Origin of the sequence: Corynebacterium sp. HMSC29G08, assembly GCF_001806875.1 — a bacterium.
In the GTDB taxonomy this organism is placed as follows: Bacteria; Actinomycetota; Actinomycetes; order Mycobacteriales; family Mycobacteriaceae; genus Corynebacterium.
Genome location: NZ_KV786209.1, coordinates 55,481 through 111,453, shown reverse-complemented (window position 1 = coordinate 111,453; position 55,973 = coordinate 55,481). Strand labels below are relative to the sequence as shown.

56 protein-coding genes and 1 tRNA gene (2 of these 57 running past the window's edge) are annotated in these 55,973 nt (G+C 60.8%); 31 read left to right on the top strand and 26 right to left on the bottom strand.

Annotated features, from left to right (window positions below):
- The 3 genes in view from HMPREF3101_RS00895 to typA are tightly spaced (each overlapping or abutting the next) and all read right to left on the bottom strand, a layout consistent with a single transcriptional unit that may run on beyond the window.
- A protein-coding gene (locus tag HMPREF3101_RS00895; RefSeq protein WP_070462045.1) for a hypothetical protein crosses the window boundary here: on the bottom strand, window positions 1–272 show its 5' portion. It extends 43 nt beyond the left edge of the window; only the first 272 of its 315 coding nucleotides appear in the window; the start codon lies at window positions 270–272; the stop codon falls past the left edge of the window.
- Window positions 260–1,123, bottom strand: a complete 864-nt coding sequence (gene mshB, locus HMPREF3101_RS00890; protein WP_070462044.1) for an N-acetyl-1-D-myo-inositol-2-amino-2-deoxy-alpha-D-glucopyranoside deacetylase — start codon at window positions 1,121–1,123, stop codon at window positions 260–262. Before mshB ends, HMPREF3101_RS00895 begins: the two co-directional genes overlap by 13 nt.
- Window positions 1,124–3,040: a translational GTPase TypA gene (gene typA, locus HMPREF3101_RS00885; RefSeq protein ID WP_070462043.1), complete on the bottom strand. Its 1,917-nt coding sequence runs from the start codon at window positions 3,038–3,040 to the stop codon at window positions 1,124–1,126. It abuts the gene before it with no gap.
- 243 nt (window positions 3,041–3,283) lie between these two features.
- On the opposite strand from typA, the gene HMPREF3101_RS00880 reads away from it, so the two are divergent.
- From HMPREF3101_RS00880 to HMPREF3101_RS00855, 6 genes are all read left to right on the top strand, one after another.
- A complete protein-coding gene (locus HMPREF3101_RS00880) occupies window positions 3,284–4,000 on the top strand; it encodes an Rv1157c family protein (protein ID WP_246816585.1) in 717 nt (238 codons plus the stop codon).
- A 3-nt stretch (window positions 4,001–4,003) separates the two neighbouring features.
- Window positions 4,004–4,540: a ribonuclease FAU-1 family protein gene (locus HMPREF3101_RS00875; protein WP_070462042.1), complete on the top strand. Its 537-nt coding sequence runs from the start codon at window positions 4,004–4,006 to the stop codon at window positions 4,538–4,540.
- A 130-nt stretch (window positions 4,541–4,670) separates the two neighbouring features.
- Complete coding sequence (locus HMPREF3101_RS00870) at window positions 4,671–6,371, top strand: ABC transporter family substrate-binding protein (protein WP_070462041.1); 1,701 nt, start codon at window positions 4,671–4,673, stop codon at window positions 6,369–6,371.
- Window positions 6,372–6,466: 95 nt separating this feature from the next.
- Window positions 6,467–7,450, top strand: a complete 984-nt coding sequence (locus tag HMPREF3101_RS00865; RefSeq protein ID WP_070462040.1) for an ABC transporter permease — start codon at window positions 6,467–6,469, stop codon at window positions 7,448–7,450.
- A gap of 12 nt (window positions 7,451–7,462) precedes the next feature.
- Window positions 7,463–8,488: an ABC transporter permease gene (locus HMPREF3101_RS00860; RefSeq protein WP_210386143.1), complete on the top strand. Its 1,026-nt coding sequence runs from the start codon at window positions 7,463–7,465 to the stop codon at window positions 8,486–8,488.
- Window positions 8,485–10,392, top strand: coding sequence for an ABC transporter ATP-binding protein (locus HMPREF3101_RS00855; RefSeq protein ID WP_070462039.1), 1,908 nt, complete (start codon window positions 8,485–8,487; stop codon window positions 10,390–10,392). The genes HMPREF3101_RS00860 and HMPREF3101_RS00855 overlap by 4 nt, the downstream gene beginning before the upstream one ends.
- A 39-nt stretch (window positions 10,393–10,431) precedes the next feature.
- On the opposite strand, the gene HMPREF3101_RS00850 is transcribed toward HMPREF3101_RS00855, so the two are convergent.
- The 4 genes from HMPREF3101_RS00850 to HMPREF3101_RS00835 form a co-directional block, all read right to left on the bottom strand.
- Window positions 10,432–12,114: an ABC transporter ATP-binding protein gene (locus HMPREF3101_RS00850; RefSeq protein WP_070462038.1), complete on the bottom strand. Its 1,683-nt coding sequence runs from the start codon at window positions 12,112–12,114 to the stop codon at window positions 10,432–10,434.
- Entirely contained in the window at window positions 12,111–13,091 is a 981-nt protein-coding gene (locus HMPREF3101_RS00845) for an ABC transporter permease (RefSeq protein ID WP_070462037.1), read from the bottom strand. The genes HMPREF3101_RS00850 and HMPREF3101_RS00845 overlap by 4 nt, the downstream gene beginning before the upstream one ends.
- Entirely contained in the window at window positions 13,084–14,010 is a 927-nt protein-coding gene (locus HMPREF3101_RS00840) for an ABC transporter permease (RefSeq protein WP_070462036.1), read from the bottom strand. The genes HMPREF3101_RS00845 and HMPREF3101_RS00840 overlap by 8 nt, the downstream gene beginning before the upstream one ends.
- 172 nt (window positions 14,011–14,182) lie before the next feature.
- Entirely contained in the window at window positions 14,183–15,766 is a 1,584-nt protein-coding gene (locus HMPREF3101_RS00835; RefSeq protein WP_070462035.1) for a peptide ABC transporter substrate-binding protein, read from the bottom strand.
- A 208-nt stretch (window positions 15,767–15,974) separates the two neighbouring features.
- On the opposite strand from HMPREF3101_RS00835, the gene HMPREF3101_RS00830 reads away from it, so the two are divergent.
- Genes HMPREF3101_RS00830 through HMPREF3101_RS00820 form a run of 3 tightly spaced genes read left to right on the top strand, consistent with a single transcriptional unit; the run spans window position 15,975 to window position 18,467 of the window.
- Window positions 15,975–16,913: a DUF808 domain-containing protein gene (locus HMPREF3101_RS00830; protein ID WP_070462034.1), complete on the top strand. Its 939-nt coding sequence runs from the start codon at window positions 15,975–15,977 to the stop codon at window positions 16,911–16,913.
- 9 nt (window positions 16,914–16,922) lie between these two features.
- Window positions 16,923–18,020, top strand: coding sequence for a hypothetical protein (locus tag HMPREF3101_RS00825; RefSeq protein WP_070462033.1), 1,098 nt, complete (start codon window positions 16,923–16,925; stop codon window positions 18,018–18,020).
- Window positions 18,021–18,044: 24 nt separating this feature from the next.
- Window positions 18,045–18,467 (top strand): cupin domain-containing protein, encoded by a 423-nt coding sequence (locus HMPREF3101_RS00820; protein WP_070462032.1) that lies wholly within the window; start codon window positions 18,045–18,047, stop codon window positions 18,465–18,467.
- Window positions 18,468–18,495: 28 nt separating this feature from the next.
- On the opposite strand, the gene selB is transcribed toward HMPREF3101_RS00820, so the two are convergent.
- The 3 genes from selB to HMPREF3101_RS00805 form a co-directional block, all read right to left on the bottom strand.
- Window positions 18,496–20,235 carry a selenocysteine-specific translation elongation factor gene (gene selB, locus HMPREF3101_RS00815; RefSeq protein ID WP_070462031.1) on the bottom strand — a complete coding sequence of 580 codons (1,740 nt, stop codon included), beginning with the start codon at window positions 20,233–20,235 and terminating at the stop codon, window positions 18,496–18,498.
- A complete protein-coding gene (gene selA / locus HMPREF3101_RS00810) occupies window positions 20,232–21,530 on the bottom strand; it encodes an L-seryl-tRNA(Sec) selenium transferase (protein WP_070462030.1) in 1,299 nt (432 codons plus the stop codon). Before selA ends, selB begins: the two co-directional genes overlap by 4 nt.
- Before the next feature lie 21 nt (window positions 21,531–21,551).
- Window positions 21,552–21,646 (bottom strand) — tRNA-Sec (locus tag HMPREF3101_RS00805).
- A gap of 26 nt (window positions 21,647–21,672) precedes the next feature.
- On the opposite strand from HMPREF3101_RS00805, the gene selD reads away from it, so the two are divergent.
- On the top strand, window positions 21,673–22,662 hold the full coding sequence (gene selD, locus HMPREF3101_RS00800) for a selenide, water dikinase SelD (protein WP_070462029.1): 990 nt from the start codon (window positions 21,673–21,675) through the stop codon (window positions 22,660–22,662).
- Here the strand turns inward: selD and nrfD are convergent.
- The 3 genes from nrfD to fdnG are packed head-to-tail and all read right to left on the bottom strand — an operon-like array spanning window position 22,659 to window position 28,058.
- Complete coding sequence (gene nrfD, locus HMPREF3101_RS00795) at window positions 22,659–23,762, bottom strand: NrfD/PsrC family molybdoenzyme membrane anchor subunit (RefSeq protein WP_070462028.1); 1,104 nt, start codon at window positions 23,760–23,762, stop codon at window positions 22,659–22,661. The two genes, selD and nrfD, sit on opposite strands and share 4 nt — an antisense overlap.
- On the bottom strand, window positions 23,762–24,784 hold the full coding sequence (locus HMPREF3101_RS00790) for a 4Fe-4S dicluster domain-containing protein (protein ID WP_070462027.1): 1,023 nt from the start codon (window positions 24,782–24,784) through the stop codon (window positions 23,762–23,764). The genes nrfD and HMPREF3101_RS00790 overlap by 1 nt, the downstream gene beginning before the upstream one ends.
- A gap of 10 nt (window positions 24,785–24,794) precedes the next feature.
- Window positions 24,795–28,058: a formate dehydrogenase-N subunit alpha gene (fdnG, locus tag HMPREF3101_RS00785; protein ID WP_246816584.1), complete on the bottom strand. Its 3,264-nt coding sequence runs from the start codon at window positions 28,056–28,058 to the stop codon at window positions 24,795–24,797.
- Between the two features lie 123 nt (window positions 28,059–28,181).
- Between fdnG and HMPREF3101_RS00775 the strand changes: the two genes are divergently transcribed.
- Both HMPREF3101_RS00775 and HMPREF3101_RS00770 read left to right on the top strand, forming a co-directional pair.
- The gene (locus HMPREF3101_RS00775; protein ID WP_070462024.1) at window positions 28,182–29,741 is read left to right on the top strand and encodes a DUF4185 domain-containing protein; all 1,560 of its coding nucleotides are present in this window, start codon (window positions 28,182–28,184) and stop codon (window positions 29,739–29,741) included.
- A 77-nt stretch (window positions 29,742–29,818) separates the two neighbouring features.
- A complete protein-coding gene (locus tag HMPREF3101_RS00770) occupies window positions 29,819–31,282 on the top strand; it encodes a DHA2 family efflux MFS transporter permease subunit (protein WP_246816583.1) in 1,464 nt (487 codons plus the stop codon).
- Here HMPREF3101_RS00770 and HMPREF3101_RS00765 read toward each other — a convergent pair.
- A complete protein-coding gene (locus tag HMPREF3101_RS00765; RefSeq protein WP_070462020.1) occupies window positions 31,251–31,703 on the bottom strand; it encodes a GNAT family N-acetyltransferase in 453 nt (150 codons plus the stop codon). The two genes, HMPREF3101_RS00770 and HMPREF3101_RS00765, sit on opposite strands and share 32 nt — an antisense overlap.
- 5 nt (window positions 31,704–31,708) lie before the next feature.
- Between HMPREF3101_RS00765 and HMPREF3101_RS00760 the strand changes: the two genes are divergently transcribed.
- Window positions 31,709–32,494 carry a spermidine synthase gene (locus tag HMPREF3101_RS00760; RefSeq protein WP_070462018.1) on the top strand — a complete coding sequence of 262 codons (786 nt, stop codon included), beginning with the start codon at window positions 31,709–31,711 and terminating at the stop codon, window positions 32,492–32,494.
- Window positions 32,495–32,516: 22 nt separating this feature from the next.
- On the opposite strand, the gene HMPREF3101_RS00755 is transcribed toward HMPREF3101_RS00760, so the two are convergent.
- Window positions 32,517–33,008, bottom strand: coding sequence for a 2'-5' RNA ligase (locus HMPREF3101_RS00755; RefSeq protein WP_070462016.1), 492 nt, complete (start codon window positions 33,006–33,008; stop codon window positions 32,517–32,519).
- A 121-nt stretch (window positions 33,009–33,129) separates the two neighbouring features.
- On the opposite strand from HMPREF3101_RS00755, the gene HMPREF3101_RS00750 reads away from it, so the two are divergent.
- Genes HMPREF3101_RS00750 through HMPREF3101_RS00740 form a run of 3 tightly spaced genes read left to right on the top strand, consistent with a single transcriptional unit; the run spans window position 33,130 to window position 36,197 of the window.
- Window positions 33,130–34,341 carry an ABC transporter substrate-binding protein gene (locus HMPREF3101_RS00750; RefSeq protein ID WP_070462014.1) on the top strand — a complete coding sequence of 404 codons (1,212 nt, stop codon included), beginning with the start codon at window positions 33,130–33,132 and terminating at the stop codon, window positions 34,339–34,341.
- 3 nt (window positions 34,342–34,344) lie between these two features.
- Window positions 34,345–35,427, top strand: coding sequence for a FecCD family ABC transporter permease (locus HMPREF3101_RS00745; protein ID WP_083279042.1), 1,083 nt, complete (start codon window positions 34,345–34,347; stop codon window positions 35,425–35,427).
- A gap of 17 nt (window positions 35,428–35,444) precedes the next feature.
- Window positions 35,445–36,197: an ABC transporter ATP-binding protein gene (locus tag HMPREF3101_RS00740; protein ID WP_232305789.1), complete on the top strand. Its 753-nt coding sequence runs from the start codon at window positions 35,445–35,447 to the stop codon at window positions 36,195–36,197.
- Here the strand turns inward: HMPREF3101_RS00740 and HMPREF3101_RS12000 are convergent.
- Complete coding sequence (locus HMPREF3101_RS12000) at window positions 36,161–36,478, bottom strand: hypothetical protein (protein ID WP_168160135.1); 318 nt, start codon at window positions 36,476–36,478, stop codon at window positions 36,161–36,163. The genes HMPREF3101_RS00740 and HMPREF3101_RS12000 overlap by 37 nt on opposite strands.
- Here HMPREF3101_RS12000 and HMPREF3101_RS11615 point away from each other — a divergent pair.
- Window positions 36,408–36,668 (top strand): GNAT family N-acetyltransferase, encoded by a 261-nt coding sequence (locus HMPREF3101_RS11615; RefSeq protein ID WP_246816582.1) that lies wholly within the window; start codon window positions 36,408–36,410, stop codon window positions 36,666–36,668. The two genes, HMPREF3101_RS12000 and HMPREF3101_RS11615, sit on opposite strands and share 71 nt — an antisense overlap.
- Window positions 36,669–36,710: 42 nt before the next feature.
- Here HMPREF3101_RS11615 and HMPREF3101_RS00730 read toward each other — a convergent pair whose 3' ends face one another.
- Together HMPREF3101_RS00730 and HMPREF3101_RS00725 are read right to left on the bottom strand one after the other, a co-directional pair.
- Entirely contained in the window at window positions 36,711–37,121 is a 411-nt protein-coding gene (locus HMPREF3101_RS00730) for a type II toxin-antitoxin system VapC family toxin (protein ID WP_070462010.1), read from the bottom strand.
- Entirely contained in the window at window positions 37,121–37,375 is a 255-nt protein-coding gene (locus HMPREF3101_RS00725) for a type II toxin-antitoxin system Phd/YefM family antitoxin (protein WP_070462008.1), read from the bottom strand. The genes HMPREF3101_RS00730 and HMPREF3101_RS00725 overlap by 1 nt, the downstream gene beginning before the upstream one ends.
- Window positions 37,376–37,511: 136 nt before the next feature.
- On the opposite strand from HMPREF3101_RS00725, the gene HMPREF3101_RS00720 reads away from it, so the two are divergent.
- The 3 genes from HMPREF3101_RS00720 (at window position 37,512) to HMPREF3101_RS00710 (ending at window position 40,755) form a co-directional block, all read left to right on the top strand.
- Window positions 37,512–38,636: a hypothetical protein gene (locus HMPREF3101_RS00720; protein WP_070462005.1), complete on the top strand. Its 1,125-nt coding sequence runs from the start codon at window positions 37,512–37,514 to the stop codon at window positions 38,634–38,636.
- A 101-nt stretch (window positions 38,637–38,737) separates the two neighbouring features.
- On the top strand, window positions 38,738–39,124 hold the full coding sequence (locus HMPREF3101_RS00715) for a hypothetical protein (protein WP_070462003.1): 387 nt from the start codon (window positions 38,738–38,740) through the stop codon (window positions 39,122–39,124).
- Between the two features lie 122 nt (window positions 39,125–39,246).
- Entirely contained in the window at window positions 39,247–40,755 is a 1,509-nt protein-coding gene (locus HMPREF3101_RS00710) for an HNH endonuclease signature motif containing protein (protein WP_070462001.1), read from the top strand.
- A gap of 138 nt (window positions 40,756–40,893) precedes the next feature.
- On the opposite strand, the gene HMPREF3101_RS00705 is transcribed toward HMPREF3101_RS00710, so the two are convergent.
- Window positions 40,894–41,703 (bottom strand): trypsin-like serine protease, encoded by an 810-nt coding sequence (locus HMPREF3101_RS00705; protein ID WP_246816581.1) that lies wholly within the window; start codon window positions 41,701–41,703, stop codon window positions 40,894–40,896.
- A complete protein-coding gene (locus tag HMPREF3101_RS00700) occupies window positions 41,654–42,628 on the bottom strand; it encodes a DUF418 domain-containing protein (RefSeq protein ID WP_141737301.1) in 975 nt (324 codons plus the stop codon). Before HMPREF3101_RS00700 ends, HMPREF3101_RS00705 begins: the two co-directional genes overlap by 50 nt.
- A gap of 70 nt (window positions 42,629–42,698) precedes the next feature.
- Here HMPREF3101_RS00700 and HMPREF3101_RS00695 point away from each other — a divergent pair, with 70 nt between their 5' ends.
- Window positions 42,699–43,367, top strand: a complete 669-nt coding sequence (locus HMPREF3101_RS00695) for a response regulator transcription factor (RefSeq protein ID WP_070462088.1) — start codon at window positions 42,699–42,701, stop codon at window positions 43,365–43,367.
- Window positions 43,364–44,332, top strand: coding sequence for a HAMP domain-containing protein (locus HMPREF3101_RS00690; protein ID WP_070461991.1), 969 nt, complete (start codon window positions 43,364–43,366; stop codon window positions 44,330–44,332). The genes HMPREF3101_RS00695 and HMPREF3101_RS00690 overlap by 4 nt, the downstream gene beginning before the upstream one ends.
- Here the strand turns inward: HMPREF3101_RS00690 and HMPREF3101_RS00685 are convergent.
- Window positions 44,316–44,948, bottom strand: coding sequence for a Fic family protein (locus tag HMPREF3101_RS00685; RefSeq protein WP_070461989.1), 633 nt, complete (start codon window positions 44,946–44,948; stop codon window positions 44,316–44,318). The two genes, HMPREF3101_RS00690 and HMPREF3101_RS00685, sit on opposite strands and share 17 nt — an antisense overlap.
- Before the next feature lie 22 nt (window positions 44,949–44,970).
- Entirely contained in the window at window positions 44,971–46,125 is a 1,155-nt protein-coding gene (gene chrA / locus HMPREF3101_RS00680) for a chromate efflux transporter (protein ID WP_210386141.1), read from the bottom strand.
- Between the two features lie 72 nt (window positions 46,126–46,197).
- Between chrA and HMPREF3101_RS00675 the strand changes: the two genes are divergently transcribed.
- The 5 genes from HMPREF3101_RS00675 to HMPREF3101_RS00655 all read left to right on the top strand — a co-directional run bounded on the left by HMPREF3101_RS00675 (window position 46,198) and on the right by HMPREF3101_RS00655 (window position 51,462).
- The gene (locus HMPREF3101_RS00675; protein ID WP_168160137.1) at window positions 46,198–47,256 is read left to right on the top strand and encodes an FUSC family protein; all 1,059 of its coding nucleotides are present in this window, start codon (window positions 46,198–46,200) and stop codon (window positions 47,254–47,256) included.
- Window positions 47,257–47,436: 180 nt separating this feature from the next.
- Window positions 47,437–47,979: a DUF488 domain-containing protein gene (locus tag HMPREF3101_RS00670; RefSeq protein ID WP_070461985.1), complete on the top strand. Its 543-nt coding sequence runs from the start codon at window positions 47,437–47,439 to the stop codon at window positions 47,977–47,979.
- 84 nt (window positions 47,980–48,063) lie between these two features.
- On the top strand, window positions 48,064–49,131 hold the full coding sequence (locus tag HMPREF3101_RS00665; RefSeq protein WP_070461983.1) for an LLM class flavin-dependent oxidoreductase: 1,068 nt from the start codon (window positions 48,064–48,066) through the stop codon (window positions 49,129–49,131).
- A gap of 82 nt (window positions 49,132–49,213) precedes the next feature.
- Complete coding sequence (locus HMPREF3101_RS00660; protein ID WP_070461981.1) at window positions 49,214–49,573, top strand: Cd(II)/Pb(II)-sensing metalloregulatory transcriptional regulator CmtR; 360 nt, start codon at window positions 49,214–49,216, stop codon at window positions 49,571–49,573.
- A complete protein-coding gene (locus HMPREF3101_RS00655; RefSeq protein ID WP_070461979.1) occupies window positions 49,570–51,462 on the top strand; it encodes a heavy metal translocating P-type ATPase in 1,893 nt (630 codons plus the stop codon). Before HMPREF3101_RS00660 ends, HMPREF3101_RS00655 begins: the two co-directional genes overlap by 4 nt.
- Before the next feature lie 22 nt (window positions 51,463–51,484).
- Here HMPREF3101_RS00655 and HMPREF3101_RS00650 read toward each other — a convergent pair whose 3' ends face one another.
- Window positions 51,485–52,480: an NAD(P)-binding domain-containing protein gene (locus tag HMPREF3101_RS00650; RefSeq protein ID WP_070461977.1), complete on the bottom strand. Its 996-nt coding sequence runs from the start codon at window positions 52,478–52,480 to the stop codon at window positions 51,485–51,487.
- A gap of 198 nt (window positions 52,481–52,678) precedes the next feature.
- On the opposite strand from HMPREF3101_RS00650, the gene HMPREF3101_RS00645 reads away from it, so the two are divergent.
- From HMPREF3101_RS00645 to arfB, 4 genes are read left to right on the top strand one after another with little or no spacing between them, the layout of a single operon-like run.
- Window positions 52,679–52,924: a ribbon-helix-helix domain-containing protein gene (locus HMPREF3101_RS00645; protein ID WP_070461974.1), complete on the top strand. Its 246-nt coding sequence runs from the start codon at window positions 52,679–52,681 to the stop codon at window positions 52,922–52,924.
- A 45-nt stretch (window positions 52,925–52,969) separates the two neighbouring features.
- The gene (locus HMPREF3101_RS00640; RefSeq protein ID WP_070461972.1) at window positions 52,970–53,320 is read left to right on the top strand and encodes a VOC family protein; all 351 of its coding nucleotides are present in this window, start codon (window positions 52,970–52,972) and stop codon (window positions 53,318–53,320) included.
- Window positions 53,321–53,365: 45 nt separating this feature from the next.
- Window positions 53,366–53,626, top strand: a complete 261-nt coding sequence (locus HMPREF3101_RS00635; protein WP_246816580.1) for a hypothetical protein — start codon at window positions 53,366–53,368, stop codon at window positions 53,624–53,626.
- 19 nt (window positions 53,627–53,645) lie between these two features.
- On the top strand, window positions 53,646–54,089 hold the full coding sequence (gene arfB / locus HMPREF3101_RS00630; protein WP_070461970.1) for an alternative ribosome rescue aminoacyl-tRNA hydrolase ArfB: 444 nt from the start codon (window positions 53,646–53,648) through the stop codon (window positions 54,087–54,089).
- Window positions 54,090–54,096: 7 nt separating this feature from the next.
- Here arfB and HMPREF3101_RS00625 read toward each other — a convergent pair whose 3' ends face one another.
- The 3 genes from HMPREF3101_RS00625 to ychF all read right to left on the bottom strand — a co-directional run.
- Window positions 54,097–54,357, bottom strand: coding sequence for a HigA family addiction module antitoxin (locus HMPREF3101_RS00625; RefSeq protein ID WP_070462086.1), 261 nt, complete (start codon window positions 54,355–54,357; stop codon window positions 54,097–54,099).
- A 34-nt stretch (window positions 54,358–54,391) separates the two neighbouring features.
- Window positions 54,392–54,673 (bottom strand): type II toxin-antitoxin system RelE/ParE family toxin, encoded by a 282-nt coding sequence (locus HMPREF3101_RS00620; RefSeq protein WP_005290974.1) that lies wholly within the window; start codon window positions 54,671–54,673, stop codon window positions 54,392–54,394.
- 763 nt (window positions 54,674–55,436) lie between these two features.
- Window positions 55,437–55,973, bottom strand: partial view of a redox-regulated ATPase YchF gene (gene ychF, locus HMPREF3101_RS00610; protein ID WP_070461968.1) — the 3' end only. 567 nt of this gene lie beyond the right edge of the window; the window shows 537 of its 1,104 coding nt (coding positions 568–1,104); the start codon falls outside the window, past its right edge — the gene reads right to left on this strand; the stop codon is at window positions 55,437–55,439.

Below are 55,973 nucleotides of genomic sequence, written 5' to 3'. Positions count from 1 at the left end.
GCGACGAACGCCCAACCACCGCCAAAGAAGATCCATACGACGCACCACACCCCCAAAGGAACCAGCCACACAATGCGTCGCGACGTCCACAGCGCGGCAGTACGCGTGAACACCAACGTTGCCAACGGCATAAGTATCCACGCAAGCGGTTGCCACAGATACGTTGCCCCCACAAACGCGGAAACCGCGGCGAAAACACTCAGGAAGCCATAAGCCTGGATAATTTCGCCGCGGGAAAACTCGCGGGAGTCGCCACGCTTTACAGTCCGCAAAAAATCCCGTCCGCGTCATCCGGCAGCGGCGCACCCGCCCCGAGCTGGTAGTGCTCCACGCGCTGCAGCGGCTGCACGATCAGGTTGCTCAGGGCGTAGTAGACCATTGGGCCGTCACAGAGCACTGCGTGTGGGTTGGTTTCAGAAACCAGGCCGTTGGCAATCCACAGCTGAGTGGCGTGGGCTTGCATGGAGGCGGTTTTGGCGGAATACGTGGCGTCGTCAAGCAAAATGCTCAAATCGGCTGTCTCTACCCCATCGAGCTCTCCTGGCTGCGGCAGGCGCCAACCGGCGGGGGCAACCGCGGGCAGGGCGGCGTTAGTCTCACGCGCGAGGCGGACGGTGTGCAGCACGCGCGGCACCTGGGCACGAGTGGCAGCGGCGTGTGTGATGCGGTGGGCCTGGATGTGGTCCGGGTGGCCATAGCCGCCGACCTCATTGTAGGTCACCACAACATGCGGGCGGATGCGCTCAAACAGCGCCACCAGCAGGTCGGTAGCGGTGTGCGTGTTATTCACAAACGCGCGCGGGTTCTGGTGTGCTGGCGAGCCGGCCATGCCGGAATCACGGAAGCGACCGGCGCCGCCGAGGAACTCACCGCGGGCGCCGAGCGCACGCAGGGAGGCCGCAAGCTCGCCGATGCGGAAGCCACCAAGCTGGTCGGCCTCGCCGGCAACCAGGTGCTGGTACGTCTCTCCGATCACCTCGCCTTCTTCGCCGAGGGTGCAGGTGACCACGGTGACGTCCGCGCCACGACGTGCAAGATCCGCAATGGTGCCGCCGGTAGTAATCGCCTCATCGTCCGGGTGCGCGTGGACGAATACGGCGCGATAGCCGATGAGATCCCGCATTTACTTATTCAGCTGCTTGGCGCGGGAACGTGCACGGCCACGCTCAGTGGCGTTGAGGATGATCTTGCGAACACGCATCGCTTCGGGCGCGACCTCGACGCATTCGTCCTCATCACAGAACTCGATGGCCTCGTCCAGCGACAGGGTGCGGGCCTTCTGCAGCGTCACGGTCGTATCGGCGCTGGCTGCACGCATGTTGGTCAGCTTCTTTTCCTTGGTGATGTTGATGTCCATATCCTCATCACGCGAGTTCGCGCCAACGACCATGCCCTCGTAGGTCTCAGCGCCCGGCTCCACGAAGAAGTCGCCGCGGTCCGCCAGCTGCTGCAGGGCGTATGCGGTGACCTGGCCGGAGCGGTCTGCTACCAGGGAGCCGGTCGGGCGGCCCTTGATTTCGCCTACCCATGGACGGTGCTCGATGGAGTACGAGTTGGCAATGCCGGCGCCGCGGGTTTCGGTGAGGAAGGTGGTGCGGAAGCCGATCAGGCCTCGCGACGGCACGTCAAACTCCATACGCACCCAATCACCCGCACCGGTGTTGGACATGGCGGTCATCTGCCCCTTGCGGTTTGCCAGTAGCTGGGTGACGGCACCCTGGTGCTCACTCGGCACGTCGATAACCATGTGGTCGTACGGCTCGTAGGTCTTGCCGTCGATCTCCTTGGTCACTACCTGCGGCTTGCCCACGGTGAGCTCAAAGCCTTCACGACGCATCGTTTCAATCAACACCGTCAACGCCATCTCACCACGGCCCTGGACCTCCCAGGCGTCCGGGCGCTCCGTCGGCAGCACCTTAATGGAGACGTTACCGATCAGCTCCTGGTCCAGGCGCGCCTTGATCATGCGAGCAGTGAGCTTGTCACCGCCGTTACGGCCAGCCATCGGCGAAGTGTTCACGCCAATGGTCATGGAAATCGCAGGGTCATCCACCTTGATGCGCGGCAGCGGTGCAACGTGCTCCGGGTCGCACAAGGTGTCACCGATCATGATTTCGTCCACACCGGAGATTGCGGCAATGTCTCCGGCAACCACATCCTCGGTGGCGGGGACGCGATCCAGGCCTTCAGTGACCAGGAGCTCAGCCACCTTCACGTTCTTCACATGCTGGTTGCCTTCCGCGTCATAGTGCACCCACGCGACCTGTTGGCCCTTCTTCACGGAGCCCTTGAATACGCGGATCAGTGCGATACGGCCCAGGAAGGAGGAGGAGTCCAGGTTGGTCACCTGCGCTTGGAAGGGGGCGTCGATGTCGGCGGACGGTTCTGGCAGCACGTCATAGATAACGTCAAACAGCGGCTGCAGATCCTCATTGTCCGGCAGGTTGCCGTTGCCCGGGTTTTCCTGGGAAGCACGGCCCGCGCGGCCGGAGGTGTAGAGCACTGGCAGTTCCAGCAGGTTTTCCGCAGCCTCAGCTGCTTCCGGATCTTCCAGGCCAGCGCCCAGCTCAAGCAGCAAGTCCTGGGCTTCTTCAACAACCTCATCAATACGTGCGTCCGGACGGTCAGTCTTGTTCACACAGATGATGACCGGCTTCTTGGATTCCAGCGCCTTGCCCAGCACGAAGCGGGTCTGCGGCAGCGGGCCCTCAGATGCATCAACCAAGAGCACAACGCCGTCCACCATGGACAAGCCGCGCTCAACCTCGCCACCAAAGTCGGCGTGTCCCGGGGTGTCAATCACGTTGATCACCAGGTCGCGGCCGTCCTTACCGGCACCTGCGCGGCGGATGGCGGTGTTCTTGGCCAAAATTGTGATGCCGCGCTCGGATTCGAGCTCACCGGAGTCCATCACGCGGTCGCCGTGTTCACCGTGGTCACCGAACACGCCGGACTGCTCCAGCATGGCGTTGACCAGGGTGGTCTTGCCGTGGTCAACGTGGGCAACAATGGCTACATTTCGAAATTCAGGGTGCGACACTTAACCGCTGCTCCTTATATATAGGCGGTATGAACGTCTAAACACTACCCCTCTGACTTCCGAATCGCACGTTCGCTCTAGCTGGTCATTGAGCTTTCCCTGTGCCGTTCAGTAGGGTGTGGACCTGCCCCGGCAGTCTTGACTTTTCAGCCCTTTCGCCTGTTCGGCCTGCTTCTTTGTGGCCCACAACACCACACACGGCAGGGAGCAAAAACTCGATTTCACCTTGACGTTGTTACATAAGTGACTATTGTTGCTCAAGTGACGTTTTCCCTGCCCAAATCAATCCGCGCCTCCGCAAGCACCGTGCTTACCGCGCTGAGCGCATCCCTGTTGGTCGGCGCGAGCGTTTTCGCCTCCGCAGCCAGCGCTCAAGCATCCTCTGCTTCGTTTGGACTGCTTGATGAGCTAGGCCGACCTACTCCACAGGTAGTCCAGCGCGTCCATGACTTTGCAGACAAACCGTTCGTACCTGACCAGGTAGCTAACGCCCTGCGCACGGCGATCACGTTCTACGCCGGTGGTGGAGAACTCGGAGGCCCCCCGCTGCCCGAGGACGCTCCCCCGTTCACCCAGTTCTACTGGCCAACGGTATCCTCCCACTGCATTGGCCCTGGCCTGCACTCCACAGCATCAGCGCTCGTCGTCCCAGGTCCGGCCACCACCCCGGCACCTGGAGCTAACGCTGGGGAGGTCACGTTTGTCTTCACCGCGCTTGGCACACCGGCCGCCGCACCCGACCAGGGGTTGATGAAGGTGTACTGGATCAATCTCAACAATTTCCGCACGGGCGTAACGCCTTTAGATAACAATCTGATAAACCCATCAGGACCGGCAACCCTGTCCGCAACCGCAAAGACGGGCACTGGGCGCGTACTCGCAGTTGTAGACGGAGGCGTGCGCACCCAAGACAGGGTGTGCAACTTCGCCCCCACCGCCGCAAGTTTTTCTGTGAGGTAAGAGATGAGCGTTGACCTACACCCTGTCAAGCAGGAAACCTTTGACACGGTCTCCAAAACCAACGTGGACCCCAAGGGATTCCTCCGTGAGGTAGACACGTTTCGGGTGACTGACTTTGGCCTGTACATGGCACGTGGGGCAAACCACCCCCGCTTTGGCTACCTCGAAAGCTGGCTGCTTCCAAAGCTCGGCCTGAGAGCCAACATCTTTCACTTCCGCGAGGGTGTAGAAGAAGAGCAGGAGTATTACTTCGACGTTGCGGACATTGACGTTGACGGCGACGTATGGACAACGCGTGACCTCTACGTTGACTTAGTCTCAAACACCGGCACTCCTATCGACGTCTTGGATATCGACGAACTCGCCGCAGCTACCTCCGCAGGGCTAATCACTGCTGAGGAAGCCGAGAAAGCCATTGACTGCACCTTGAATGCCGTCGAGGGCATCACCCGTCACAGCGATGATCCGATGGAATGGCTGCGCACCCTCGGCATCGAGCTGACGTGGGCGGATGAGGTGGAACTCACCCCCGTCGGCTAGCAAAAAGCCCTTTGGCGCAAATTAATGCGCCGAAAATGGTGTGACACATCACTTTTTTCATTAACGTTTATGAAACCCACTGCTTTCGTGGCAATAAGTTTTGTTTTCCGTTGAAAGGATGACCGGTCACATGAAGAACCGCATTCGCCTCGCCGCAATCGCCGGCCTGTCCACCATCTCCCTGACCCTCACCGCATGTGCAGGTGACAGCACGGAGTCCACCAGCGCCGGCACCTCCACAGAGTCGAGCCAGGCTGCAGAGTCCACTGGTGAGTCCACGGGTGGCCTGGAAATCAACGCCGCTGGAGACTACAACCCGCTCGAGCGCGACCAAATCCAGGACGGCGGTGAGCTGACCATGGCTATCACCGAGATGGCTGAGCAGCAGAACGTGTTCCACGCCAACATGAACCGCTACACACGTGACGTGTGGGTCAAGTACAACCCGCAGCTGACTCTTTTCGACGGTGACGGTACCTACCACCCGAACCCGGCCTACCTCAGCGACGTGAAGGACGAGGTTGTGGACGGCAAGACCGTGGTCACCTACACCATCGTGGATGAGGCCAAGTACAACGACGACACTCCGATCGACTGGACCGCATTTGAGAACACCTGGAAGTTCAACAACGGCTCCAACCCGGATGTTCAGGTCAACTCCACCGACGGCTACGAGCTGATCGAATCTGTCACCCGTGGCGAGACCGACAAACAGGCAGTTGTCACCTTCAAGCAGGCATACCCGTGGTGGGAGGGCCTCTTCGGCAACCTCGTTCCGCCGCAGGTTGACTCCGCTGACACCTTCATGAACGCCTACCTCAAGCAGCTCCACCCGGAGTGGGGCGCAGGCCCGTTCAAGGTTGAAAACGTCAACTTTGAAACCGGTGAAGTTTCCTTCGTGCGCAACGAGAAGTGGTGGGGCGAGCCTGCCAAGCTGGAGCGCATCTCCTACCGCGCAATGGAGGACCAGGCTTCCATCAACGCTTTCCGCGCAGGTGAGATCGACCTGACCGGCGTTGGTTCCCGTGACCGTCTGGAGACCGCACGTCAGATGGGTGACCAGGCTGACATCCGCGTCTCCCTGCGTCCGTCGAACTTCCTGCTGACCATCAACTCTGAGGCACCGGGCCTGGATGATCCGAAGGTGCGCGAGGCAATCATGACGGCAATTGACCGTTCCCAGCTTGCCGCGATCCGCTTCAACGGCCTGGACTACACCGAGGACCTGCCGGGCTCCTTCACCCTGTTCCAGACCCAGGATGGCTACGAGGACAACTTCGGCTCCGTGGTTCAGTACGACCAGGAGAAGGCAAAGAAGCTGCTCGAGGAGGCTGGCTACTCTGAGGCGAACCCGCTGACCGTTCGCTACGTCACCCTGGGTGACTCCCCGATGGTTCAGGCCACCACCTCCGCAATGCAGTCCATGCTGCGCGCAGTTGGCATCGACGTCCAGATCGAGGAGCGCCCGAGCTCTGACTTCTCCAAGGTGACCTCCGAGAAGGACTTCGATCTGTTCATGATGGGCTTCTCCTCCACCGACCCGTTCGGTGTTGCCTACTTCGGCCAGGTCTACGCATCTGATTCTGAGCTGAACAAGTCCGGCACGGGCTCCGCTGAGCTGGACGCGAAGATCGAAGAGCTGCAGAAGATCGAGGACGCTGACGAGCAGATCAAGCGCGCTAACGAGCTTGAGAAGGAAGCTTTCGGCGAGTTCGGCATCATGCCGTACGCCAACGGCCCTGAGATGGTTGCTACCAAGCCGGGCCTGGCTAACTTGGGTGCTATGTCCTTCGCAGTGCTGCCGATCGAGAACGTCGGCTGGGCGAAGTAAGAGACCCGGTAACCGTTGATCACGTCGCGTAAATCCGCCGAGGCCCTTGTGGCTTCGAGCGGATTTATGCGTTTTGACACAGACTGAGAGACGCCATGTTCCGCTACCTCATAAGGAAAATTCTGAGCTGGAGCCTCATCGTTTTTCTGGCCACCAACCTCACGTATTTCCTCGCCAGCTTCTTTTTGGACCCGCGCGCCAACTACTTCGGCCGTCGCCCTCCGCTTTCACCAGAGCAGATCGATGCTTTGCTTGAGCCCAACAACTTGAGCCCGAATACGCCGATAATTGAGCGTTGGTGGACATGGCTCACCGGCATCCTGACACGTTGGGACTGGGGTAACTCCCCGCTCGGTGACTCGGTGAACGAACAGATTGCGTTTCGCATCTGGGTCTCCGCCCAGCTGACGTTCGTGGCAACCTTCCTGTCCATCGTCATTGGTGTGGCAGTGGGCGTGTACACGGCGTCGCGCCAGTACAAGCGCGCCGACCGCGTTTGGCAGGGCATTTCCATCATCACGATGAACACGCACGTGGTTGTGGCGTCTATTGCAGTGGTGTGGCTTGGCATCAAGATCAACGAGTGGACCGGGCGCCGTATCTTCTACGTCACCGGCGCATCTAACTCCAATGTGCAAGGCACGTGGAACAAGCTAGTTGACTTTGGTCAGCACCTTATCTTGCCCACGCTTGCGCTGCTGATCATTTCCTACGCGGGCTACCACTTCATGCAGCGCACCTTGCTGCTGGATAACTTGAACGCGGACTACGTCCGCACTGCTCGCGCCAAGGGCCTGACCAAGGCGCAGGCGGTGCGCAAGCACGCGCTTCGCACCTCACTGATTCCGGTGGCAACCTCGGTGGCATTCTCCGTTCCCGGTATTTTCACCGGTGCGGTGATGACGGAGCGCATTTTCGCCTGGAACGGCATGGGCCAATACTTCATCCAGACCATCAGCCGCAACGACGTGCATGGCGCAGTTGCTGTTGCGGCCTTCGGCGCCGCGATGACCGCAATATCTGCGATCTTGGCGGACCTGCTTGTGGTGGCACTTGATCCCCGAGTCCGGGTTAGCTAGGGAGGCACACCAATGTCGACGAAATACACCGGATCTAACTCTGGCCAGCCACGTCGCGCCAGCCAGAACCTGGGTATGCACGCAAACATCCCAGTTAATGACATGACGGCTACGTCTGAAACCGGACGCCAGGCAGACGGCACGGCAAGTGCTGAGCCACTAAACCAGTCCGCAGCACTACGCGGCACCAGCAAGAGCCGTATCTACCTGCGCCGCTTCCTGCGAAACCGCATGGCGGTAGTAGGCACGGTTATCTTCATCGTGCTGGTCCTGCTCGCTGTCTTTGGCAAGTTCATCACGCCTTGGGCCTACGATGAACCGGACTTTTTGAACCTAGCCACCGGCCCAAGCAAGGAACACTGGTTTGGTACCACTGACTCCGGCAATGACCTATTCGCTCAGGTTGTGCACGGCCTTGGCCGTTCCCTGACCATTGCAGTGCCAGCAGCGCTGGCTATCACGATCCTCTCTGCGCTCATTGGTGCAGGTGCTGCGCTCTACGGCGGTGCGCTTGAAAAAATTGTGCTGGCAATCATCCACTTCATGCTGGCAGTGCCGACCTTCTTGATGATTGCACTGTTGGTCTCCGGCTCTGGCGGCGACTGGAAGGTGCTCACCGTGGTGCTCATCGCTTTCGGCTGGATGTACCCCGCTCGTGTGATTTGGTCACTGGCTTTGTCTATCCGAGAAAACGACTACGTTCGCGCCGCCCGTTTCATGGGTGTCTCCCGTCCGAAGTCGATTGTGCGCCACATCATCCCCAACGTGGCGTCGCTGTTGGTGATCCAGTTCATGATGGGCGTGGTCTCCACAATCATGAGTGAGACCGCCCTGTCCTTCCTTGGCTTAGGCGTGAAGCTGCCAGATGTGTCTCTGGGTACCCTGCTGCAGACCGGTACCGGAACCCTGATCACCACCCCGTGGCAGTTCTACTTCCCGGCGCTTGTGCTGACGCTGTTGACCGTCTCCATGGCTTTCATTGCTGACGGCCTGCGTGACGCTTTTGACCCGAACTCGAACTCTGGAGGCCGAGCATGACATCTTCCGTGAATTCCGCTAACCCGGTACTTAGCGTTCGTGACCTCAACGTTTCTTTCCCCTCGGAGGCAGGCGTTGTCTCCGCGGTACGCGGCGTGGACTTTGACCTCTACCCCGGCCGAACCCTTGGCATTGTGGGCGAGTCCGGCTCGGGCAAGTCGGTCACGTCCATGGCTGTGATGGGGCTTTTGCCGGATTACGCCAAGGTCACCGGCTCGGTGCTGTACAAAGGCGAGGAACTGCTGACCAAAAACGACAAGGCCATGTCGCACATCCGCGGCAACGAGATCGGCATGATCTTCCAGGACCCACTGTCCGCTTTGACGCCGGTGTATGACATTGGTACGCAGCTGGTGGAAGCCATGCAGGCCCACAACAACATTTCCAAGTCCAAGGCACTCACCCGTGCGGCTGAGCTTTTGGACCTTGTGGGTATTCCGGAGCCGCAGAAGCGCCTGAAGTCCTTCCCCCACGAGTTTTCCGGTGGTATGCGCCAGCGCGTGGTCATTGCTATTGCGATTGCGAATGATCCGAAGGTACTGATCGCGGACGAACCAACCACCGCCCTCGACGTGACCATCCAGGCCCAGATCCTGGACGTGATCAAGGTTGCGCAGCGTGAAACTGGCGCGGCTTGCATCATGATTACCCACGACATGGGCGTGGTTGCTGGCACCGCAGATGACGTGCTGGTGATGTACGGTGGCCGCCCCGTGGAAAAGGCCGGCGTGCACACGCTGTTTAAGGCCCCGCAAATGCCGTACTCCATCGGCCTGCTTGGTTCCACACCGCGTGTGGACGTCCCCTCAGACGAGCCCTTGACGTTTATCGAGGGCACCCCGCCGAAGCTGGTGAACATGCAGGAACGCTGCCAGTTCGCGCCGCGCTGCCCGATCGCTGTCCCGGAGTGCTCAAACGGCGAGCCGAAGCTTGAGCCTGTGGGGGATAACGAAGGCCACGAGGTCGCCTGCATTCGCCACAACGAGATTGAAAACGGCACGATCAACGGCTGTCCGCTCTACCCCACCCCGGTGCTTCCGGAGGATTCGCTGGCTAACGTGCCTCGCGAAGAGCGCGAGGTGACCCTGGAAGTGGAGAACCTGAACAAGGAATTCCCGCTGACTAAGGGTGCGTTGGTGAAGCGTCGCGTAGGTACAGTGCACGCGGTAAAGAACGTCTCCTTCGACCTTCGCGCCGGTGAGTGCATGGCTATCGTGGGCGAGTCCGGCTCCGGCAAGACCACCACCTTGCTGGAGATCATGAACCTGGATCCTGCTCCCGGCAGCCGCATTGTGTTGTGCGGTGAGGATGCCTCGAAATTCAACCACGCGTCTCGTCAGAAGGCCCGCCGCAACCTGCAGATGGTGTTTCAGGATCCGATGAGCTCGCTGAACCCGCGCATGACGGTCAAGGAGATCATCCAGGAGCCGCTGAACGCGCTTGGTTACCAAGGCGACAAGGACGAGCGTATTGCTGAGCTGATGCGCACCGTAGGTCTGGACGAGTCTCAGATTGACCGTTTCCCGGGCCATTTCTCGGGAGGCCAGCGCCAGCGCATCGGCCTCGCCCGTGCGCTTGCCACCAACCCCTCGGTGATTGTGCTGGATGAGCCGGTCTCAGCGCTCGACGTATCTATCCAGGCTGGTGTGATTAACCTGCTGGAGTCCCTGAAGCGCGAGCTTGGCCTGTCGTACCTGTTCGTGGCACACGATCTGTCGGTGGTCCGCCACCTGTCGGACCGTGTTGCGGTGATGTACAAGGGCGACTTTGTGGAATTCGGCGACGCGGATGAGGTGTTTGATAACCCCCAGCACCCGTACACCAAGGCGTTGTTGTCTGCGATCCCGATTCCTGACCCGGAGGTTGAGCGCAACCGCGTGCGCCAAACCTACCAGCCGGAATAGGGCCTTGTTGCTTGTCGACGCCCCCTTAGGGCACTGGTGTTAACGAATCTCGATACCGAGGTCTTCGCCAGTGCCCAATTCAATGCCCAAGCCCGGAACCGAATTGATCAGGTTCTGGGTGTATGGGTCTTGCGGATTATCAAAGATGTCGTCCGAGCTACCCTGCTCCACGGCAACGCCTTGGCGCATCACCACAATGTCGTCGGCGGTCTGGCGGACCACAGCTAGGTCGTGGGTAATGAACAGGTAGGAAAGGTCGAGCTCGTCCTGCAGGTCTGCCAGCAGGTTGATGATCTGGTTTTGCACCAGCACGTCAAGTGCAGACACGGCCTCATCCAGTACGACAACTTCCGGGTGCAGCGCAAGCGCTCGCGCAATTGCGATGCGTTGGCGCTGGCCGCCGGAGAGTTCGTTCGGGTAGCGTCGCATAGCAGAGCGCGGCATCTGCACCATGTCTAGCAGCTCAGCAACGCGAGCTTCGCGCTCCTTGCGGCCGCCGACCTTGTGCAGCGCTAGTGGTTCCTCGATGCACTTGTACACCGAGAACATCGGGTCGAGTGAGCCGTAGGGGTTTTGGAACACCACCTGGACTTTGCGGCGCATCTCAAACAGCTCTTTACCTTTAAGCTGCGCAATATCCTGGCCCTCGAAGATCACTCGCCCACTGGTCGGCTCGAGAAGACGCAGCACCATGTTGGCCACGGTAGATTTGCCGGAGCCGGACTCGCCGACGAGGGCGAGCGTCGTGCCACGTCGTAAAGAAAAGCTCACGTCATCAACCGCACGAAGGATTTTCTTGGCGCCTCTTTGGCCGCGCACGTCGAATTCCTTCACCAGGTTTTCTACGCGAACCACTTCCTCGCCATCGCGCTTTCCGGCAACGCGCTCTGCGGTTTCCAGCCCCTGTGCCTTAGCGGACTGGATTCGTGCAGACGCCAATGACGGCGCCGCCTTCACCAACCGCTGCGTGTACGGGTGCTGCGGGTTACGCAGAATCTTCAGGCTTGGGCCTTTTTCCACGATGCGGCCGCGGTGCATCACTACGAGGAAGTCGGCGCGCTCAGCTGCCAACCCGAGATCGTGAGTAATAAACAGCAGCGATGTGCCCAATTCCGCGGTGAGCTTGTCCAGGTGATCCAGGATTTTCTTCTGCACCGTGACGTCGAGGGCGGATGTTGGTTCGTCGGCAATGAGCAGCTTCGGGCGTGCAGCCAGGCCGATCGCAATGAGCGCTCGCTGGCGCATGCCTCCAGAGAACTCGTGCGGGTACTGCTTCGCTCGGCGCTCAGCGTCCGGCAGGCCGGCTTCCTCCAAAAGCTCAACAACGCGCTTGTGGCGCTCGGAGCCTGGCACCACGTTGTTGGCGCGCAGCGACTCCTCCACCTGTGTGCCAATGCGCCACACCGGGTTGAGGTTGCTCATCGGGTCCTGTGGCACCAGCCCAATCTCGCTGCCTCGGATTTCCTGCCAACCCTTCTCGTCGAGGTTGGTCAGGTCCTTGCCGTCGAACGTGATGGTGCCGTTGGTCACCTTGCCGGTTCCTGGCAACAGGCCCAAGATGCTCATCGCAGCGGTGGACTTGCCGGAGCCAGACTCACCCACAATGGCCACGGATTGGCCTGGGTAGATCGTCAGGTCAAAGTCACGTACGGCTTCCACCACACCCGTGGTGGATTCGAAGGTGATCTTGAGGTCTTCAATGTTAAGCAGTGGCTGGTTCATCGTTTCCTCGCCTTCGGGTCGAGGGCGTCGCGGACCACGTCGCCCATCATGATAAAGCTCAGCACCGTCAGTGCCAGGGCAATTGCCGGGTAGAACAGCACCATGGGCTGGGTGCGTAGGGACGCCTGCGCCCTCGAAATATCTCCACCCCACGACACCACGGACGTTGGCAAACCAATACCAAGGAACGACAGCGTTGCCTCAGCAACAATGAACGTGCCCAGCGCCACCGTCGCGTACACAATGATCGGCGCCGCTGCATTCGGCAGGATGTGGGAGAAGATGATCTTGCTGTCGCTGGCGCCAAGTGCGCGCGCAGCGGTCACGAACTCGTCGTTCTTCACGCCCATCACCGCGCCACGAGTAATACGTGCGATCTGCGTCCAGCCGAACATAGACAGTGCAAGCACCACCATCCAGATGGAGCGCTGGTTTTGGAACATGGACATGACCACGATCGCAGCCAGCACCAGCGGGACGGCGAAGAAGATGTCCGTCAGGCGAGACAGCAGCGTGTCCCAGATACCACCGTAGAAGCCGGCGATGGAACCGATGATGGTGCCAAGTGCGGTAACAATCAGCGTGGTTAGCACGCCCACAGCAACGGATGCACGTGCACCGTAGATGGTGCGCGCGTAAATGTCGCAGCCTTGACGGTCAAAACCAAATGGGTGGCCCGAGGTCGGTCCATTCAGTGAGCGCGACAGGATGCACTCACGCGGGTCAGTAGCGGTGAACAGCTGAGGTGCGATTGCCACGGCAAGCGCCATCAGGATCAGTGCGGCTGCTACCCAAAACAGGGGGCGGCGACGCAGGTACTTCCACGCTTCGCCCCATTGGCTTGACGGCGCCCGGTCATCGGCCACAGCGTCAACGGCGCCCAGGCCCGACTCATCAGTCTCAGCTACGTAGTATTCCTGCCCAGGCAGCCCAGTGTCTACAGTATCTACAGCGTTATTGGTTCTTGGGTTATGCATAGCGAATCCTCGGATCCAGGACAGCGTAGAGCAGGTCCACCAGCAGGTTGGCAACGATGTACACGATCACCAGCACCGTGGTGAATGACACCACCGTGGCAGGCTCACCCTTGATGATTGCTTGGAAGATGGTGCCGCCAACGCCGTTGATGCCAAAGATGCCTTCGGTAACAATGGCGCCGCCCATCAGCCCACCAAGGTCAGCACCCAGGAAGGTCACAACCGGGATCATGGAGTTGCGCAGCACGTGGCGGTTCATCACTTGGCCGTTGGACAGGCCCTTAGCACGGGCGGTACGCACATAATCCGCGCGGAGGTTTTCGCTGACGGACTGCCTGGTTAATCGCAACACGTACGCAAATGACAAGGCGCCTAGCACCACCGCGGGCATTAACAGCGCTGTGAAGCTTTCGTTTCTTCCCACTGTCACGGGGAGTAATCCCCACTTCACGCCAACGAGGTACTGCAGCACGAAACCGATAACAAAGCTCGGCACCGCAATAACAAACAGGGAGACAACCAGCACCGTGGAGTCAAAGAAGCCGCCGCGGCGCACACCGGCGATCACGCCGAAGATGATGCCAAAGATGGCCTCAAAGGCCAGCGCCATCAGCGCCAGCTTGATGGTTACTGGGAAGGCATTCGCCATCACGGAACGCACCGGCTGGCCGGAGAACGTAGTGCCGAAGTCCAGCGTCAAAATGCCTTTGAGGTAGAGCAGGTACTGGATTAGAAATGGCTTGTCTAGGTTGTATTCTTCGGTGATGCGTTGGCGAGCAGCTTCGCTCAAGCCTCGGTCGCCGCCGAGCGCTTCGACTGGGTCGCCCGGCATAAGGAAGACGAGGGCATAGAGCAAAAGCGTAGCCCCGAAGAACACGGGGATGATTTGCAAGAGCCGCCGCCCGATGTAGCGCCACATGGGTTAGTTCGCTCTCTTTCGGTTAAGCAGTTTCGTTGACAGGTTCGGTTGTCGGTGTTGTGGACACGCTTGGCAGAATACCGCTGAAAGCAACACGAAACCCACACCCGACACATCCCGTGTCGAAGTGTGGGTTTGTGAACTTACGAAGCGGCATCCGCTTGAAGGATGGTTAGTTCTTCGTAATCGCGTAGAACAGCGGGACGGACTTCCAGGAGAATGCCACGTTGTCAACGTTCTCGGAGTAGCCACCGACCACGTTGGAGTACCACAGCGGGATAACCGGCAGGTCCTGCAGCAGGATCTCCTGAGCCTCGTTGTAGTACTCGGAAGCCTCCTCAACGCTGGCTGCGCCGGCAGCCTGCTTTAGCAGCTGGTCGAAGGTGGCGTTGGAGTAGTCACCGTCGTTGGAGCCAGCGTTCGTGCCGTACAGCGGGGACAGGAAGTTACCCAAGGACGGGTAGTCTGCCTGCCAGCCGGTGCGGAACGCGGTGGTGATCTCGCGCTTAGTCACGTCATCACGCAGGGACTTGAAGTCCGGGTATGCGTTGCCCTCAGCCTCAATGCCCAGGGTGTTCTTGATGGAGTTTGCAACTGCATCAACCCATGCCTGGTGGCCACCATCAGCGTTGTAGGAGATGGCAAACGTACCGGTCCACGGGTTGATCTTGTCAGCCTCCTCCCACAGGCGCTTTGCTTCCTCCGGGTCGTACTCCAGAACCTCAGCACCGTTGAGGGTGTCGGTGTGGCCAGCGATCACCGGGGAGGTGAAGTCCGTTGCCGGGGTGCGGGTGCCGTCGAAGATGGTCGCGGTGATCTCCTCGCGGTTGATTGCACGGGAGATTGCAGCGCGGCGCAGCTTGCCTTCTTCACCACCGAAGTGCTCGAGGCGCTCCGGGATGGTGAAGGACTGGAAGATGGCAGCCGGCTGGTTCACAGCACGCTCGCCCAGCTCGTTGTTGAAGGTTGCGAACGCAGAGTCCGGGATAGCGTCGGTCACGTCCAGGTTGCCTGCGAGCAGGTCAGCGTAGGAAGCGTCCTGCTGTGCGTAGAAGACGAAGTTGATGCCGTCGTTCTGCGCAGCGCGGTCGCCGGAGTACTCCTCGTTCGGAACGATGATGGCGTCCTGGTTGTGGTTCCACTCAGCCAGCTTGTACGGGCCGTTGCCGATCGGGTTCTCGCCGTATGCAGCAAGGTCATCGAATGCAGACTCGTGCATTGGGTAGAAGGCGGAGTAGCCCAGGCGCAGCGGGAAGTCGGCTTCTGGCTGGGTCAGCTCGATCGTGAACGTCTGATCGTCCACAATCTCCAGGCCCTCGAGCGGCTTGCCCTCTTCGAAGCCCAGGATGGACTCGAAGAAGTAGGCGCCGAGCATTGCGTCCTCAACAACCTTGTTCCAGGTGTTGACGAAGTCCTTGGAGGTCACCGGGGAGCCGTCGGACCACTTGATGTCATCGCGCAGGGTCACGCGGTAGGTCTTTTCACCCTCCAGCTCAACGGACTGTGCCATTTCGTTGTGGGACACGCCGTCCTTGTCAAAGTAGACAAGACCCGAGTAGATCATATCGACGATGTTGCCGCCGCCGACCTCATTGGTGTTGCCCGGGATGAGCGGGTTCTGCGGCTCAGTGCTGCTAGCGGTGATGTAATTGCCGCCCGCAGCACCGCCGTTGGAGGCGCTGTCCGACCCACATGCGGTCATGGTGAAGGTCAGCGCGCTGGCTGCAACAACAGCCAGGGTCTTCTTCATGTTCACTATAGATTCTCCTTGATTCATGCGATGATCCCAATGATCCCAATCACATTTATTACCGGTAGCCGGAATAGAACACAATACTACTCAACAGATTCCGTAAATCCACCCGAGAGTTTTTCTCGTATTTACTTTGCGTTCACTGTGACCTGTTGTGGAGCTGGTAGCGTCAAAGGGTTGCGCCCGCCGCTACCTACCAAAGGAGTCCTTCATGTCCGGTGGTTTGCTCGCCTTGCTTGACGACGTTGCGCTGATCGCCCGCACTGCCGCCGCCTCAGCCGACGACGTGGCAGCGATGACGGCGAAGACGTCTGCGAAAGCTGCGGGCGTGGTGATTGATGACGCAGCAGTGACCCCACAGTTTGTCTCTGGGGTCACCCCGGCGCGTGAGCTGCCGATGATCTGGAAGATCACCAAGGGTTCTTTGCGCAACAAGCTGCTAATCATCCTGCCCATTGCACTTGTCCTGAACGCATTCGCGCCGTGGGCATTGGTACCGCTGTTGATGTTGGGCGGTGCATACCTCTGTTATGAGGGCGCAGAGAAGATCGTCCACAAGATCAAGGCAAATCCTGAAGAAGAGCAGGAACGTGCGGTAAACAAAACGCCGGAGGATGAGGATTCCTTAGTCAAAGGCGCAATCATGACAGACCTGATCTTGAGTGCGGAGATCATGATCATCGCGCTTGATGAGGTTGCTGATCAGCCCATCTGGATGGAGGCTGCCGTGCTTATTTCAGTGGGTATCCTCATCACCATCGCGGTTTATGGCGCGGTGGCGATCCTAGTCAAGATTGATGACATCGGCCGCGGCATGATCGAACGCGACAAAGCACCCACGCTTGGGCGCGGCCTGGTGAAGAGCATGCCGTATATCTTGACCGCGATTGGTGTTGTGGGCACGGTTGCCATGTTGTGGGTTGGCGGCCACCTAATCGTGCGTGGCTTGCACGAGGTTGTCGGCTGGCATTGGCCGCACGACATCTCGGAGCACCTCAAGGAGGCCGCTGGCGGCGGGGCGCTTGGGTGGCTGGCTGAGACCGGTGTGTCTCTGACTGCGGGGTTGATCACCGGTTTCATCGTGCTGGAAATCGTCGCGCTGCTAGGCAAACTACTAGGCAACATGCGCGGCGCGAAGGCCAACGCTTAAGCTGAAGCAATGGACAGGCTCTACTCTCTCGCACCGTCGATATGGGGTGCTGGCGAGGAAATTGAGCTCGCCAGCGTGATCCAAGCTCCCCTTTTTGAAGAGTTTGGGGCCACGAAAAAATCAGCATTTTTGCCAGTCCTGCTCCACCCGAATCCGCTCAACGGATCGTGGCGGGTACGCCGGGTGGGCCATGACCGCACCCAGGGCAGGGTCCTAGGGGAAGTCGCCGCTGCGCACCGCGAGCGTTACCCGGAGATGCAACGCATTGAGGCCTCGCTGTTGATGCCAACCACGGTCGCAGAGATTCGTTTTGATAACCAGACCGGCCTGTTTCGGGCCAAGATTATTCTGCCGCCGCCCGAACTTACGGTGCCTCGCAACGATCCTCCAGAAGGTGCGCTAGTGCTACCGCCTGGGGACATGATTGTGGTGGATACCGCCAAAGGAGAGTTCAGTGCTGACGAGCTCGTCGCACTCTCCCCCGGCATCTGGTTTGTTGCGTTGCGTCCGCTGGCGGGCACGGTTGCTGTCACGCTCAACGGCAAGGCACTCGGTGGCTTCGCTGCCAAAGATGCCAAGGAACTCCTTGCCTACATCGAAGAAGCGGGCGCCCCGCTGTACGCACGTGCCGTGCTGTTGGAGGGCATGGCTGCGCTCAATGCCGGCGCCCCAGCTGAGGGTCTGCAGACAATCCCGGTGCTGAAGGTCCCAGACACAACACCTACTACCCCGTGGTCACTCGTAGACTTCCCCGACGGATCATGGGCGATCACGGTGGAGCGCCCCTTTGCCACGGACCCCGAAGACACGGTCCGGCCACACTACAGGGCACGATACGTGTCGCTGACGGGTCAGGACCGCCCCGACGATGTCGCCCCACCGACGCAGATGTTTACCAAGGTGGAGCGTCCGGAAGATAAACCGGAAGATAAACTTCCGGCAGACAAGCCGGAAGACAAGCCGGTAGAGGTGCGGGAGCGTGCCGTCGTTAAGGAAAAGCCCGAAATCGGGTGGCAAGGTTCCGGCGGCTACCTCACAGAAATTGAGAAGGTACAGCTCAGGCGCCGCGAGCGGGTTGCTGTCGAGGTTGGTCGGCACCGCAAGTAGGCAAAGACGCGTACGGTGGTACCCATGAGCAACGATAAAGGACCTAACCCGTACGTAGTAGATATTGAGAAGGCCACATTGGAAAATGAGGCTTTCCGTGACACCCTGTGGACCGGTAAACACCTGCAGCTTACGGTTATGACCATCCCGGCTGGCGGCGAGATCGGCGCTGAGATCCACGAGGGTCACGATCAGTTCCTCCGCCTCGAAGAGGGCGAGCTGCGCGCACAGATCGGCCAAAGCAAGGACAACCTTGAGATTGACCAGGTTGTGGGCGCAGACTGGGCAGCGTTCGTGCCGTCCGGCAAGTACCACAACTTTGTCAATGAGTCAGACAAGCCGGCGAAGCTCTACTCCATTTACGCAGCTCCGGAGCACAAGCCGGGGACTCGCCACGAGACCAAGGCGGATGCGGACAATGATCCGAACGAGCACGACGCTGTGTAACCGGCGCGGTTTAACCAGCGCCAAATAACTAGCGCACAACGCGCGCGGTGCCGTCGATGCGACGGGTCAAGCCGCGCGCGTCAAGCATCTCTAACAGCGGAATTGCCACGCGCCGCGTCGTGCCCCACGCTTTGCGGGCGTCGGAAGCTGAAAACGGCTGCTCCAATGCTTGGAGAAGCGCGGCGGCTTTGGCGGGGGCGTTGGCAAGCAACACCACACCGTCAGCAATCCGCACAATGCGCCCAGCACGCTCGGCTGCCGCCAGCTCCTTATCGCCCACCCCCCACGCCGCAAGGTCAGCGGCCTCGGGCGCGGCAAACGGCCAGGCGTGCAGGTGCTCCTCCAGCTTGGCTATCCCCTCGCCCAAATCCAGAGTGCGGCCAGTCGAAATCAGCCCTTCGGCTACCGTCAGTTTTGCCGCGGCGGCAGCCAGTGGCAGCAGCTTGGCATCGGGGAGCTTTAGCTTATCCACGCCCTCCGCAACCCCCATCCCCGCCGACAACGGATTCACCCGCTCATGTTCTGCAACGGCTTCAAGCAGGGCGTTCCTCCAAGCCATGACTTGACTGGCTTGAATCCAGTAACCAGCAAACGCAATTGTGCCCGCAGGGGGCTCCTCGGGTACGTCGTAGCCCAGCCGCGCCAGGTGCGCCGGGGTCACGGCCACGCGGCGGGTAATCTCGGCGCCAAGGTCCGGCAACGTGGGCAAAGCTTCTGCGCGGCGCGCGGCATCCCCGCGCCGGAGAAAGGCCGGCGGATCCGCGTCCACCACTCGAGCACCAGCCAGGATGTGCTGCTCGCCGGAGCCTCGCAACACTACCGTGTCGCCGATCTTGAGCGGCAGCGGCAACTCAAAGCTCAGGCGCACGTGCTTCTTCCCCAGCAGCCGCACGGCACACGCCACGCTGGCGGTACCAACGTGAGCGACGGCTTCGCGTGGGAGGGGGGAGGTGGTTAGGGTGGTTAACGTGGCGTCGATAAGCAGCGTGCTCTGCCAAGCTCCCGGGGTGAGTAAGGCATCGCCGCGGCCGATACTTTCGGCATCGATGCCACGCAGGTTCAGTGCCACGCGCATCGCCGGTTGCGCCACGTCAATGGGAGTGTCCTCGGACTGCACGGAACGCACGTGAACCTGCTGACCGCGCAGTTCAAGCACGTCCCCCGGTCGGATCGTGCCAGCGGTGAGCGTGCCGGTAACCACCGTGCCCGCGCCTTTGACGCTGAAAGCACGATCCACCCAAAAACGGATCCGCGCGCCTGGGTCCGGGGCCGGTGCGGCCTCAAGCACCTCGTGGAGAGTACGGGTGAGTTCCCCGATCCCCTCACCGGTTTTCGCGGACACCTCCACCACCGGCCAGCCCTGCGCTGTGGTGCCAGCGACCTCACGCGCGATCTGTTGGCGCACCTCGGCGCGGCGCTGCAGGTCAGCATTATCCGCACGCGACATCGCAATCACCCCGGTAGTGATGCCAAACGCGTTGATGGCGTCCAGGTGGTCCTTGGACTGCTCTTTGACCCCCTCATCAGCAGCGATGACCAACATCACTGCGGGCGCGGGACCCACGCCAGCGAGCATGTTGGCAATAAAACGCTCATGTCCCGGCACGTCCACAAAGGCAATATCGCCAACCCACACAAACCCAAGATCAATGGTCAGGCCGCGTTTTCGTTCCTCGTCCCAGCGGTCTGGCTCCATACCTGTGAGGCGCTTGACCAGCGTGGACTTGCCGTGATCAACATGGCCTGCAGTGGCAACGACGAAACTCATGCGTGCACCTCACCAGCGGCTTCAACAATGGCGGCGGCAACAAGCGCGTCTTGGTCTTCCGGCACACAACGCAGATCAATAAGTAAACGCCCACCGTGGATGCGGCCGAGAATAGCGGGATCGTGGCGCCGTAACGCTGCTGCCAGCGACTCATCCAGCTCCACCGCATAGCCGGGCAACGGGTGGCCGGGCGCTCCCCCGCCCCCAACGCGGCCATCGTGCGCCACAACCCTGCCCTCTACTTTGGAGGCCACCTTGGCGGCTAGGGCCTCGGTACGCTGCTTCAACACAGCAAGGTCCGCGTGCAGGTACGCGTGCGTAGGATTATGGGCAAGGCGCATGGTCGCCTCAAGCGCCGCCAAGCGCAACTTGTCAATGCGCACCGCGCGCGCCAGGGGGTGCTTGCGCATCTTCGCAATCGCCTCACGCGTACCCAACATCACGCCTGCCTGCGGGCCGCCCAAAAGCTTGTCACCGGAAAACAACACAACGTCCGCCCCCTGCTTCAACGCAGTTGTCGCGTCCGGCTCATCCGGCAGCAACGGGTCAGATGCCAAAAGGCCAGAGCCGGTATCTACGATCAGCGTCTGACCATGAGCATCCGCAATTTCGCGCAGCTGCGCCACGCTCACACTCGCGGTAAACCCTTCCACCCGATAGTTCGACGGATGCACCTTCAGAATCGCCTTCGCCTCATGAGCGCGTTCATAATCCGCCGGGTGCGTACGGTTCGTCGCCCCGACCTCCACCAAACGCACGCGCGCAGACTCAATCAGCTCCGGCAGGCGGAAACCCGCACCGATCTCAATGAGCTCACCGCGAGAGATCACCATCTCGCCGCCCTCAGCAAACGTTGCCGCTGCCAGCAGCAACGCGGAGGCACCGTTGTTCACCACCAGCGCATCTTCGGCGGCGGGGCACGCAGCTAACAAGGCATCCGTTGCCTGCTTGCCGCGCTCACGCGAACGCACGCCTGCGTCCAGGTCCATCTCCACGTCCACATATCCCGCGGCGCGCGCCATCGCCTCCACTGCGCCGGGCGACAGGGGCGCACGCCCCACGTTCGTGTGCACCACCACGCCCGTTGCGTTGATCACGGCAGTCAGCGTGGTTGCGCCTTGGTTCGCCCGCGCCACAAACACGTCGCGCACATCCTCAGGCGAAATCTCGCCTCGGCGGGCAGCCGCCTGCACATCGTGCGCGAGGGCTTTGAGGGTGGCGGTTGAGAGGTTCGACGTGGCGTCGGCAAGCAATAAAAGCTCATCCGTACGGGGAATGTTGCGGCGCGGATCCAAACGAAACCTCCCGAAAAACTATGGCGGAGACGGACAGGAATCGAACCTGCCAGGCTGAGATGCTCAACCTCACCAGTTTTGAAGACTGGGGCGCCCACCAGGACACGTACGCCTCCGTCGCGTGACGCTACCATACAGCGGTATGAGCAAAACAGCCCCAGAAATCCGACTCACCCAATTCGCCGCAGGTGGTGGATGCGCCTGCAAAATCCCACCCGGTGAACTCGAAGACGCAGTAGCCGGCTTGGTTGGCTTTACAGACCCCAACGTGATCGTTGGTCTTGACGACGGTGATGATGCCTCCGCCATCCGCGTCCGTGATGACCTGGCGATTATCTCCACCACCGACTTTTTCACCCCCGTGGTGGATGACGCGTATACCTGGGGCAAGATCGCAGCTGTCAACGCACTGAGCGATGTCTACGCCATGGGCGGCACCCCGATTACCGCGCTGAATATTTTGGGCTGGCCGCGCGAAGTCCTGCCGCAGGAACTGATCCGTGAAGTCCTCCACGGCGGGCTCGACGCCGCAACTGAAGCCGGCATTTCCGTTACCGGCGGACACTCCATTACTGCACCGGAGCCGATCTACGGCATGGCCGCAACCGGCACCGCCGACCCCGCGCGCCTGATGCGCAACGACTCCGCCGAGGCCGGGCTGCCGATTACCCTGACCAAGCCGATCGGCTCTGGTTTGTTAAACAACCGTCACAAGGCCACCGGCGAGTGGTTCCAGCAGGCAGTCGACGTAATGACCACCCTGAACCGGGACGCTTCGCGCGCAGCAGTGGATGCTGGTGTGAAGGCAGCGACCGATGTCACCGGCTTCGGCTTGCTCGGCCACCTGTACAAGATGGCACGCGCCTCCAAGGTGGACGCGGTGATTGATTTCGCTGCTGTGCCATTTATCGACGGCGCACGTGAAACCCTCCGCGACGGCTTCGTCCCCGGCGGCTCGCGCCGCAACCTGGACTGGGTCAGCCCACACGTCGACTCCGATCTAGATGAGGTGGCGCTGCTCTTGCTTGCAGACGCCCAGACGTCCGGCGGCCTCCTCGTCATCGGCGAAGTGCCCGGCTACCCCATCATCGGCGAAACCGCACCGGGCACCGGGCGGGTGCGCGTGCGCTAGCGCACTGTGGTGATTGAGTCCCCGACCTGGCCCGCGGTCTGGCGTTCCTTGAGTCGGGCGCGCTGGGGCTCCACGACGTACTTCGGGTCTTCCGTGGACTGATGCCCAGCTTGCACAATGCCAAAGCGGGTTAGGCAGGAACCGGCCATGAGTGCCGCACCCGAAAGTGCGGTGATGACACGGTTTCGACCACCCACGAGCGCACCCAAACCGCCGGCGATAACGCAGGCCTCTGCGGCCTTGAGCAGCTTGCCAGCCTTGCCGTCGTGCATCGTCTCCTCCAGCGGCGCGTGCAGGTTACGCTCCACATTCTTGGAGGCGAGAATGTCCGCCGCGGCACCAACGGCACCCAGCACACGTGCCGGACCGTTGTTCTTAGTGGACGTAGTCACTAGCGCCGCTCCTGCGGAGGCAGCTGCTGCTGAGGAGACAAACAGCGCCGGCAGTTCCTTGTGCGCGTCTTGCCACAGCGGCACTGACGTGTTGCCCAACAGCACTGCTGTGTACGCGGCAAGGGGCGCGCCGAGCAGACCGGTAGCCACGCCAGCAGGAGTGGCGGCCCAGTGGAGCAAACTACGCGCGAAATCGGGCAACGGCAAACGCTCACCTGTGAGCTTGTCCACCTCAGCTATCGCAGGCACCGCAGAGGTTGAACCGAACGCGCCTAAAATCCACGAACCCACGCTCATGGGCGAGGACAGTTTGAACACGCGGAACATGTGGAGCATCCGCTCCGGACGTCCTAGGTCCAGAATCAGAAAGCTCGATCCCAAACCTGCCGCCGCGAAAGTGGTCAGTCGGGTGTTGCGCTGCAGCTCACGGTTGCCGGTCAGCCCTGCGCCAACGGCCAGAAGCGCCGACCCGCCCGCTACACCGCCGAGGAACAAGTATCCGGCAATTGGCCACTCCCACGGCGGGAACTTCACAATTGGCTTGCCGTAGTAGGAGTCATACTGCGCGAAGTCCGCTTTCGGCACCATGAGTTCTTCACCACGGCGCCGTTTCTTGCCCCGCGGTTTTGCACCGCCACTACCACTGCCCTGGTTTCGCTTCGGTCCGCGCGGCTCTTCCGGGGGCCGGTAGCTATCAAACTCTGCCATTAGCTGCGTCCTCCAATCACAAATGCACCCGCAACCGCACCAATCAAGCCGGCTGCTGCAAAGACTGCACGCTTGGCCATCGTGGGCAAGTTAGCAGTTGGCACCTGGGGGTCCGGCGGCAGGCCGTAGACCTCTGGGGCGTCCAAAAGCAAGAAGATTGAGCCTGTACCGCCAACTCCGTCCTCGCTGTTGGCGCCATACAGACGCGCTTCCGTCATGCCCTGGGCGTGTAGCTCCTTCACGCGTGCCTGGGCGGTTGCCAGCATCTCGTCATAGGAGCCGTACTTAATCGACGTGGTCGGGCACGTCTTGGCGCACGCCGGACCCTCCCCGATCGCCTGACGGTCAAAGCACATCGTGCACTTCTGCGCCACGCCGATGTTCTTGATTGGCGCGACCTCGCCAACGGTGAAGTCTTCTCCACGCTTCGTGCGATCGTCGCGCTTGGACACGCCGCCGTCTTCACGGCGCTCGATCACGCCGAACGGGCAGCCTGCCACGCAGGTGCCGCAACCGTTGCACACGTCATCCTGCACCACCACGGTGCCGTGCTCCGTGCGAAACAGCGCACCTGTCGGGCACACGTCAAGGCAGCCCGCGTTGGTGCAGTGCTTGCACACATCAGAGGACATGAGCCAACGGAAATCCGGTGTATCACCCGGAGTAACAGACTGCGCAGGCTGTGCGGGTTGCGTGGTTTCAGCGTTGCCGCCTGCCCCAACACTCGGCATACCCAGCGAGACCAACTTCGCGCCCTCTTCGCGGGCTATGGTGATCTGTTCCTCGCTCTGCTCAATAAACGCCACGTGGCGCCACGTATCCGCGCCGAGCGAGCCAGTGTTGTCGTAGGAATTACCCGACAACTCGTAGCCATCCTGCGGGTTGCGGTTCCACTCTTTACACGCCACCTCGCAGGCCTTGCAGCCAATACAAATCGAGGTATCCGTGAAGAACGCCTTGCGCGCAGCGCGGTCGTAGCCAACGTGCTGTGGCGCTTCGGTAATGCTGTTCGTCTTCGCCATTGGCGTGTACCTAGCCTTCCCTCTCCGCCATATTCTGCTTCGTGTTATCCACTTCCGCCGTGTGCTCATCGTCTAATCCCGGCGACGCGGTTGCGTCGTGCGAGCCCAGTTTGGAGCCAGTGTCCTCGGTCAGGCCTGCACGTTTTTGGTACTCACGCACCAGCGCATCGCGTTCAGCACCGCGTGGACGGCGGCCCGGGCGGATATCCACCGCGGACACCTTGGACGCCTGAATGTTCACGTTTGGATCCAGCATGATGCCAAGCAGGTCATTTGGCCCGTCACCGCTGACCTCGGCGTACTTGCCTTGGCCGTAGTGGAACGGCATGCCGATCTGCTCGTACTGCTGCTCCCCAATGGTCAGGGACTGAATGCGGTCCGTGACCAGCACGCGGGACTCGATTACGCCACGCGGCGAAATCAAGGTTGCCCAGCCACCGTTTTCCAAACCAACCTTCTCGGCCAGCTGCGGGGAAACCTCGCAGAACAGCTCTGGCTGCAGCTCCGCCAAGAATGGCAGCGTTCGCGTCATCGCACCCGAGGTGTACATCTCCGTCAAACGGTAGGTGTTCAGGATGTACGGGTAGACCTCTGTGCCTTCCTCACCGTAGTTCGGCGCAGACAGGTTGTTCGGGCCACGCATGACAATTCGCGACGGCGACTGCTGCTGCGTGTACAGGAAGTTCGGGAATGGCGACTCCTGTGGCTCATAATGTGTCGGCATCGGGCCGTCGACCATGCCACGCGGGGCAAACAGCCAACCCTTGCCGTCCGGCTGCATGATGAACGGATCATCGCCCGCCAATGCGTCCGGGCCCACAGCGTCACGGTCCGGTTTGTAATCCGGCGCCTTGTTTACCGGGAAGTCCACCACATCCGGCGACTCCCAGCGCTCAGCGTCTTCATTCCACCAGACCAGCTTCTTACGCTCAGACCACGGCTTGCCGTCCGCGTCAGCCGAGGCACGGTTGTACAGCACGCGACGGTTCAGCGGCCACGCCCAGCCCCAATCAAGCGCCATCTCATCCTGCTCGGATCCAGGTCGCTTATTGGCGGAACGGTTCACGCCTCCTGCGAACACGCCGGAGTAAATCCAACACCCAGACGAGGTGGTGCCGTCTGCCTTCAGGTCAGCAAAGCTATCCACCAGCTGTCCCTTGCGCGGGCCTTCGAGGAAGTAGCCGTTAATCTCGCGCAGCACAGACTCCGCATCGATTTCGCCGTGTGCATCCAAGTCATAGTCCCAGGTGATGGACTGCAGCGGAAGGTCACGCGGGTCAGTAGAATCCTTCACCCGCTCCTTCAGGCGCAGACCCAGCTCGTAGAAGAACTGCAGATCACTATCCGCATCGCCTGGCGGCTGCTTCGCCTGGAAGCGCCACTGCAGCAGACGCTGCGTCTGGGTAAATGTACCGGCCTTTTCCACGTGGTTCGCGGCAGGCAGCAAGAAGACCTCGGTGTCAATCTCCTCGGTCACCAACGCGCCGGAAGCAACCTCCGGAGAATCCTTCCAGAACGTTGCCGTCTCAATCTCTTGGAAGTCACGCACCACCAGCCACTTCAGCTTGGACAGCGCCATACGCTGCATGAAGCCGTTGGACTGCGCCACCGCCGGATTCTGGCCAAACACAAAGTAGCCATCAACCTTGCCATCCATCATCAGCTGCAGCGTGTGGTACGTCGAGTGCGCACCGGTCAGACGTGGCATGAGGTCCATACCCCAGTTGTTGTCTTCGGTGGCCGCATCGCCCCAGTATGCCTTCATCAGGGAGACCGAATAGTTATCGCGCTTCTGCCAGAAACCCTTTTGGTCTGCCACGGCCACGGTATCCAGGTACTGGTCCCAGGTCTGCACCTCCGCCTGCGGCATCGGCAGGTAGCCAGGCAGCAGGTGGAACAGCGTCGGCACGTCAGTCGAGCCCTGGATCGACGCGTGACCACGCAGCGCCATAATGCCGGAGCCTGGACGGCCCACATTGCCCATGAGCAGCTGCAGGATCGCACAAGTTCGGATGAACTGGGCACCCATGGTGTGCTGCGTCCAACCCAGCGCGTAGGCAAAGCACGTCGTGCGCTCACGGCCGGAGTTCTCCGCAATGGTGTTAGCCAGGTAGTAGAAGTCTTCCTGCGAAATACCGCAGGACTTCTCCACCATCTCCGGGGTGTAGCGGGAGTAGTGACGCTTCAGGATCTGGAACACACAGTTCGGGTCCTGCAGCGTCTCGTCCTTCTGCACGTCCCAGGACACTTGCGCATCCCAAGCCAGCTTCGGCTGCCACGTGGAGTTGTCATACTTACCCGTCTTCGGGTCATAGCCAGAGAAGATGCCCTCAAGGTCCTCCGTGTCCTGGAAGTCCTCATTGATGATCACAGAGGCATTGGTAAATGCCTTGACAAAATCCTCAAAGTAGAGCTCATTGTCCAGCACGTACTTAATCACCGCGCCAAGCAGCACCACATCCGAGCCACCTCGGATCGGGATGTGCTTGTGGGCGATTGCAGACGTTCGCGTGAACCTCGGGTCCACGTGGATAATCCGCGCGCCACGATTCTTGGCTTCAATCACCCACTGGAAGCCTACCGGGTGTGCTTCGGCCATATTCGACCCCTGAATGACAATGCAGTCCGCATTCGCCATATCCTGCAGCGGCTGGGTCGCGCCGCCACGGCCAAACGAGGATCCCAAACTGGGAACCGTGGAGGAGTGTCATATACGGGCCTGATTTTCAATCTGCACCGCGCCAGAGGCAGTCCAGAGTTTCTTGATCAGATAGTTTTCCTCATTGTCCATGGCTGCACCGCCAAGACCAGCGATGCCCATGGTGCGGCGAACCGGGTTGCCGTGCTCGTCCGTGTCCTGCCAGCCGTTCTTGCGGGCCTCCAAAAAACGGTCCGCGATCATCTCCAGCGCGGTCTCACGGTCAAGCGTCTGCCACTCCGTCGCCTTCGGCGCACGGTAGAGCACCTCGGTCAGGCGGTTGGGAGCGTTGACCAGCTGCTCAGAGGCAGCACCTTTCGGGCACAGACGCCCGCGGGAGTGCGGGGAATCAGGGTCACCCTCAATCTGGATGACCTTGCCATCTTTGACATAGACGTTCTGGCCGCAACCGACAGCGCAGTACGGGCACACGCTTTTGACCACACGGTCAGCGTCGATGGTGCGCCCTTCCATTTCTTTCGTGCGGCGAGACTCAGTGTTCTCACCGCGGGCGAAGAGGTCACCGCCGCGTAGCTGGCGCACTACCGGCCAGTTGAGAGGACTGATTCGAGACATGCACCACACCCTAGCGGATACTGAAACTTCCGGACGGTTCGCGGCGCGCTTTCCTTGACATTTTTGTTAAAGTGAGAATCCTTGCAAGTTGTATCAAATTTCGCTGTCAAGAAATCGGGTTTCATGTTTCGCAACGCCTCCTCCCGCGCCTTGTTGAGCGCAGCAACCGTCTCGGCACTCACCCTGGCCGCAGCCGCCGCACCAGCCGCCAACGCGCAGGAGGTGTCCACCGAAAACGAAACGCTGAAGCCTGAAATTCCGGTGGGCAACGACACAGCCTCTGAAAGCCAAGACACCGAGGATAAAGAGGGCACAGAAGGCACAGACCCGGCTGACAAGGGCGATGCCCTTGGGTACTTTGACAAACCTTTTTCGCGCAACGCTGCCCCTCAGGGGGTTGCTGCCCCGCGCAGGGTAGAACCGAATGTCACGGTCCAGGTTCTCGGGGACATCCTCGGCCCCTACTCGCAGCACGTGGGTTTCCGCTCGGGCGATTTGGGCATGATGGCGCCGATCAATAGTGAGGGCGAGTTCGCCATGATTTTTGGTGACTCCTTCCGTGGCGATACCGTTGGCAAGGGTGAGTGGATGAGCCCTGTCGGTGTCGTGGCCAAACGTGATGAAAACGGCTATGTGGACATTCAGCGCCCGTTGAATAAGGGTGAGCGCGTCAAGCAGACCATTGGGTATCTGCGTGACGGCAACCTCACCATGATCCCTTCTGACATTATCAACATCAACGGCACGCTCTATCTGCAGACGATGCGCACCCACGGGCTGCATAACACTGAGGTGTCGGAGTTTTGGCGCTCTGAAGATCAAGGCCAGACCTGGGAGTCTGATGGCTACTACTACTCCGCGATGAAACACAGGCCGAGCGCGCGGGGTCTTGATGAGATGTTGTCGTGGGATATGGGTCCGGATGGCTTCGTCTACATCGTCACCACGACATTTGAACGAAATCACGCTGCGCCGATGTACCTCTTCCGCGTCAAGCCGGAGAAACTCACCGACCGCGACGCCTGGGAGATGCTCAACCTTAATGACGGCACTTGGGCTGGCGAAGGCGGCACCGGCACCTCAATCATGGAAAAGGATGCTAACGGGGTTCCCATCCAGGTAGGTGAGATGAACCTGCGCTACATCGACGGCAACTGGGTGCTCGTCATGTTCAACGAAGCGACCCTGCAGGTTGAGGTGCGCATCTCGAAAGAGATCGCTGTTGATTGGAACAACGTGCCCGCTGTGGCTATTGCCAAGCACGGCGAGTGGGACAACAGCCAAACGCCGACGAACTGGTCGCAGCCCTACGGCGGCTACATTGTCCCCGGCTCGAGCATCAATGACATGGACATTGTTGTCTCCCAGTGGAACACCAGTGACAACAGCCGTTATATGGCAACCCAGTTCAGCGTCCGCGGCTTGGAAACCTTCTACCCGAACGTGCGCGACGAGCATGGCGAGTTGTTCGAATCCATCGAGCCCCGCAGCAAGTTCCCGGACAAGAAGATCCGCCCCGCATTGCCAGAACCGACGATCCCGGTGCCACTCTCCTCGGATTCCGTGCGAACGGCGGGGATTGTTCTTGGAGTCTTGGCTACCGTTGGCGCGATCGCTGTGATCTCGTGGCCGATGCTGCGCCCGCTGCTGCCACAGCAACTCCAGGACGCCCTGCCTTTCTAGAGCCCTTTTTCGCCCCACAGCCTGGAGAGATCCACATCTGCGTGGGAGGGTGAAGATTGTGGCGTAAAGTCACAGCGATGAAGCCCACTGCCCCATCTTCACCTCAGCAGAGCTCACCGTGGCCCGCGCTCTGGGCAATGATGCTGGGCTTTTTCATGATCTTGGTGGATTCCACCATCGTCTCCGTTGCTATTCCGGCGATTGCTGCGGATCTCGACGCAACATACAACGAGGTCATCTGGGTCAACAGCGCCTACTTGCTTGCGTACGCAGTGCCGCTTTTGATCACGGGGCGTCTTGGGGACCGCTTTGGTCCGCGCACGATATACATCATCGGTTTAACGCTGTTCACTGTCTCGTCGCTCGCCTGTGGTTTGGCTAACAGCGCAGCAGCACTGATCGCGGCACGCGCGTTCCAGGGGTTCGGCGGGGCGATGGTTACGCCACAGACCATGTCGGTGATGATCCGCACGTTCTCCCCCACTCAGCGCGGCGGCGCTATGGGAGTGTGGGGTGCAACCGCGGGTCTTGCCACCGTCGTGGGACCGCTTTTGGGCGGTGTGCTTGTAGACGCTGGAGGCTGGCCCTGGATCTTCAACGTCAACGTGCCCATTGGCATCATCGGCATCATCTTGGCATTCATCTTCGTGCCCAAGCTGGAGCAAACCAACCGCACCTTTGACTGGCTCGGCGTTGTCCTCAGCGCCGTCGGCATGTTCTGCCTCGTGTTTGGCATTCAAGAGGCCGAGCACTTCAACTGGGACTGGCGGGTGTGGGCGCTGCTGATCGCCGCGGCGTTGCTGCTGACGCTGTTTGTACAAAAGCAGCGGGCGCTTGGAGATACCGCGCTGGTTCCCTTACGCCTGTTTCATGACCGCAACTTCACCTTGGCCAACGCCACCATCGCCACCGTCGGGTTTGCTATCTCCACCTACATCATCCCGTGGATGATCTATGTGCAAAACGTCCAGGGTTTCACCCCGACCCAGGCGGCGCTTCTGGTCCTGCCTTCTGGCGTGGTCTCTGGCCTTTTGGCGCCGTTCATTGGCAGGCTCACCAACACACACGACCCGAAGCCTTTTGCCATTATCGGTCTTTCGCTCGCGGCAATATCTATGGCAATATCAGCGCTGATCACCACTCCTGAGGTTGATCCACGCTGGATGTATGCCATCGCCGCGCTCTACGGCGTGGCCAATTCCATGATGTGGGGCCCACTTTCCATGGTGGCTACTCGCAACCTCGAGCGCACGCTTGCCGGTGCAGGTTCCAGCGTCTACAACACCACACGCCAGATCGGTGCCGTGGTTGGCTCTGCAGCCATCGCTGCCATGATGGCGTCTCAGCTCACGCGCACGCTTGGCGGTGGCGCCGAAGGCAGCAGCACGGCTGCGCAGATGAGCGGCACCCTCCCGCCGCCGCTCCACCAGCCGTTTGCGCACGCAATGAGCGCATCTATTTGGCTGCCATGCGCCGTTGTCGCGCTAGGTGTATTGGTGGCGTGCTGCTTTACACGGACGGAGTCTTGGACTGCGCAGTAGCCGCGTACGTCTCCGGGTTCAGGTTCCACACCGGAGGATCAATGCGTTCAAACCCGTAGTGCTCCCAGAACTTCACGGCCTGGGTATTGGTCGGCATGACCATCAGGTGAATGGCTGGGGTGCCTAGGTCGGCCAGGTACTTCACGGCTGCGTTAACAAGCATCCGCCCAATGCCGCTGCCTTGGACTTCTGGGCGAACCCCCACCATGTGCAGCCAGCCACGGTGGCCGTCGAAGCCGGGCATGATCACGCCGTCAATAACCCCGTTCGCCTCCGCAACGAAGATGGTGCTGGTGGGGGTGGCCATAGCCAGATCAAAATCTACCGGCGGGTTGTTCCATCGGGTGGTGATGCCGGAGACATCCCACACCTCACAAACCTGATCCCTATCCGCCGGTGTTGCCTCGCGCAGTGTATGCATGAGGCATGAGTGTAACGGGCAGTGAGACAAGTCGGCGAAAGCCACGCTCCCCCAAACGGCGAATCACCGGCAGCTACCCCATTGACACTGGTCAGGCCAACATCGTCGCGGACCCTGCGCGTGACGGCGGCTACATCCTTGAGGTCAACCGTGTGCCCTCGTCCTACGTGGTGCCCGGCGCGCCGGAGGTGCTGGAATATGACTACATGCGGTGGGTCGCAGGCTTCATCGCCGGCGCTGGGCTGACGGAGCCGTTTACCGCGATCCATTTGGGTGCGGCCGGGTGCGCGCTGCCTAGTTACGTCAACCACCGTTGGAAGAGCCGCAATATTGCCGTTGAGCTGGACCGAGGGTTGGCGCGCGTAGTGCGCGAAGCTTTCGACCCTCCGGTGGAGATCGTGGTGGCTGAGGCCCGCGCGTTTACTCATGCTCTTGCGCCGGCCTCCGTGGATGTGATCGTGCGCGATGTGTTTGCAGGTCCCGACACCCCGCGCCCGCTGACCACGGTGGAGTTTTTCCGCGCAGCGCATCGCGCGCTTCGCCCAGGTGGGTTGTTCGTGGCCAACATTGGTGATCGTGTGGGCTTGCCAAATACCCGCGCTGAGATTGCCGGACTCGCCAAGGTTTTCGCCTACACCATGGCCGCGGCCACGCCTGAAGTCCTTGCCGGCCGCGCGTACGGCAACGTGGTGGTTGCGGCAACAGATACTCCTTTGGCGTTCCGTGGTGCGGTTCCATCCAAAAAGGGCAGTTTGCTTATCGACGCCCACGCCAACCCCCACCACGACTAACCCCACTCCAGAACTCAAACTCTTAGAACTCAAACTCCGTGCTCAGGCTCGGCTGGTAGAACACGGCGCGCTGGGCAGTGATGTCGTTGAAGTGGGTCGAGGTGACTTCTGCCAGAGCCGCAATGTAGTCGGCCACCATCGCTTTTGGCAGGCGCAGCCCCATGGTCAGGTGCGGAATCCAGCGCTCGCCGCGTCCTTCCGGGTTCAGCGCACTGATGATGCGGGCGGCTCGCTCAAGTGGTTCCGGTGCCTCCAGTAGCCAGGTGACTGTTTGTTTGGATTTGGTGCCGAATATCGCGACGCCGACGCGCCGCAACGTAGCCGGAAGCAGCGGCGGCAAGAGCACAGCAGCCTCCCCGATCACCTGGCGCTGCATAGTGGGCGCGAATGTGATGGACACGTGCGGGCGCTGGCGCTGCTTGGGAAACCCCCGCCGCGCAAGCTCCGCGTAGATGGCGCGCACAGTCTTCTCGTCTTCATCCGACAAGCGCAGCAGGATGTTTTCGGGTGACACGGGGTCAAGGGTAGCGGAGCCTTGGGAATCTCAACTACCCCTCCTTGACATTAGGTGAGCCTTACCTTAATCTCTATATCGATCCTTAACTTAGGCTTACCTACCCTGGAAAGGTTGTGTTGTGAAACTCTCCACCAAACTCGGCGCGTTCGCTATCGCAGCGTGCACCGCGCTAAGCCTTGCGGCCTGCTCAAGCTCCGAAACCTCGTCTGCTTCGTCATCTACAGCACCTGCGACATCCACGTCAGTGGAGCGCAGCGCTACGACCGCAATCACCGTCACGGACGCCGCCGGCCGCACACTGAAATTCGACGAACTGCCGGAGCGCATTGTGCTCGCCGAAGGCCGCGCCGCTTTCGCCACTGCCCTGTTGCAGGAAGATCCGCTGCACAACATCGCCGCATACGGCCAGGACCTGGTGAAAAATGCTGGCGCATTCCGCGACAAGCTCATCGAACTCGACCCAGAGGTGGAAAAGATGCCGGTGATCGGCTCGGTTCACAAGGGCGATGTCACCGTAGAAAACCTGCTGGCGCAGAACCCAGATGTGGTCATTATGACCCTGGATCAGAAGAAGGCCGTTGAGGAAAGCGGATTCATCTCCGACATGGATGCCGCTGGCATCACCTACGCGTTCATCGATTTCCGCCAAAAGCCCTTGGAAAACACCACAGTATCTATGAAGCTCCTGGGAGACCTGCTGGGCCAGAGCGAACGCGCAGAAAAGTACAACGAGTTCTACAACGCAAAGGTTAAAGAGATCACTGACCGCGTTGCAAAAACTACAGAGCGCCCGAACGTGCTGCTGTGGACCGCTGCGGGTTACAACGAGTGCTGCGCCGTCGCAGGTAATGTCCACCTGGGCACGTTGGTTACCGCAGCAGGTGGACACAACCTCGGGCCGGATGTCCTCGGCCCAGAGACGAAGACCATCACTCCGGAAAAGCTCATTGAGCTTGACCCTGACAAGATCATTGTCACCGGTGGCGAGTGGGCCAGGGACCCCAACAAGACTGACACGTTTCGCCACGTAGAGCTGGGCTACCAGTCCACCCCGGAACTCGCGTTGGAAACGTCACAGGGCCCGCTGAACAAGCCAGGTTTTGAACTGCTACAGGCACCGAAGGATGGCAACTTCTTCGCCGTGTACCACCAGTTCTACGACAACCCCTTCAACGTATTCGCGCTCGAAGCTTTTGCTGCATGGATTCACCCGGAAGAGTTCGCTAACTACAACCCAACGGAGGAATTCAAGCAATTCCACAAGGACTGGCTACCGATTCCTTACAGCGGCGTGTTCTTCCTCGACCCGGCTCACCCGGAGAAGGCATAACCCGTGACTACCCAGGTATCTACGCCACAGATAAAGGCAGTGGATGCCCGCCAGGCCGCGATTGACAGTTACCGCAAACGCGGACGTAACAAAGCGTTCGCTATTGCTGGTCTAGTCGTCGCGGTTTTTGCGAGCTTCCTGTTTGCCATCATTGTCGGTCCCCTCAACATCTCCATCGCTGATGTGTTTCTGGCAGTATTTCGCCCGGATCATGTAGATGAGCAGACGCGTGTAGTCATTCGTACGCTTCGCCTGCCCGCCGCGGTAATGGCGGTCCTGTGCGGCGCAGCACTCGGGTTGGCCGGTGGGAAGATGCAGACGATTCTGGATAACCCGTTGGCCGAGCCTTTCACGCTTGGCATTTCGGCCGCCGCTGCTTTCGGCGCAGCATTGTCCATCGTGATGGGGTGGACGGTGATTGCGAACCCCCAGTTCAACCTGGCGCTAACTGCCGCCGTATCCGCGCTGCTTGCTGTGGCAATTGTCGCCGTGGCATCGGTGTGGCGTGGTGCCACCGCAGAATCCATGATCCTGCTCGGCATTGCGTTGTCGTTTTTCTTCCAGGCATTGTTGTCCCTTTTGCAGTACGGTGCCAACATCGAGGCCCTGCAGCAGATCGTGTTCTGGACCATGGGCTCAATGCAGCGCGCTACCTGGACCTCGAACACGATCCTTGCTGTGGTGCTGGCCGCTGCAGTTCCCTACTGTGTGGCTAACTCTTGGCGTTTAACGGCGCTTCGGCTTGGCGACGACCGCGCGGCCGCCCTCGGCATCGACGTCAAGCGCCTCCGCCTCACCACCCTCATCGTCGCTTCACTCTTGGCCGCTGCATCCGTGGCGTTTACCGGCATCATCGGATTCATCGGGTTGGTTGGGCCTCATGTGGCCCGCATGCTGGTTGGTGAGGACCAGAAGTACTTCCTGCCAGGTTCTGCTGCCGCAGGGGCCATGCTGCTCAGCTTGGCCTATGCCGTTTCCCTGTCCATCATCCCTGGTTTGGCAATCCCGATCGGCATCATCACGGCCCTGGTTGGCGTGCCGTTTTTCGTGTTCCTCATCTTTACTCGCACAAAGGGCAGGAGATAACCACTATGACAAGTTGCGTGACAATTACCGCGCGGGCACTCACTGTCGGATACGGCCGGACAACCATCCTGCACAATATGGACTTCGGCCCGCTCGAAACGGGCAAGGTCATCGGGCTTATCGGCCCGAATGCGGCGGGCAAGTCGACACTGGTTAAAACGATTGCGGGGATTAAGCGTCCACAATCAGGCACTTGCTCCGTCACCGTGGGCAGCAAAGTTGTAGAGGGCAGAGAGCGAACCCAGGCCATCGGATACGTGCCTCAGGACCTGCTGGCAACCGCGTCCCTGACCACCTTCGAGTCAGTGATGGTCTCCGCCCGCCGGAGCGAAGTGGAAGACTGGGATCCAATAAGCGCAACAGCTGACACCCTGGAACGCCTTGGCATTACCTACCTGTCAGACCGGCTGATCTCCGAAATGTCCGGCGGCCAGCGCCAGCTGGTTGGCGTTGCGCAGATGCTGGTGCGCCACCCGAACATTTTGCTTCTAGACGAGCCGACTTCCGCCCTTGACATCCACCACCAAGTACACCTGCTGGAGATTGTGCGCGAGGAGGTGCGCGGCACCGACCGCCTGGCCGTGGTGGCCATCCACGATCTCAACTTGGCAGCCCGTTTTTGTGACGAGCTGCTGGTGATTAAAGGCGGCCGCGCCATCGCGCACGACAAGCCCAAAACGGTACTCACCCCGGAACTGCTCCATGAGGTCTACGACATCGACGCTCGCATTCTTTACGACGCCGACGTCCCCGTCATCTGCCCCGTATAAATTCCCTTATCCCCACTGAGGGTTATCCACATCCACGCCAGCTTCGGCAGCCGCGGCCTCAACAAGCTGCAGCAGGTAGTCTTGGGCACCGGCGTAAGCCCTGTGGAAGCGGGCATATCCTCACCCAAATACTTCTTCGTATCGTTGATCAGGTTGTTGATGGTGGTGAGTTGTTGGGTGAGCGTGCGGCGTCGATAAGCAAGAGCCCTTTTGTGCTGCTCCAAGGCTGCCGCAAGGGCTTCCGGGGAGGCCTCGAGCACCGCCCCAGAATCCCAAGGCAAAGGCTATTCCAAGGAAGCTGCAGCCGCTGCCCTGGCAAGCGTCCGTGAGCGGTTCCCCGAGTTGTCTGTGGTTGCCATCATTGACCCTACAAATACCGCGTCAATTGGTTTGGCTTTGAAGCTGGGACTTCGACATGTCCCCGGTGCAGGAGTTCCACATGACTACGAGGTGTACCGGTCGGTAGATTAAATGACTATGCATCGTAGTTTCCCCGTGCTACTACGAACGCAGTCAGGCAGAAAAAGGATTCATCACAGAGACGCCGAAACGGCGAAAATCCCTCTCATTGCGCGTAACTACTGTCAAGCCATGAACTAAGGCCGTCGCTGCGATGAGTGCATCACGTTCAGGCGCTGGGTCGGGAACATGACTGGCCGCACAGCAGCGGGCTACTGCTAAATCTATAGGCAGAATGCGGCTTTCAAAGCCTGCTAGAACAGAGTCTTCCAACCACTGTTGCAGCCGTCGTGCCTGCACTTCATCACGGCGTTCAATCCGACGGAAACCAATCTCATGCTCCATGACCGTGATCACGGAAAGGTACAGGTCCCCTGGCCTTTGCGCTCGCATCCATTCAATCACCCCGAGATCCGGCCTGGGGCGACGGAATTCACTCAGCACATTCGTGTCTAGGAGGTACATCAAAAGTCCACCTGCTGAAGTCCAAAGTTTAACGGCTCAACCTCGACATCGACCGGTTCCTTCATGAAGAGCTTTTCCACGAAGCTCTCATCGTTGTCAGTCAGCCTGGAATATTCCTCATATGACAAGAGCACATGTGAAGGGGCTCCTCGGTCCGTTATTACAACTGGCCCTGCAAGTGCGTCACGTTTTGCCCGGCTGAGGTTCTGATTGAACTCCCTGGCAGACATTGTTTTTTGGATACTGGCAGCCATGAGACCCCCTTAAGTAGCAATGTAACTACAAGGTACGCAGATCGCCCACTCCCCGTCAACCCCCAAACTTCGGCTTCTGCGCCGAACGATGAACCAACTCCAGAAAACAGCAGGCTTGGCGGTAGATTAAATGACTATGCACCGTAGCTTTCCCGTGCGTGTTGCCCTGCCGTTTGTTGCCTGCGCCCTTGCGCTCAGCGCCTGCTCTGGCAGCGGCGACACCGTCGTTGTCACCGCCACCGAAGTTGTAGACCCCGATTCCGGCGAGGTGTACACCACCGTTGTCGGTCAGCCCGAGGAGCAGTCTGCGCGCAAACAGGACACCCGCGCCAAGGAATCAGACTGGCGCACCGAATACGCCAAAGTCCTGGACAACCCTGGCAGTCACAACTTTGACCTGCCCAACCCCACGGGCATTGCCCTTGAATACGCCCCCGAAGGCCATTACCGATATGCCCTTGTAGAGGCCAACGGTGGCGGCGCCCCGGAGCTGCTCTTGAGCTTCGACGGCGTCGATGAGATGTCCAACCACTTCTCTCGCGTGTTGCTGTTTCGGATTGGGGATGGTGGGTCCGCGGAGGCGTCGACAAGCATCCTGACCCATGGTGCTTCCGGCGCAGGCGGATACCGTGCGACGATCCAGGCCTCCCAGCTTGGCTACGGCCTGTATCAAAGCGAGCACTCCAGCGGCACGGGTGCCGGCGAAACAACCTGGTGCGCGATCGACGGCACGGAAATCATGCCGGCCGAAAAACCCCGTGATTTCAACATTCAGTTCGCTACCCCGCTACACCTAGCAATCACATGGATCCCGATCGAGGACCGCGGCCCGCTCGAACGTGGCGATCTGACCGTGGCACTGCCCGAAACCCGCCGAGGTCCTGCCCCTGATGGTGCGGCGGATGTGGTGGCCGAGGGCACAGTGGCGATGAAGCATGGCTATGAGATTCGCCCCGAAGGCATGCCAAACGGCGAAGACCCCAACAGCGAATACCTCCTGCTCCAGCTCGATGCACCGCAGGAATTCACTGACTACAGAGCCTCCGGAGATGTAGTGACCCGCGACACCGACACCATCTCCCTAGGCGGCCGAGAAATCAGCAGATACCCCCGCGACTGGGGCACCGAATGGGAGCAAGTGCTAGGCAAACGGGTGCGCCTGACAATTGGAGCTGACGCAGTGCACTTCCAAACCGACACCGGCATGCCGATGGGCGCACTGCGTGTGATGGACTTCAAGGATGTCGAGGTGCTGGATTAATGCGCCGCCTCAGCGTCGTTCTTCTTGGGCTTGTGTTGACCGCGTGTGTGCCCGGCATTCCGGAGTTGCCGGAGGTTCAGTAGCCTGCGCTTGAGGAGCCTTTGCTTGACGACGCTCCCGTGAACGCCGACCACTCCGATATTTTTGCCACCCTGCGCGTGATGGACGGCGAAACTGCTGTGCGCGAGGTGGGCAACTTTTTCGCGGACCCGGATGAGACGTATTTCTTCCTGGAACTGCCTGCCTCCACCGAGGTTGCGGGGTTTCAGGGCGGTGCGCCGAAGGTGCGCGAAACGAAGTGGATCACCATTGGCACCGAAGATGAAGCGCTAGACCTTTTCGGCTATGACACGGACCTTTCCCTACTCGACGGCGAAGTGCTTCACCTGATCCTTCATGCTGACCGCATCTTCTACCCGGGTGACCCAAGTTGGCCCGCCGACGCTCCGCGGATCGATGAGATATTCGGGTACGAAATCGCTGACTAAGCCCATATTTTAGAACGTGCGTTCGTTTTTCTGGTTAGTGTGTTAACCCCGCTTGCTAGTGTGTTGTTTAACAGTTTTTGACAGTGATGTTCAGATGACATACCAGCAGGAAGGAGGGCATAATGAGCACGCAAGTAACGCAGTGTGTAAAGCAGATTGCATCCGCACTTGAATCACTTAGCGCACTGTTCGAGGACCCCTCCTGCTTGGCATTCGAAGACATCCATAAAGACATGGAGCTGCTCGAAGCGCAATTCAAGCAAAAGGCGACAATTGACGCAGCGTTCGCCTTCATTGCCGATCGCGACCAGGCTGGGCGCACGGTCGGCGCAAACTACGCCAACGCATACCTGCAGCAGTGCCTAGACCTTTCAAAGTCTGAGGCGTACAACCGCCTCCAGCGCGGCCGCCTCCTGTTCGCCGCTCCGGAGCCACCGTCACCTCCTCCCCCGCCTGCGGATGAAGACGCAGAAGATCTTTTTGGCGGCGCTGATACCGGTTCTGGCACTGATGCCGGTTCTGATGCCGGCCGCCAGGAACAGGAAGAGGCACAGCGCCAGCAACAAAGTGACGCACGCAGGCACGCCGGCCAAGTCAGTGCGGAAAAACAGGACATCATCCGTCGCGAGTTAGACAAACTCCTCAAAGCTGCCGCAGGTGAACGCGCCCGCATTCATGCCGATGCAATGCGCGAAGCGCTCTCCCGCTCCCCTGAAGACCTACGCATCTATGTACGCAAGGCGGTTGAGTCCGCGAACCGGAAACATGCGCCGCGCTCTAACCCGAACGCAGGTCATGAGAACAGAGGCATTGCGATTGGCCGCAGGAAGGCCGACGGCACCGTTGATATTCACATCAACACCACGGCTGGACACGCGGCGCTAATCAAGGCTCACTTGGATCAGGGTTTGGCCCCAAATAGCAACCTGCCCAAGGAGTTGCAGGGTGAGATTGACCCACGCACGCCCCGCCAGCGTCGTTATGACCAGTTCTTTGCCATCTTCCGTCAGTACGAGCAGGAGTACCAGCAAGAAAACAATGGCGCGGCCTCCGTAGTCATTGCGGTTACGCTGGACGACCTCGCGGATGGCGATGCTGCCATGTTGTACGGCACCAACGTGGGACTTGAAGTTGACTGTTTCGACCTGGTCCGCCTAGGTATGGATGGCACGACCGACTTCGTGCTGCAAGTAGACGGGGTAACCTCTGTCCCCCTCTGGCTTGGTCGGAGCGCCAGGATCGCCTCTATTGAGCAGCGTATCGCCATGTTCGCTGTGCAGGGCGTCTGCTCCTGGCTCGGCTGCACCACCGCCATGTCGGAGTGCGAAGCCCACCACATCCTGGCCTGGATCAAAGGTGGCAGGACCGACATTGAAAACCTCACCGGTTTATGTCGAGAACACCACAGGTGCAACAACGACCACAGGGATGGCTCTTTCAACAAGGGCTACATGGATTTTGATCCACAAACCGGCAGGTCAGGGTACCGAAAACGGCCAAGTGACCCGCTTCGTTTCAACCAGTCGGTCCCCGCAACACAATCTGCAGTAAGCCGAATATATGCAGCCAAAGGAAGATGCGACTGCGCCCGAACAGGGATACCGGACCCTGCGTTTCATCCCCGAGTGTGATCTATAGACCCTAGCCTTTGTAGACCTTGGTCTTTCTTGACAACCATGCCGAACGACCCCTCGGCGCCCTACGCCACCCTAAACGTTTCGGACCCCGAGAAGATCGAATACCTGGACTAGCCAGCCGCAAGCCAGCCGCTAGCCCTTCCGACGCTGGAGCATCCAGAACAGTCCGCCCAGCACCACAAGGGCACCGAGACCAAGAAGGACCCACTGCAGTGCCCCCGCAGACTCAGAAGAAGACTCAGCAGCATCACCCGTAGCAGCATCGTTCTCCGGCTGCGAGATCGTTTCCTTGATCCAGTCCGCCTGGTCAGCAACCGGCGCCACGGCGACCGCCGCGTTGGACGTCATTTCCTCCTCCGTGGGGTTCTCGGGATCTTCGAAGAGCCCGGCGGACATGATGGCGGCGACGTTGCCGTCGGCAAACACAGCGCCACCGGAGTCACCCGGCTGGATACGGGCACCGTTTTCCAAGGCAACCTCCAAAGCACTCGGCGCCTCGAACAACGCCAGCGGGGATTCTCCCTTGACCTGGCCGGTTGCAGACGGCAGCTTGGTGGATCCGCCCGAACCGTCGGAGGACCAGCCGTACACGTTCACGCTGCCGGAAGGCACCGTGTCCGCAATGCCTGCGAAGTGGGAAAGCTGCATAGGTTGGACGGTGTGGAGCAGGGCGATATCGCCACGCGGGGCGATCTCCCAGCGGTCCACTTCATACGTTTTCTGCTCGTCGCCCTGGCCGGTGCGTACCGTTGGTGCCAGCTTGCGGGCGGCCTCGGTGCAGTGCCGGGCGGTGATCACCCAGTGTTCGCTAATTGCGGTGCCGGTGCACACGCCGTCGTCCGGGTCGGTTTTTTCCACGCGCACGCTAACTACCGGGGTGGCTTCTTCGGCGTCACCGGCGAAGGTGGTGCTCTCCATGGCGAGGGCGGGGGGCGTCGACAAGCAGATGCCCACTACTGCTGCCAGACCCAATACTTTTTTCATTTCGTTTCCTTTCAATCCAGCCGGTGCCTGCGGTAACCCCGCGGCGCACGGCTTCCTCCATCGGGCCACGCTTAAATACAGCAAGCCACACGGTTGCGAACACGGCCGCGCCGATGAGTGTTGGCACAACGCCGATAAACAGTGATGTTGGTACGTGCAGGAAGTAGAGCGTCAGCGGCATCGCACCCATGCGCGGCAGGACTATCTGCCACGGCTGCGCCACCAGGCAACACAGGGCGACGATTCCTACGCTTGCGCCGACGCTGCCGATCACATCCGCCAGCCCACCTGTGTGGCCCTGGGCCTCCAGGAAAAGGGGCAGCTCCAGGTACCAGCGAGATGCGATATCTGCCGCCATCAGACCGAGCCCCACCAGCGTAGCGACCGCAAGGCGCACCAGGTGCCCAAGCAGGTGTCGCTGCGCCAGCATCCCGGACAGCAGCAGCGCAAGCCACATGAAGATCGGGTATACACCCAGCCCAAAAGGCAGGAATTCATAGGCCAGCCCGGAGACGATCGCAGCCGCAGCCGCACATCCCGCAAGCAGAGCTGATCGCTGCCCTGGCGCCCACGCCAGCACGACCATGCAGATGCCCATCGTTCCCAGCACGATGACGATGGAGCTTGGCACAAGCGACAGCACCATGCCGAGAGCGATGATGATCAGCCCGCGCACCACGAAGTGCATCGGGCGCGCGCCGCGGTCGTGCATGAGTCCCATGCTGACCCCAGCGAGTAGGCCGAAGAGCGCCGCCGGAAACCCGTAGAGCACCTCGCCTAAAACACCGTCGGGGAATGTCAGGTGTGCGCAGATCATTCCGATCAGCGCGACCGCCCTGGCCACGTCCACACCGACAATCCGGTTCGCGTTTCGCATCTGCATGCTCATGAGAGTAAAAGTACCCATGTTGCGACAGCGTTAACGTGCGCAACCTACCCTTGAAACCATGAGCATTCGAGTACTTGTGGTGGATGATGAGGTCTACCTTGCGGCGGCCGTCGCCGAGGCGTTGTCGCAGGCAGGAATGGATACGTTCATTGCCTTCGACGGCAAAGAGGCCCTAGCAAAGATCGATGAGCTCGGCCCCGATGTGGTGGTGTTGGACCGTGACCTGCCGCGCCTGCATGGTGACGAGGTATGCCAGCGCATCACTCAGGACCACCCGGCCACGCGCGTGATCATGCTGACGGCCTCCGGCACCCTGGATGACCGGCTGGAGGGGTTTGCCATCGGCGCCGACGATTACCTGCCCAAGCCGTTTGAAGTACCCGAGTTGATCGCGCGGGTGCAGGCGCTAGCAAAACGCGCCGTCCCCACGCAGGGCGAGGTGTTCCGCTGCGGCGATGTGCGGCTTGATACTTTCCGCAAGCAGGTCACGCGCGCGGGGGTTCCGGTTGCCTTAAGCCCCAAGGAGTTCAGGGTGCTTGAGGTGCTACTGCGTTACGACGGCGGCGTCATCTCCGCAGAATCCCTCCTCGAAGAAGCATGGGACGAAAACGCCGACCCGTTCACTAACTCCCCGCGCGTGACCATTTCGCATCTGCGCCGCAAGCTGGGCGACCCCTGGATCATCCACACCGCCCCCGGCGTGGGCTACTACGCGGCGGAGGAGCCGGCATGACTCTGCGAGCTCGCATCACCGTCATGTTCGTGGCAACCACTCTGGGTGCGGGGCTGCTGCTTATCGGGCTGGTGTACGCCTACCTGCGGTTTACCCCAGTTCCTTTCCAGGCGGAGTTCGCCGGCGAAGGCGCGGTGATTGACGCCGCCATCCCTATCACCAACGAAATCTTGCGCACCGTGCTGACCATCTCACTGGTGGTGTTGGCGCTGATGACGGCAGCCGCCGGCGCCGTGGGCTGGTTCCTCGCAGGCCTAGTCATCCGCCCATTGCGAGACATCGCGGCTACCGCCCAACAGATCACCGCCGGCGACACGTCGGTGCGCATCACCCCGCCCAGTGCAAACGATGAGATCGCCGAGGTTGCCGGCGCCTTAAACACCATGTTGGATTCCCTCGCCGCCGCCTTGGCTGCGCAGAAGCGCTTTGCTTCCAACGCCTCGCATGAGCTGAAAACGCCGATCGCCACCATCCAAACCATCGCTGACGTCGCACTTTCCAACCCTGCCGGCGCCACTGAAGCGCTCACCCGCATCCGGGAGGTCAACGCTCGAAACCTGCGCACCGTCGAGGGGCTTTTGCTGCTTGCAAACGCCCACTCCGGTCACCCCCTCAACCCCCAACCCGTCGACCTTTCGAAACTGTGCAAGGCGATCGCCGCCGAACGCGGCGTGCGGGCCGAGATCACCGAAGGCGTCGTGGTTGACGGCGACCCGGAGCTGCTGCGCCAGGCCGTGGACAATCTTGTGCGCAACGCAGTTACCCACGGCGCCCCCAACACGGCCACGCTTGCGCTTTCTCACCCCGCCACGGTCAGCGTCACCAACGCCGACGGCGACGCGCGCTCCACCACCGGCCACGGCTTGGGTCTCGCGCTGGTGCAGGCAATTGCAGACGCCCACCGCGCCACCTTCACCATCACCCAGCACGACGACGGCTCCGTGGTAGCTACCTTAGATTTTTAAGCAGCATCTCCACGACCGGCTCCACTTCCCCAAACACATAGGCGCGTGCTAGCAGGTCGCTGAACGTGGCACTCACGGTGGGGTCTTCGTCATCATGCGGCACTGCAAGCAACGCCCCAGTCCCTTGGCCCAGCAGGTAACTGTTCGCCGCGAAAATCGCGGTGCGTTTGTTGCCGTCCTCAAACGGCTGGGCCCGCGCGAGCTCGACAAACAGGTACGCGGCAGCTTCAAGCGGGTCCGTATGGGCCAGCTGCTTTGCGACGATCACGTCTACCTCCCCAGCCGTCAACGCCTCCGGCTCATGTCTGCCATGCGCAGTGTTGACTCCGATACCTTGCTCGGCGCGCCGCAGCGCCCCCGGATTGAGGGCTGCACTACGCGTCAGTTGGCCATTAATCCTGCTCAAGTAGTCCGCATTAATGTGGCTACCAGCAGTTTTGATAACAAACTCCGCCGCCGCCTGCAAGTCTTGCAGCAGCGCCAAGTCCCCTCTCCCCCGCACACCGTCGGTGTCCCCAGTGAGCAAAAACTTGTCTGTTGCGAAACGACTGGTGGATAGCCCGTCAAACACCACGCCAGCGGTGTAAATGACGTTTAAAAGGTCGTGCGCGTGCATGGCGCCCACGCTACAGCACCACTTACAACGCAACCCAGCCAACCAGGGCCGCCAGCGGAACCACAGCCCAGGCTGGAGCCTTGAAGTTGTGTAGCGCCGCGAACGCCGCCGCGGCAACCGCCATCGTTGCAGGCCCGTAAATGCCGACGGTGAACACGGGGTTGTACAGCGCGGCGGCGAAGATGCCCACAACTGCTGCGTTTGCGCCAGCCAAGGCACTGGCAGCCTTCGGGGTGGCGCGCAGGCGATCCCAGAACGGCATCACGCCAACAACCAAAAGCGCTGCCGGCAAGAAGATCGCTACCATGGCAATAGTTGCACCCCACAACCAGTTGACGCCTTGTGCTGAGGCGCCCAAAAACGACGCGAACGTAAACAGCGGGCCCGGCACCGCCTGCGCGGCGCCGTAGCCTGCGAGGAAGGTGTCGTGATCCACCAGCCCCGTCGGCACCGTCGCCTGCTCCAACAATGGCAGCACCACATGCCCGCCGCCGAAGACGAGGGCGCCGGAGCGGTAGAAGCTCTCAAAGATCGCGGCACCAACGCTGGTGTTTCCCAGCGCCGGCAACAGCAGAAGCAGGCCCGCAAAGGTGCCCAACGCCGCAACACCCACAGTGCTGCGCTGGGGTGTGGCGGGGATGGGGTGCGACGGGGCGTCGATACGCAAAAGCACGAGCGTAACCAGCATGCCAGCCGCAATGGCCCCCACCTGGGCCAATGGGTGCGGCACCAGCAGAACCACCAGGAACGCCGCCAGCGCAACGGCGGCGCGCAGCCGGTCAGTCACAATGCTTTTGGCCATGCCCAGCACCGCTTGCGCCACCACGGCAACCGCCGCAGCCTTCATCCCCGCGAGCCAACCCGCGCCCGAGATGTCGCCCAGCTGTGCCACCCCAAGAGCAAACGCCACCAAGAGGATGACGCTGGGCAGCGTGAATCCCACAAACGCGGCCAACATACCTCCGTAGCCTGCGCGCTTGAGCCCGATTGCCATACCCACCTGGCTCGATGCGGGTCCGGGCATGAACTGGCACAGCGCAACTAGGTCCGCGTACTCCTCATCTGTGAGCCATTTGCGCTTGTCAACAAACTCGTCGCGAAAATAGCCCAGGTGCGCCGTCGGGCCGCCAAAAGATGTCAGGCCGAGGCGAGTAAAGATGCGCAGCACTTTCAACACGCGATCCGAGCGTACTGTCTCTTCGTTAAAGTGTCTCGGGTACTAATGACGATTGCAGCCAGGAGGTTACAGGTGCGCCACTTCAGTCCTCTCTTCCAGATGGGGCCTGCCCGACGCGACCACATCCCTGCCTTCCGCGTCGCCCTCGGCGTTGCAATCCCGATGTTCGCGCTGCTTGCGTTAGGACGCCTCGATCTCGCCATCTACGCCAACTTCGGCGCCTTCACCGGCGTCTATGGTCGACACACCACCCGCGCAGTGCGGTTGCAACATCACTGTTTGGCTGGCTGTGCACTAACTTTGGCGGTCACGCTCGGTGCGACAATTGCGTGGCTAGACATCAGCCCGTGGGTTCTGATGGTTGTGACCTGCCTGGTGTCCTCGCTGTGGGCCACGGTCGCACTTGCCAAGGATATGAAGCCCACCGGCTCCGTGTTCGTGGTCTTTTCGGTGGCAGCCGTCGGCTCTTTAAGCAACCCGGTACATCCGCTGATGGCGTTCGCTATTGCGGGTGGTGCGGCGCTAATAAGCCTGGTCCTCGGCTTGTTTTCTCACCTCTTCGGCGAAGGTCCGGGTGGCGACGCAAAGGCGAACGAGCTTCCCACCCGCGGCCCCAACGCCGAACGCCTGCCATGGGTGCGGCTCAGAGTTGAGGCCGCGCGCTTCTTCTTCGCACCATTGATCGCCGGCACCCTGGGTCTTATTTCGGTGACGCTGATTGATCCGCTCTCCCACTCCTATTGGGCCATGGTTGCCGCCGTCGCTCCCCTGGTGAACTCGCGCTTTCGTATGCAGTACTACCGTGCGATCGAGCGAGTCCTTGGCACCCTCACCGGCATCGCGGTCGCCGGGTTTCTGCTCTCTCACTCCTTGGAGGGCTGGCAGCTTGTCATTTGGATCGTGGTCCTGCAGTATCTCACCGAAATGTATGTCACCCGCAACTACACCATCGCCACAAGCTTCATCACCCCAACCGCGCTTCTGATGGTGCAGGCAGTCGACGCCGCCCCCATAGGTCCCATGCTCTTGGCTCGAACCGCCGAGACGGTCATCGGCGCGATCGCGGCGCTGATCATCATCGCAATCGGGTACGCGCGCAAGTACCCAAGCGTCATCCCGCGGCTAAGGTGAAAACACGGCTCTACATTTACGACGATTCCCCCTGCGATCGTAGGTCCACGTCCCCATCGCGCGATGCTTGAAAAACCTTTACACGTGACACTTAAACTCCACGACGTGTCGCTGCATAGTCACCCTCTCATTCGTGACGCCGATGTGAGGTGTAACCGCCTGGCACGTAGCATTGGTGACATGCGCATTTTCACCGTGGGCCACTCCAACCTCGAGTTCGAGGACTTCGTTGAAATGATCAAGGCTGCCGGTGTGGCATCCATCGTGGATGTGCGCAAGCTGCCCGGGTCCAGGAAGTACCCGTGGTTCAACGACGACCACCTTGCCGAACACCTTCCCACATGTGGCATCACTTACAGCAGAAGCGAGGGCCTCACCGGACGGCGCAACGTGTCCCACTCGGTGCCTTTTGAGGTTAACGGCAACTGGCGTAACCGCAGCTTCCACAATTACGCCGACCATGCGCTGGGCGAGGAGTTCTCCGACGCGATCTCGCAGCTACGGGCGAACGCCGCCGAAACCCCCACCGCGATCATGTGCGCCGAGGCGGTGTGGTGGCGCTGCCACCGGCGTATCATCGCCGACCACCTCATCGCCCACGGTGACGAGGTTGGCCACATTATGGGCCTGGGCGCAGCCGGGGCGAAGGTGAGTGAGGCAACGCTCAACGACGGCGCAGTCATCGGCAACGATCTCCTCGTGCGCTACCCCGAGCGAGGCTAGACGTCGAGCTTGAAGTCCACGGTATCTCGTTGCAAAGTTACTTTCTCGTTAGCTCGTTAGCACCATCAAAAGGAGTGGTATCCAATGAAAGCGTTCGGATTCTTAAGCTTCGGGCATTACGCCTTCGGTGGCCAGCGCGGGCCGTCCGCGGAAAAGATTGCCAAGATTCATCTGGAGATCGCACAGGCTGCGGACGAAATCGGCGTGAACAACGCGTCCTTCCGTGTCCACCACTTCGTGCCGCAGGCCTCCGCCCCGATGCCGCTGCTGGGTGCTGTCGCGGCCACCACCAAACACATCGAGGTGGGCACCGGTGTCATCGACATGCGCTATGAAAACCCGCTCTACCTCGCCGAAGAGGCCGCGTCGCTGTACCAAATTTCCGGTGGCCGCGTGGCCCTGGGCGTCTCGCGCGGCGCCCCCGAGGTGGCTGACCGCGGCTGGGAGGCCTTCGGCTACAAGGGTAAAGCGACCAACGGCGCGGACGTGGCGCGAGCCCACCTCGAGGCGTTCATGGCTGCAGTGGACGGCAACGGATTCGCCACCGCCGCACCGCTGGACCGGCAGTACCCCAACATGTTCCAGCCCGGCTCCGCCCTGCCAGTCTTCCCCATGGTGCCCGAGTTGCGTAAGCACATTTTCTACGGCTCCGGCACCCACGCTTCTGCCGAGCAAACCGCCAAGGACGGGCTCAACCTGATGTCCTCCACCCTGGTCTCCGAGACCACCGCCGAGACTCTGGGCGAAATCCAGGCGGATCAGATCAGCCGCTACCGCGCCGCGTGGAAGAAGGCGGGCCACGATTGGACGCCGCGCGTGTCGGTGTCGCGCTCTATCTTCCCCATCGTCGACGGCGCGGACATGCAGTTGTTCGGCATGCAGGCCTCCGGCTCCGATCAGGTGGGCATGCTTCCCGACGTCGGCGCCTCCACCTTCGGCCGCACCTACGCCGCCGAGCCGGACAAACTCATTGAGCAGCTCAAAGCCGACGCCGCCGTCATGTCCGCCGACACCTTGCTCATCACTATCCCCACCGGGATGGGCGTAGACGTCAACGTGAAGATCTTGGACAACTTCGCCACGCATGTCGCCCCCGCGTTGGGTTGGCAGCCGAATCACGAAGGCCCAGTTACCGGCTATCCCATCGACTAATTCCTGCAGGTCGCAAGCTCTTCGCTTCACTGTCAGTTCAGCACGTATTGAATAGTACAGTATTTGCTGTACTATTCAATACGTGCTGACCATTGCTTCACGCCTCGACGTCATGAACCGGCTCGGCCGGGCCATGGCAGATCCGACGCGCTCCAGAATCCTGCTGACCCTACTTAACGGCCCGAGCTACCCGGCCGTGCTTTCGCGCGACCTGGACCTGACCCGCTCGAACGTTTCGAACCACCTGACCTGCTTGCGTGACTGCGGCATCATCGTCGCCGAGCCGGAGGGCCGCAAGACACGTTACGAAATCGCCGATCCGCACCTTGCGACAGCACTCAACGCACTAGTGAACGCGACGTTGGCTGTCGACGAAAACGCCCCGTGCATCGACCCTGAGTGCTCGGTGCCCGGCTGCGATGGAAAAGGAGTGGACGCATGAGTTCAGCATGTGGATGCGAGCACGAACCAGCCACGGAGATCGAAGATCTCGATCGGCCATGGTGGAAGGACCCCGAGTTGCTACTGCCAATCTTCTCTGGCGTAGCCCTCGGTATAGGCCTGGCGCTGGACTGGTCCGGGCTAGAGACACCCGCGACAGTCCTGTTCTGGATCGGCCTGCTGCTAGGGGCGTATACGTTCGCGCCCGGCGCAATACGGAACCTCGTCACAAAGCGCAAGCTCGGCATTGGTTTACTGATGACGATCAGCGCGGTCGGCGCGGTGATCCTCGGTTACGTCGGAGAGGCCGCGGCGCTAGCGTTCCTGTACTCGATCGCCGAGGCACTGGAAGACAAGGCGATGGACCGGGCCCAGGGCGGACTGCGGGCACTGTTGAAGTTGGTGCCGCAGACCGCGACGGTGCTGCGCGACGGTACTGCGGTCGAGGTCACTGCGAAGGACCTCGTGGTTGGCGAGCTGATGCTCGTGCGCCCCGGAGAGCGGATCGCCACGGACGGCATCATTCGTTCCGGACGCTCCAGCCTTGACACCTCAGCGATCACCGGAGAATCCATTCCGGAGGAGGTTGCGCCCGGCGACGAGGTGCCCGCGGGAGCGATCAACTCCGCCGGCGTGCTGGAAGTCGAGACGACCGCAGCTGGAACGGACAACTCGCTGACCACACTCGTGGACCTGGTCGAGCAGGCGCAGGCGGAAAAGGGCGACCGCGCCCGGATCGCCGACCGGATTGCCCGACCCTTAGTGCCCGGCGTGATGATCCTGGCGGTGCTGGTAGGCGTGATCGGCTCGCTGCTGGGCGACCCCGAGACGTGGATCACCCGCGCGTTGGTGGTCCTGGTCGCAGCATCGCCGTGCGCGCTGGCAATCTCCGTGCCGCTGACGGTCGTGGCCGCGATCGGCGCAGCCAGCCAGTTCGGAGTGGTCATCAAGTCCGGGGCGGCGTTCGAGCGGCTCGGCGGCATCCGTCACCTGGCGGTGGATAAGACCGGAACCCTTACACGCAACCAGCCCGAGGTTACAGGCGTGGTCCCGGCAGACGGATTCGATCGGGCGCAGGTGCTCGCCTTCGCGGCGGCAGTTGAGCACCAATCGACGCACCCCCTCGCCGCGGCGATCGCGGCAGCGGTCCCCAAAGCCCCCACCGCCTCGGACATCAGCGAGGAGGCCGGTCATGGCATCGGCGGCACCGTCGAAGGTCGACGGGTGCTGGTTGGCAGCCCCCGGTGGATCGACGCCGGGCCACTAAAGGCAGACGTTGAGCGCATGGAGTCCGAGGGTCAGACCTGCGTCCTTGTTACCGTCGATGACGCCCTCGCCGGGGCGATCGGGGTCCGCGACGAGCTGCGTCCCGAGGTGCCCGAAGCTGTGCAGACCCTGCACGCCAACGGCGTGGAAGTGAGCATGCTCACCGGCGACAACACTCGCACCGCCCGGGCGCTGGCTGAAATCGCCGGAATCGACGACATGCGCGCCGAGCTTCGTCCAGAGGATAAGGCAAGCATCGTTGCCGAACTCTCCTCCAAGACGCCGACGGCGATGATTGGCGACGGCATCAACGACGCGCCGGCACTGGCGAGCGCTACGGTGGGCATAGCGATGGGAGCAACCGGCTCTGACGCCGCAATCGAGTCCGCTGACGTCGCCTTCACCGGCCACGACCTCCGGCTGATCCCGCAGGCCCTGCAGCACGCCCGCCGAGGCAGCAGGATCATCAACCAAAACATCGTGCTGTCTCTGGCCATCATCATCGTGTTGATGCCGCTGGCGATCAGCGGCGTGCTGGGCCTGGCTGCCGTCGTGTTGGTTCACGAGGTCGCCGAAGTCATCGTGATTTTGAACGGCCTGCGAGCTGCGCAAGCGAAGCGCTGAGTCGAGTTACGTTGACGCCATTTCAAAACTCGTGGTGCTGTGCTTCATCGACACAGCCCGCGACTACCTGGGCAGTGTGTTTGGCAAAGGGCCCGACACCCATCAGGGTTGCCGAACCGTCACCGGTCCAGTTGCCGTAACCGACAAGATGCAGATTCTTCACCGCGGCTTCGCGGCCACGCATGAGGTGGCGGAATGGACCGAGGGCCGGACGGAAACCAGTGCACCAGATCAGATGGTCGTGGTCGAGCTCGCTCAAACTATCGAAGACGGGGGTAGCGGTGAGTTGGCCGGAACCGCGGAGCTCACGGAGATGAGGAAGCGCGACAATGTCGCCGAGGTCCCCGAGGTCCCCGAGGTTCGGGTCGGAATCGCCACCGAGAATCCGGCGGCGGCTGCGGAGAAAGAGATCGCGGCCATCGACATCATCAGGCATCCAGCGCGGTTGCTCACGTGTGAACCATGTGACCTCCGACGACCCGATGAGGTCCGCGGCGATCTGGGCACCCGAGTTCGCCCCGCCGACCACCGCGACCTTCGCGCCGCGGAATGGTTCGGGGCCGGGGTAGGTCGACGAGTGCCACTGACGTCCACGGAAGGTGCCCGGATAGTGGGGCACAAAAGGCGCGGACCACGTGCCGGTGGCCGCGACAACGTGGTCCGCTGTGAATTGACCGGCGCTCGTATCTAGGTAGAACATCCCTTTCTCGTGGGACACGCTGCGCACGTGCACTGGGCGCCGAACCGGCAGATCGTAGCGTCGTTCGTAGCTTTCCAGATATTCGATGACATGACGTGCCGGCGGATACCCCGGGTACCGCGGCATAGGCCAGGCGGGCAGGTTGGAAAACTCCGCGGCGGAGAAAAGTGTCAGTGAAGGCCACGTGTGCAACCACGCTCCACCGGGTTCCTCTTGATTGTCCAAGATCAAGAAGTCCACTTCGTAGCGCCGCAGGTAGTATGCCGTGGCTAGACCGGACTGGCCACCACCAACGACGACGGCTGTGTGATGCTCCATGGCGCCTCTCACCTCATCGGGCACATGCCCGACCACTTGCGCCTCCGCGAATTCACCAACAGGGAGAGCTTGTCAGTAGTAGTCAACAACCTCCACCCTAACAGCCGCGTTACACGTTGAACTTGACCTCCACGGATTGTCGAAAGACTATAACCTGCCCCTAGCCGCCAAGCCCTTTTCCGTATTACGATTACGTGCATGAAAACTATCAATGGGAAGCTAGTCAGCGAAGAGCAAATCGATGCGTGGGTAACCGAAGCCGAGAAAGGCTACGACGTAGAGACACTTCGTCGACGTGGAAGGAAACCTCGAAACGAAGATGCTGCGAAGGTTATCTCCATTCGGCTTTCCCCCGGCGAGATATCGGACCTCGACGAGTATGCGGCTGCAAACGGATGGTCACGCTCTCAGGCAATCCGCGAAGCGCTAAAGAATGCTATTTAGAAATGGACGTAGCAAGCGTCAGATCCCATCCTCATAATAGAGACCATGAATGATGCCAATCTCACGATCCGGCAGATCACCTTCGACTGCCACGATCCCTCAAAGCTCGCCAAGTTTTGGTCCGCCGCAACCGGTTGCGAAATCGCCGCGGATTACGGCGATTTTGTGATGGTTGATTCCACCCCGGCGCTGGGATTTCAGCGCGTCAAGGATCCGACACCTGGGAAAAACCGCATGCACATCGACGTTGGCGGGGCGGAGCGCGAAACTTTAATAGAACGCCTCAAAGACCTAGGCGCTACCGAACTCACCACCCACGAGGCGCCGGGATTGGTGTGGACTGTCATGCAGGACCCGGAAGGCAACGAGTTCTGCGTGGGTAACCCCGGGGCCTAGCTACACTACGCGGAGCGTCTCTAGGTCCAAGGCTGGCGTCAATCTGTGATGTCGCTAGCGGGAGACACAGTCAATGTCGCGAACCGCGCCCGTCAGGCTGCGGTGGATCAGGCGCAGAAAGCCACCGAGAAAATTCGCGACATGAACGACGACCGGCTACTTGCGAAGGCCGCTGAAATCGAAGCCCGACGGGAGAAGGAAGAGCAAAAAGCACTCGACTCAACCGACGACGAGAATAATTCTGAGGCTGAACCCCGTCCGTCGCGACGCGGTCTCCGCTTCCGCCGAGACAAGAACGACTCGTAGGGCACCTAGACTGGGCTGCATGAAAGACCTGACCATCGCGCCCGGCCCGGGAATCCCCGACGGTGCAGTCATCGCCGCTGCCGACCTAACGGAGCGGTTCGCGAAGTCGTCGGGTCCGGGCGGCCAGGGCGTCAACACGACCGACAGCAAGGTCCAGCTTTCCATCAATATCGCTGAAAGCGCATCGCTTACCGACGCCCAACGCCGCCGCATCTTGCGCAACCTCGAGCACCGCTTGGACGGCTCCGTCCTCACCGTGTCTGCGTCGACCCAGCGGTCGCAGGTGCGCAACCGAGCTGAGGCACGCGAACGCATGGCCGCCCTGTTGCGCGAGGCCCTAGCTCCGCCCCCTCCCCCGCGGCGCAAAACGAAGCCGACGAGGGGCTCGGTGCGGCGCCGACTCGAAGCAAAGAAGCGGCGCTCGGAGCTGAAAGCGATGAGGCAACGGCCCCAAATTCCCTAGGTGCGGCCTACGCCGAAGCAGCTTGGACCGGTTGAATCCTCTCGATCTCGGCGAGGATTTTGTCTTCTGCCACATCCAGGTCGTACTGGGTCTGCAACCCGAGCCAGAACTGGGGGCTCATCTCGAAAAACTTCGCTAGACGAAGGGCCGTGTCAGCGGTTACAGCGCGCTTACCGTGAACAATTTCGTTGATCCGGCGGGGCGGAACGCCGATGGAGACGGCGAGCTTGTGCTGGGTGATCCCCATTTCTTTGAGAAAGTCCTCCATGAGGATCTCACCGGGGTGAACCGGAGGGAGCTTGTCAGTGGTAGTCAACGATCTCAACCTCCTCTGGCCCCGCGGCGGACCACCGAAAACAGATCCGCCACTGGTCGTTGATTCGAATGCTGAACTGACCCCGCCGATCACCTTTCAACGCCTCGAGCCGGTTTCCCGGGGGAATCCGTAACTCATCAAGAGTCTGCGCGTACCCAAGCTGGCGAAGCTTGCGCAGCGCTACTGAGTGAATGCGGGAATCGATCGAGCGAACCCGCTCTCGATTCCACAGACGCTCAGTGTCCTTGTCAGCGAACGACTGGATCATGCTTCACCCTATCCCCCATAACGCGAAGCGTCAATAACGCTACACGTTAAATTTGAACTCCACCACGTCGTCACTGCTCATGACTCTGCCTCCTCAGCTGGATCGACCTCTACCCAATGACGCGGGTTCCGCGTGCACTCAAGCACAGGGAGACGCTCTGTCACCTCGCGTCGTTTGCGCCCATTCGCATAAATGTGATCAATCCACTTTGTCGGCTTGTTGTAATACCGCATCTTGCCACCACACAGAGGACACTTTCCCGCGCGGATTTTCTCAATCGTTATACGACGACCTGAACCGCTCACCGCCCACCCAAACTTCAATGGTACGCGCAGCTGGCCCTTAGTCAAATAGCGGAGGTAAAAGATCAGAACCAGAACCAGAACCAGAACCAGAAAGGCGACCAACCACGCGATGTTGGGACTGCCCGGATCACCCTCGGGCTCTGAAGTGAACAGTCCTAGAACCGGCTGAAGAAGCTTCCAGAGTGGGAACAAGCTCATTAATCCGATGATCACTCCTGCCCAGGAAAGTAGCCCCTGAGTGAAGGGGCTCCGCCATTTCGGGACAGCCTCGTATGTTGCCACCGGTGGAGCTTCCGGCGGCGGATTAACCACTACATCGCGCCCCGCTTGGTACAAGCCACCGTGGACATCTCCGCCTCCAGTACTCGCAGTGTTGCCCGACCCGCTAGGCGCGGGAGCGCCGCACTCGCCGCAGAATTTCTTCTGTGGCTCCAGCGGGTGGCCGCAGGAACCGCACTTCATCTCTTCGCCCCAGAGGTTAATCCTGTCTTGAACTCGACGACGTCGCCGTCGACCATGACGTAGTCCTTGCCCTCCTGGCGGACCTTGCCGGCGGCACGGGCCTCGGCCATAGAGCCCAACTCATCCAGGTCTTCAAAGCCGACGATCTCGGCCTTGATGAAGCCCTTCTCAAAGTCGGTGTGGATTACGCCTGCGGCCTTCGGCGCGGTGTCGCCCTTGCGGATGGTCCAGGCGCGTGCCTCCTTCGGCCCCGCCGTCAGGTAGGTCTGCAGGCCAAGGGTGTCAAAGCCGGCCTTGGCCAGCGTCTGCAAACCTGGCTCGTCTTGGCCGACGGCTGCGAGGAGTTCGGCGGCATCTTCGTCGTCAAGCTCGAGAAGCTCCGTCTCCGTCTGCGCGTCCAGGAACACAGCCTCGGCGGGTGCGACCAGGTCGCGCAGCTCCTGCTTGCGGTCCTCATCCGTGAGCACCGCCTCATCGGAGTTGAACACGTAGAGGAACGGTTTCGCCGTCATCAGGTGCAGGTGGTGTAGAAG

What these genes read in the sequence shown, in the direction of transcription:
- HMPREF3101_RS00665 (WP_070461983.1), top strand. Translation starts at nt 48,064, where the DNA reads ATGAAAGCGTTCGGATTCTTAAGCTTCGGGCATTACGCCTTCGGTGGC.
- HMPREF3101_RS00655 (WP_070461979.1), top strand. Translation starts at nt 49,570, where the DNA reads ATGAGTTCAGCATGTGGATGCGAGCACGAACCAGCCACGGAGATCGAA.
- HMPREF3101_RS00690 (WP_070461991.1), top strand. Translation starts at nt 43,364, where the DNA reads ATGACTCTGCGAGCTCGCATCACCGTCATGTTCGTGGCAACCACTCTG.
- HMPREF3101_RS00790 (WP_070462027.1), bottom strand. Translation starts at nt 24,784, where the DNA reads ATGGCGAAGACGAACAGCATTACCGAAGCGCCACAGCACGTTGGCTAC.
- HMPREF3101_RS00770 (WP_246816583.1), top strand. Translation starts at nt 29,819, where the DNA reads ATGAAGCCCACTGCCCCATCTTCACCTCAGCAGAGCTCACCGTGGCCC.
- mshB (WP_070462044.1), bottom strand. Translation starts at nt 1,123, where the DNA reads ATGCGGGATCTCATCGGCTATCGCGCCGTATTCGTCCACGCGCACCCG.
- HMPREF3101_RS00670 (WP_070461985.1), top strand. Translation starts at nt 47,437, where the DNA reads ATGCGCATTTTCACCGTGGGCCACTCCAACCTCGAGTTCGAGGACTTC.
- selB (WP_070462031.1), bottom strand. Translation starts at nt 20,235, where the DNA reads ATGAGTTTCGTCGTTGCCACTGCAGGCCATGTTGATCACGGCAAGTCC.
- HMPREF3101_RS00850 (WP_070462038.1), bottom strand. Translation starts at nt 12,114, where the DNA reads ATGAACCAGCCACTGCTTAACATTGAAGACCTCAAGATCACCTTCGAA.
- HMPREF3101_RS00700 (WP_141737301.1), bottom strand. Translation starts at nt 42,628, where the DNA reads ATGCAGATGCGAAACGCGAACCGGATTGTCGGTGTGGACGTGGCCAGG.
- HMPREF3101_RS00840 (WP_070462036.1), bottom strand. Translation starts at nt 14,010, where the DNA reads ATGTGGCGCTACATCGGGCGGCGGCTCTTGCAAATCATCCCCGTGTTC.
- HMPREF3101_RS00645 (WP_070461974.1), top strand. Translation starts at nt 52,679, where the DNA reads ATGAAAACTATCAATGGGAAGCTAGTCAGCGAAGAGCAAATCGATGCG.
- HMPREF3101_RS00685 (WP_070461989.1), bottom strand. Translation starts at nt 44,948, where the DNA reads ATGCACGCGCACGACCTTTTAAACGTCATTTACACCGCTGGCGTGGTG.
- HMPREF3101_RS00820 (WP_070462032.1), top strand. Translation starts at nt 18,045, where the DNA reads ATGAGCAACGATAAAGGACCTAACCCGTACGTAGTAGATATTGAGAAG.
- HMPREF3101_RS00875 (WP_070462042.1), top strand. Translation starts at nt 4,004, where the DNA reads ATGAGCGTTGACCTACACCCTGTCAAGCAGGAAACCTTTGACACGGTC.
- HMPREF3101_RS00825 (WP_070462033.1), top strand. Translation starts at nt 16,923, where the DNA reads ATGGACAGGCTCTACTCTCTCGCACCGTCGATATGGGGTGCTGGCGAG.
- HMPREF3101_RS00710 (WP_070462001.1), top strand. Translation starts at nt 39,247, where the DNA reads ATGAGCACGCAAGTAACGCAGTGTGTAAAGCAGATTGCATCCGCACTT.
- HMPREF3101_RS00650 (WP_070461977.1), bottom strand. Translation starts at nt 52,480, where the DNA reads ATGGAGCATCACACAGCCGTCGTCGTTGGTGGTGGCCAGTCCGGTCTA.
- HMPREF3101_RS00730 (WP_070462010.1), bottom strand. Translation starts at nt 37,121, where the DNA reads ATGTACCTCCTAGACACGAATGTGCTGAGTGAATTCCGTCGCCCCAGG.
- HMPREF3101_RS00830 (WP_070462034.1), top strand. Translation starts at nt 15,975, where the DNA reads ATGTCCGGTGGTTTGCTCGCCTTGCTTGACGACGTTGCGCTGATCGCC.
- HMPREF3101_RS00775 (WP_070462024.1), top strand. Translation starts at nt 28,182, where the DNA reads ATGTTTCGCAACGCCTCCTCCCGCGCCTTGTTGAGCGCAGCAACCGTC.
- HMPREF3101_RS00640 (WP_070461972.1), top strand. Translation starts at nt 52,970, where the DNA reads ATGAATGATGCCAATCTCACGATCCGGCAGATCACCTTCGACTGCCAC.
- HMPREF3101_RS00760 (WP_070462018.1), top strand. Translation starts at nt 31,709, where the DNA reads ATGAGTGTAACGGGCAGTGAGACAAGTCGGCGAAAGCCACGCTCCCCC.
- nrfD (WP_070462028.1), bottom strand. Translation starts at nt 23,762, where the DNA reads ATGGCAGAGTTTGATAGCTACCGGCCCCCGGAAGAGCCGCGCGGACCG.
- HMPREF3101_RS00620 (WP_005290974.1), bottom strand. Translation starts at nt 54,673, where the DNA reads ATGATCCAGTCGTTCGCTGACAAGGACACTGAGCGTCTGTGGAATCGA.
- HMPREF3101_RS00870 (WP_070462041.1), top strand. Translation starts at nt 4,671, where the DNA reads ATGAAGAACCGCATTCGCCTCGCCGCAATCGCCGGCCTGTCCACCATC.
- HMPREF3101_RS00860 (WP_210386143.1), top strand. Translation starts at nt 7,463, where the DNA reads ATGTCGACGAAATACACCGGATCTAACTCTGGCCAGCCACGTCGCGCC.
- HMPREF3101_RS00625 (WP_070462086.1), bottom strand. Translation starts at nt 54,357, where the DNA reads ATGGAGGACTTTCTCAAAGAAATGGGGATCACCCAGCACAAGCTCGCC.
- HMPREF3101_RS00765 (WP_070462020.1), bottom strand. Translation starts at nt 31,703, where the DNA reads ATGCATACACTGCGCGAGGCAACACCGGCGGATAGGGATCAGGTTTGT.
- selD (WP_070462029.1), top strand. Translation starts at nt 21,673, where the DNA reads ATGAGCAAAACAGCCCCAGAAATCCGACTCACCCAATTCGCCGCAGGT.
- HMPREF3101_RS00720 (WP_070462005.1), top strand. Translation starts at nt 37,512, where the DNA reads ATGCACCGTAGCTTTCCCGTGCGTGTTGCCCTGCCGTTTGTTGCCTGC.
- HMPREF3101_RS00725 (WP_070462008.1), bottom strand. Translation starts at nt 37,375, where the DNA reads ATGGCTGCCAGTATCCAAAAAACAATGTCTGCCAGGGAGTTCAATCAG.
- HMPREF3101_RS00855 (WP_070462039.1), top strand. Translation starts at nt 8,485, where the DNA reads ATGACATCTTCCGTGAATTCCGCTAACCCGGTACTTAGCGTTCGTGAC.
- HMPREF3101_RS00865 (WP_070462040.1), top strand. Translation starts at nt 6,467, where the DNA reads ATGTTCCGCTACCTCATAAGGAAAATTCTGAGCTGGAGCCTCATCGTT.
- HMPREF3101_RS00845 (WP_070462037.1), bottom strand. Translation starts at nt 13,091, where the DNA reads ATGCATAACCCAAGAACCAATAACGCTGTAGATACTGTAGACACTGGG.
- arfB (WP_070461970.1), top strand. Translation starts at nt 53,646, where the DNA reads ATGAAAGACCTGACCATCGCGCCCGGCCCGGGAATCCCCGACGGTGCA.